This is a genomic window from Aeromonas sp. PI_26 (assembly GCF_027854445.1).
GTDB classification, from domain to species: Bacteria; Pseudomonadota; Gammaproteobacteria; order Enterobacterales; family Aeromonadaceae; genus Aeromonas; species Aeromonas veronii.
This window is the reverse complement of the sequence record NZ_JAJNOE010000006.1, coordinates 168,748-222,731: the sequence shown is the minus strand read 5'-3', so window position 1 is coordinate 222,731 and position 53,984 is coordinate 168,748. Positions and strand designations below refer to the sequence as shown.

The following is a 53,984-nucleotide window of genomic DNA, read 5'->3' as shown; positions in this document are numbered from 1 at the left end:
GGAGTGAATTCTTTCTGGCAAGGCTAAATTGCATGTTTTTTTGATAAAACTGCACAACCGTTCAAACAACAAACAAAAAGAAGAAAGTTCGAGCTAAATCACACATTCTGGAGGCAGATGACAGGTAAGCCCCCTCTCAACTCATATAAGCTATTTCGGATTGTTGACGCGCCAGCCAAAGCTCCTCCATCTCCAACAAGGTTTGATAGATTTTCTCCGCCTGCTCTGGTCGGCTGAACAGATAGCCCTGCCCATACAAGTGGATATCGGTCAGGGATCGCAGCACATCCAACTGAGCCTGTGTCTCAATCCCTTCACACACCAGACTCTTGCCCAGCATCGACCCCATCCGACAAATATTGGCGACCAGTTCGGATGCCTCCATTGAGGTGTCAATGCCCTGTATAAATGAACGGTCGATCTTCACTTTGCTGACCGGTAACTTTTGCAGATAACTCAAAGATGAATAACCAGTACCAAAATCGTCCAATGCTAACAGCACCCCCTGCTGATTGAGATCCTGCATCAGTTGCAGCGAGTTCTTCACTTCCCGCATGGTGGTATCTTCCGTGACCTCCAAGACCAGGCTACGGGCAGGCAGGTGGTGCTCCATCAATGCCTTGGCCACCAATTTGAGCAAATTACGCTGGTACATGCCTGGCGAGATATTCACACACATTTGCAGATCAACCATACCAAGCTGGTGCCACTGATAGAGCTGCTCGCAAGCTGTGTTCAGCACCCAGCTCCCAACCCGTTCGGCAAGCTGGAACTCCTCGGCCACCATGATCACTTCGTTTGGCGGAATGAAGCCGAGTTCCGGATGCCGCCAGCGCAACAGAGCCTCGACAGCTTCGCAGCGGCCACTCTCTAGATTGACGATGGGTTGGTAATAGAGTTCCAACGCATTGTGTTCCAGCGCCATGATCATGTCCGACGCCAGATGCTTGCGCCGCGCCGTCTCGTTGAGCAAGGAGTTATCGTAAATTACATAGGGGACATGGGTCTTGCGACTATGGAACAGGGCCTGCTCCGCACGACTCAGCAACTCCTGAGTCTTGTCGCTGTCCATCGGATAGAAGGCAATCCCGATCCCGACTTCAAGCCGGAAGGGATAGTTGTCATAGACGATATCTTGCTTCAGCGCATGCAGCAATCGCGCTACCAGCTCCCTGACCTGACGCAGATCGCTGCTGCCACGCTGAATAATGGCAAATTGATCCCCCCCCAGACGTCCGCTCCACTCCCCCTCTTCACAGAGCACTCTGATCCGGGTGGCAAACTCACAAAGCAGATAATCACCGGTGTCATAGCCAAACTTGCTGTTGATATCCCTGAAGTCGTTGATATCGACCAGCACCAGTCCAAACGGCACTTCCTGTGTGGCGTACAGCTCCATCCGCTCCAGCAAAGCAACCCGATTGGACAAGCCGGTCAGCGGATCCCGTCTGGCCGCTCTGAAATGACGACGCCCTTCGTATATAAGCAGCATGCTGAGCAGCAGCACTGACATGACCAAACCGGAGACCATCAGCAACAAGGCATTGCGCAACTGCCCAAAATGACGATCGTTCTCGGAATAGACGTTAATGTTCTTCTGCATCACAGAAGCGAGGGAGTAGGAGAGCGGCTCTTGCAGCGGGGCAAGGCGCATCATGATCTGCTGATAGTCAGATGCCCCGCTTTGCAACTTGGTGATGTCGGGCTCTATTTGGCGAATATTGGTTTCAATCAGCTGCACCAGACGCAAGGTTTTCTGCTTGTCCTGCATGCTCTTGCGCAACTGGCCGCTCAACAGGATGGGCGTTCTGCTCCAGAGAATGTCATAACGCAACATCAAAGTGTCATGATCAATCCCGCCATAGTGATAGACCTCTACCGCATTGAGGAAACGCCCGAGTTCCAGCTGCAACTGCATCAGCGCCCAGGAGACATCATAGGTGTATTTCTCCATCGCTCTGGTCGCATTCTGGATCTGCATCAGGCAATAGAGGGTGCTCCCGGTAAACGACAGGATGGATACATACAGAATGACGAGCAGTGGCCACGCCCTGGTCTTTCCTTTCACCCCATGCTCCCGTGCGGTTTTTATCAGTGCTGAATGTCTATCAAATCCAGCTGCCAGATCATCATGTCGGTATATTCGGATCGCTTCAATTCCGGATATTGATCAAGAGGCAGCATAAACCAGACCGGCCCCTTGTCACGCACCCGCATGACAGCGCCGTTGTCTTCCCATGCAAGGATGGGCTCGTATTTGGCAACCTTGTCCCATTCAATGCGGACCTGGAAACTGTTCAGCGCCGTCAACGTAATGGTCTTGCCATCCGCACCGACTGCAGCTAATACATCGGCCAGTTTTGGGCCTCTGTAGGTGTGCGGCTTATCTACCCACGGGTTGCCGGTCACTATCTCATGTTGCGGCAGAGCCTGTAGTTTTGCCAGATCAAACAACACCTTGCCATCAACTTCGTCTGCCGACCTGATGTTACCACCGACTTTCAGGATCACCGGCCCCGTCAGCGCCTCAGCAGCCATCACCGGCATGATGACCAATGAACACAGTAGTGTCAGCCAACCAAACATTTTCATATCGCCCCCAGATTTGCTGTCTCAACAGACTCAGTTTAGCCAGATATAAAAAAACGGCTCGCCTTGAGCGAGCCGTTTGTCAAACAGAACAAGGGGGATGATTACATCATGCCCATGCCGCCCATGCCACCCATATCAGGCATTGCCGGAGCATCTTTCTTCGGCAGCTCGGTGACCATACACTCGGTAGTGATCATCAGACCGGCGATGGAAGAAGCGAACTGCAGTGCAGAACGGGTTACCTTGGTCGGATCCAGGATACCCATGGTCAGCATGTCGCCATACTGCTCGGTGTAAGCGTTGTAACCGAAGTTGCCTTCGCCGTTCTTCACCGCGTTGGCGATGACCGAAGCTTCTTCACCGGCGTTGATGACGATTTGACGCAGCGGGGCTTCCATGGCGCGCAGGGCAACCTTGATACCGACGTTCTGGTCTTCGTTGTCACCGCGCAGGCCAGCCAGTTTGGCAGCAACGCGAACCAGCGCCACACCACCACCGGCAACCACGCCCTCTTCAACCGCAGCGCGGGTAGCATGCAGAGCATCTTCTACGCGAGCTTTCTTCTCTTTCATCTCGACTTCGGTAGCAGCGCCCACCTTGATCACGGCAACACCGCCAGCCAGCTTGGCTACGCGCTCTTGCAGCTTCTCACGGTCGTAGTCGGAGGAGGTCTCTTCGATCTGCTGACGGATCTGGGCAACACGGCCTTCGATCACGCCTGCATCACCCACGCCATCGATGATGGTGGTGTTCTCTTTGGTGATGACGATACGCTTGGCACGACCCAGATCTTCCAGAGTCGCTTTTTCCAGCTCCATGCCAACTTCTTCGGAGATGACGGTACCGCCAGTCAGTACGGCGATATCCTGCAGCATGGCTTTGCGACGGTCACCGAAGCCCGGCGCCTTGACGGCAGCCACTTTCACGATGCCACGCATGGTGTTGACCACCAGAGTAGCCAGGGCTTCGCCCTCTACGTCTTCGGCAACGATCAGCAGCGGTTTGCCAGCTTTGGCAACACCTTCCAGCACCGGCAGCATTTCGCGGATGTTGGAGACTTTCTTGTCAACCAGCAGGATGAACGGGTCGTCCAGCTCGACAGAACCGGTTTCCTGTTTGTTGATGAAGTACGGAGAGAGGTAGCCGCGGTCGAACTGCATACCTTCAACAACAGCCAGCTCATCTTCCAGACCCTGACCATCTTCAACGGTGATGACGCCATCGCGACCCACCTTGTCCATGGCTTCGGCAATCAGCTTGCCCACTTTCTCGTCAGAGTTGGCGGAGATGGTGCCCACCTGAGCGATGGCATTGCTGTCAGCACACGGCTGGGACAGCGCCTGCAGCTCGGCAACGGCAGCCACAACAGCCTTGTCGATACCGCGCTTCAGATCCATCGGGTTCATACCGGCGGCAACGGCTTTCAGACCTTCGTTGACGATAGCCTGAGCCAGAACGGTTGCAGTGGTAGTACCGTCACCGGCGGCATCATTCGCCTTGGAAGCCACTTCCTTGACCATCTGGGCGCCCATGTTCTGGAATTTGTCTTCCAGCTCGATCTCGCGCGCGACGGACACACCATCTTTGGTGATGGTCGGGGCACCGAAGGACTTGTCCAGTACCACGTTGCGGCCTTTCGGGCCCAGAGTAACCTTGACGGCATCAGCCAGGATGTTCACACCTTCCAGCATCTTGATGCGGGCTTCGTTACCAAACTTAACGTCTTTAGCAGCCATTTTTGTTCAATCCTTTCAATCAATTCGGAGAAAAGTGGGGATGGATTACTCTTCGACAATCGCCAGAATGTCGGTCTCGGACAGGATCAGAACATCCTGACCATCCAGCTTCTCGGTTTTCACGCCGTAGCCTTCGTTGAAGATAACCTTGTCGCCAACCTTGACGGCCAGCGCTTTGACATCGCCATTATCCAGGATTCGACCAGTCCCCACGGCAAGCACTTCACCACGGGTGGACTTTTGAGCCGCAGTACCAGTCAGTACGATACCACCAGCGGATTTGGCTTCAGCTTCGATGCGCTTGATGATGACGCGGTCGTGCAGTGGACGAATTTTCATCGATAACTCTCCCAAAATGAGTCTCATTGTTGCTTTGAGGAATGGCCGTTCCAGGCCAAATCGGATATGTCCCTGATGTGGGGTGAGGTTGCTAACCCTTCAAGGGCAAATACAAAAAAAATTTTTTCACGTACTATAAACGCCTTCGATTGTTCGCCCCTGTTCTCTTCGCGAACTTCGCTGGCAGCGCCAGCCCAGTTATCAGCCCAGCTCTTCGAGCAAGATGTAGAGACGCTCCCTTGACCCGCATCAATCCCATGCTGACAGCACCGATCCCTGTCGTACTGCGCCAGATGACGGGCCCCATGATCCTCGGCATCGTCGCCATTCTGGCCTTCAACCTGGTCGATACCTTCTTTATTGGCATGCTGGGCACCGAAGCACTGGCGGCCATCAGCTTTACCTTTCCGGTCACCTTCGTGGTCACCTCGCTCGCCATGGGACTTGGGGCCGGCCTCTCGGCGGTGATCGGTCATGCATTGGGACAGGGCAAGCATGAAGAGGCGGCCCACCTCGCCACCGATAGCCTGTTTCTGGCGGTGATCCTGGTCACCCTGCTCTCGGCAGGGGGAGCCCTCACCATCAAACCGCTGTTTACCCTGTTGGGCGCCAGTGCCGAGCTTATCTCCCTCATCCATGACTACATGCTGATCTGGTATCTCACCGTGCCCATGCTGGTGCTGCCCATGGTGGGCAACTCCGCCATCCGCGCCACCGGCGATACCAAGACGCCCAGCCTCGTCATGACAGTTGCCGGTCTGGTCAACGGCATGCTGGATCCGCTGCTTATCTTCGGCATCGGCCCCTTCCCCGAGTGGGGGATCCGGGGTGCCGCCATCGCCACCTCCATCTCATGGCTGATGGCCATGCTGGTGAGCCTCTATATCCTGCGTCATCGGGAAGGCTTGCTGCTGTGGCGCCTCTCGCCGCGCAGCCGGCTGCTCTACCACTGGCGGGCACTGCTCCATGTCGCCATCCCAGCCTCTTTTACCAACATGCTCAACCCGTTGGCCAATGCGGTGTTGATGACGATTTTTGCCGGTCTGGGAACAGAAGTGGTAGCTGCTTACGGCGCCGCATCGCGGGTTGAGGCACTGCTGCTGATCGTGATGATGGCGCTCGCCTCCGTGCTGGCCCCCTTCATCTCGCAAAACTGTGGTGCCGGCAATCCGGCCCGGGCCAAAGCCGCACTTCAGAGCAGCATGCGCTTTGCCCTGCTGTTCCAGCTCGCCATCTATGGCCTCACCTGGCTGCTGGCGCCACTCATCGCCAACCTGTTCAGCGACCATCCACAGGTGATCCGCCTCATCATCCTCTATCTGCATCTGGTACCGATCGGATATGGCTTTCAGGGGATGGTGATGCTGCTGGCCTCGGCGCTCAATGGCGTACGGGCATCGAGCATCTCGTTCTTGTTCAACGGCTTGCGGCTGTTTGGCTTTTTACTGCCGGGAGCCTGGCTAGGCGCCAGATGGGGGGGAGAACAGGGGATATATCTGGGGATACTGCTGGCCAATCTGGCGGCGGGCACCCTCGCATGGTGGTATGCCCGACACCGCTTCGAGACGTTGTGCCATCAGGGTAAACCCTGATTCAGTCACTCGCCTCGGGTTTTCGTTTCGTCGATTACTCTTTACGCTCACTCTTTGCGCTCAAATTCGCCTTCGATGGTTGTGCCGCCCTGCTTGGCGTTCCCCAGATGATCATCGGACGGTGCGTTGCCAAACGGGGATTGAGTACGCTGGAAACCACCCATCTGCATCCGGAACTGGCTGCTGCCGATCAGCTTGTCAGCCAGTTTGTTGCGCAGCCAGGGTTGCAGCAACAGCACACCGAAAATGTCGGTCACGAAACCCGGGATAATCAGCAGCAAGCCGGCCAACGCCAGCATCATGCCCCCCATCACCTCGCGACCCGGCATCTCGCCCATCTGCATCTTTTGCTGGGCGCTGAACAGGGTCTTGATCCCTTCACTGCGCACCAGCGAGGAGCCCAATACAGCAGTCAGAATGAGCAAGCCGACAGTCGGCAGCGCCCCGATTACCGAGCCGACCTCGATCATCACGGTGAGCTCCAGCACAACCAGACCCACCAACAACAAAAACAACTTGCCCATATCCACTCCAGCACCGGTAAATTGAGAACAAGTGGCGCCCATCCAACGATGGCCGGAGGCGATTTTGCCGCCCCGTCATCACCACTTTCTGCCCTGAATAAATGGGGGCAACCCCCCTCTTTTCAAGTTGGTCAACTGACTCCTACGTCATCAGCAATCTAAAAAACCAGCAAAAAGTCACAAAAATTTATAAAAATCATCATGATAAAAACTTCATAACATATGTGTACTTTCCTCAAAGTAATTTGAAAATGTCGCAAATTTAGTGATCCACCTCTAATAACCGATACCTCAATTGGAGTAGTATATTGATTAGTTTTTCGGGAGGTCATTCTCCCAACCGCCCCACTCGATGTGTGGTGCTTCAGGATGAGCTGTGCGCAAGGAACTCGCGACCACTCGGTGAGGATTTTTCCATTTATCTGATTTCTGAGGCATTACAATGAGCGACATCAAGAACGTCCGCATTGAAGAAGACCTGCTGGGCACCAAAGAAGTTTCCAATGATCTCTACTACGGTGTGCATACCCTGCGCGCTGTCGAGAACTTCAAGATCAGCTCTCAGAAGATTTCTGACGTTCCGGAATTCGTCCGCGGTATGGTGCTGACCAAGAAGGCCGCTGCGCTGGCAAACGGTGAACTGGGTACCATCCGTCCTGAAATTGCTGACAAGATCGTAGAAGCCTGCGACCTGATGCTGAACACCGGCAAATGCTTCGACCAGTTCCCGGTCGACGTTTACCAGGGAGGTGCCGGCACCTCCGTCAACATGAACACCAACGAAGTACTGGCCAACATCGCCCTGGAAATCATGGGTCTGGAGAAAGGCCGTTACGACGTCATCAACCCGAACGACCACGTCAACAAGTGCCAGTCCACCAACGATGCCTACCCGACCGGTTTCCGCGTTGCTGTGGTCAACAGCACTGATGTGACTCTGCACGCGCTGGAGCACCTGATCGCGGCATTCGATGCCAAAGCGAAAGAGTTCAAAAACATCCTGAAGATGGGTCGTACCCAACTGCAAGATGCGGTTCCGATGACCCTGGGTCAGGAGTTCCACGCGTTCGCCGTGACACTGCGTGAAGAGATCAAGTCCATCAAGCGTTGCCAGGAGCTGCTGCTGGAAGTGAACCTGGGCGCTACCGCCATCGGTACCGGTCTGAACACTCCGCCCGAGTACTCTGCACTGGCCATCAAGCGTCTGGCCGAGATCACCGGTCGTGCCTATGTGCCGGCAGAAGACCTGATTGAAGCGACCTCCGACTGTGGCGCCTACGTCATGCTGCACGGCGCCATCAAGCGTCTGGCCATGAAGCTGTCCAAGATCTGTAACGACCTGCGTCTGCTCTCCTCCGGCCCGCGCACTGCACTGAAAGAGATCAACCTGCCGGAAATGCAGGCGGGTTCCTCCATCATGCCGGCCAAGGTCAACCCGGTTATCCCGGAAGTGGTCAACCAATCCTGCTTCAAGGTATTCGGTAACGACATCACCATCACCTTCGCCGCCGAAGCCGGTCAGCTGCAGCTGAACGTCATGGAACCGGTGATTGGTCAGGCAATGTTCGAATCCCTGAGCCTGATGGAAAAAGCCTGTATTTCCCTGCGCGAGAAGTGCGTGGAAGGTATCACCGCCAACCCGGAAATCTGCATGAACCACGTGCTGAACTCCATCGGTATCGTGACCTACCTGAACCCCTTCATCGGCCACCACGAAGGGGATATCGTCGGCAAGATCTGTGCCCAGACCGGCAAGAACGTCCGCGAAGTCGTTCTTGAGCGCGGCCTGCTGAGCGCCGAGCAGCTGGACGAAATTCTCTCCATCGAGAACCTGATGAACCCGCAATACAAAGCCAAGCGTTTCACCCGCGAAGCTGCCGTATAAGCGAGTGTGGGCCGGGATCTTCCCGGCCCATAAAGTCAGTTCCCGATTGGTCTTTATCCCCAGCCCGATCGGGAATTGGCTTTTTGCCAAATAAAAACCAAAAACTAAAAAATGGAGTTATCGCTATGATTGGAATCGAGTTACTTGTCGTGCTCGCCGCTATCTATCTGGGGGCCCGGATAGGCAGCATCGGCATCGGCTTTGCCGGTGGTCTGGGGGTACTGGTATTGACGTGGGGTCTGGGCATGCCCATCCCGAGCGATCAACTGGTCAGCTACATCCCTTGGGATGTGATCATGATCATCGCGTCCGTCATCTGCGCCATCGCCTGTATGCAACTGGCTGGCGGGATGGACTATCTGGTCTTCCTGGCAGAAAAAGCGCTGCGCAAGAACCCCAAATACATCACCTTCGCCGCCCCGGTGGTCACCTACCTGATGACCATGCTGGCCGGTACCGGTCATACCGCCTTCTCCACCCTGCCGGTGATCGCTGAAGTGGCCAAAGAGCAAGGGATCCGCCCATCCCGTCCGCTCTCCATCGCGGTTGTCGCCTCCCAGATCGCCATCACAGCTTCCCCGATCTCTGCCGCTGTGGTTGCCTTCTCCGGCATGCTCGAGCCGTTTGGTGTTGACTACCTGACCCTGCTGGCCATCTGCATCCCCTCCACCTTCCTGGCCTGTATCCTGGGCGCCTTCATTGCCAACATGATGGGCAAACCGCTGGAGCAGGACGAAGTCTATCTGGAGCGCAAAGCCAAGGGCCTGATCAAACTGCGTGGTACTACCAAGCTCGAGATCAAACCGTACGCCAAACTGTCGGTCTGGATCTTCATCGCCGCCATCGTTGCTGTCATGGCCTATGCCACTGCCATCTCCGGTAAAGTTGGCCTGATCACCAACCCGCCGATCCCCCGTGACGGTGCCATCATGGGCATCATGCTGGCAGCAGCCACCATCATGACTCTGGTGTGCAAACTGGACGCCACCCAGGTCACCAACATGCCGACCTTCAAGTCCGGTATGTCCGCCTGTATCTGCGTACTGGGTGTGGCCTGGCTGGGTAACGTCTTCGTGAAAGGCAACATGGACACCATCCAGCTGATCGCTGGCGACCTGCTGAACCAGTACTCCTGGCTGCTGGCTGTGGTGCTGTTCTTTGCCGCCATGCTGCTCTACTCACAGGGTGCAACCACCAAGGCCCTGATGCCTGCTGCTCTGGCTCTGGGTGTCAGCCCGCTGACTGCGATTGCCTCCTTCGCAGCCGTGAGCGCCCTGTTCGTACTGCCGACCTACCCGACCCTGCTGGCCGCGGTAGAGATGGACGACACCGGCTCCACCCGTATCGGTAAGGCGGTCTTCAACCACCCCTTCTTCGTACCGGGCACCGCCACCATAGCCATCGCCGTGGCGCTGGGCTTCTTCTTCGGCGGCATCCTGCTGTAATCTATCGCTTGCCGATGACCAAACAAAAATCCCCGCCAGTTGGCGGGGATTTTTTATCTCTTTACTCTGTGCTTGGCTGTCTGCCAGCACGAGAGCTGACCTCTTATCCGGATGGCTCAACCACGGCGACAGCAGACACCACCACGGCGTGCCAGCGGCGCTATAACCACCGCTGCCGGATTGCAGGAGCAGTAGGCCACCATGGTACTCACCACCACGCCAGAAGGCGGGATCCATCGGATCAGACCGGATCCAGGGTATCCAGCGGCCAACGCGGCACGGCTTTGACCGCCAGCGGTTCAAACACACCCGCTTTCAGGCGCTGCATACCGGCGTAAGCGATCATGGCGCCGTTATCGGTGCAATATTCAGTGCGCGGATAGAACACCTCGCCCTTGAGGCTCTCCATCAGCTCGGCCAGCTGGGCACGCAGATGACGGTTGGCACTGACGCCACCGGCGACCACCAGACGCGTGAGACCTGTCTCTTTCAAGGCACGACGGCACTTGATGGCCAAGGTATCGACCACCGCATCTTCAAACGCTCGAGCGATATCGGCGCGGGTCTGCTCATCATCACCATTGGCGGCGATGGTGTTGGCGGTGAAGGTCTTGAGGCCGGAGAAGCTCATGTCGAGCCCGGGACGGTCAGTCATGGGACGGGGGAAATGGAAACGTCCGGTGGTGCCCTTCTCGGCCAGACGGGAGAGCAGCGGGCCACCCGGATAGTCCAGCCCCATCAGCTTGGCGGTCTTGTCGAACGCTTCGCCAGCGGCATCATCGATGGATTCGCCCAACAGCTGATAGCTGCCGATGCCATCAACCCGCACCAGCATGGAGTGACCACCGGAGACCAGCAGCGCCACGAAGGGGCACTCGGGGGCTTTCTCTTCCAGCATGGGGGCCAGCAGGTGGCCTTCCATATGATGGACGGCGATAGCCGGCTTGTTCCACGCCATCGCCAGCGAGCGGCCAATGGTCGCCCCCACCAGAATGGCGCCAACCAGACCCGGACCCGCGGTATACGCGATGCCGTCGATGTCATCTTTGCCCAGTCCCGCCTCTTGCAATGCGGCCTGGATCAACGGGATCGTCTTGCGAACATGATCCCGGCTGGCGAGTTCGGGGACGACGCCACCGTAGTCCGCATGCAGCTTGACCTGGCTGTATAACTGATGGGAAAGGATCCCTTTTTGATCGTCGAAGATCGCGATCCCGGTTTCGTCACAGGATGTCTCTATGCCCAATACACGCATTGCTAAAAAATTTCACTGCTAAAATGAGACGGCTATGGTAACCTTCGCGGGTTTTTTAAACCAGAGCGATCTCTGCGGGTTTACTTTCATTCCCTGTCCAGAGTATAATTTCGCACCATTTTAAGACATGCTGATCGATTGAAGGTCAGCTAACAATTTATCACTGAGGTGAAAGGCACATGCCAGTAATCAAAGTCCGTGAAAATGAGCCGTTTGACGTTGCTCTGCGTCGTTTCAAGCGTTCTTGCGAAAAAGCCGGTATCCTGTCCGAAGTTCGTAGCCGTGAGTTCTACGAGAAGCCGACTACCATTCGTAAGCGCGCCAAAGCGTCTGCTGTCAAGCGTCACGCCAAGAAGCTGTCTCGCGAAAACGCACGTCGTATCCGCCTGTACTAATCGGGAGATATTGCCGTGTCTCTGAAGGATCAACTCAAGGATCAGCAAAAACTCGCCATGCTTGCCAAAGATAAGGCACGTCTGGGAGCGATCCGCTTGTTGATGGCAGAAATCAAGCAACGTGAAGTCGATACCCGTATCGAGCTGAATGATGAGGATATCCTCGCTGTCGTGACCAAAATGGTCAAACAGCGCCGCGATTCCATCAGCCAATTTGAAGCTGCCGGTCGCCAGGATCTCGCCGACAAAGAGTCCGCCGAGATCGTTGTGTTGCAGGAATTCCTGCCGCAACAGCTGACCGCAGATGAAATTGCTGCCCTGATCGAGCAAGCCATCACTGAAAGTGGTGCTGCCGTCATGGCTGATATGGGCAAGGTCATGGCTGTCTTGAAGCCGAAAATTCAGGGGCGTGCCGATGTCGGCGCCGTCAGTGCTCAGGTGAAAACCCGCTTGGCGTAACAGGCAACTCTCTTGTTTGGTCGAAGAAGCCGTGCTTTCCTTGGAATGCGCGGCTTTTTTATTTTCTCCGCAATGAAACAGGACGGTTATGGCAGGCAGGATCCCCCAATCCTTTATCGACGATCTGCTCGTACGCACAGACATAGTCGAGCTGATCGACTCGCGAGTGCGGCTGAAAAAAGCCGGTAAGAATTACCAGGCTTGCTGCCCTTTTCATAACGAAAAAAGCCCCTCTTTTACGGTCAGCCAGGAGAAGCAGTTCTACCACTGTTTCGGTTGTGGCGCCCACGGCAATGCCATCGGCTTTGTCATGGAGTACGACGGTCTCGAATTTCCCGATGCCATCGAAGAGCTCGCCAGCATGCAAGGCATGCAGGTACCTCGCGAGCAGAGCATCGGCGGCTCGGCCAATAGCCAGGCCGCCGTCAGCAAGGATCTGTTCGAGCTGATGAACCAGATCGCCCGCTTCTACGAGAGCAATCTCAAGAGCGCTCCCCATGCGGTGGAGTACCTCAAAGGCCGCGGTCTGACTGGCGAAGTGGTCAAGCGCTTCAACATCGGTTATGCCCCAAGTGACTGGGATCAGGTACGCCGCCGCTTCGGCGCCAGCCGGGATCACGAACAGCTGCTTATCTCGGGCGGCATGCTGATCACCCGTGACAATGGCCCGGGCAGCTATGACCGTTTCCGCGATCGCATCATGTTCCCGATCCGCGACAAGCGTGGCCGGGTCATCGGTTTCGGTGGCCGGGTGCTGGGTGATGGCACCCCCAAATACCTGAACTCGCCGGAGACCCCCATCTTCCATAAAGGGCGGGAGCTGTTCGGTCTCTACGAGGTGAAGCAGGCACACAAGGATCCACGCCGGATCCTGGTGGTGGAAGGCTACATGGATGTGGTGGCACTCGGCCAGTACGACATCGACTATGCGGTGGCGGCGCTGGGTACTGCAACGACCAGCGACCATATCCACACCCTGTTTCGCACCACCGCCGAGGTAGTCTGCTGCTACGACGGTGACAACGCCGGTCGTGAAGCCGCCTGGCGCGCGCTGGATAATGCCCTCCCTCATCTGCAGGATGGCCGCGAGCTGAAGTTCGTGTTCCTGCCCGATGGCGAGGATCCCGACTCGCTGGTACGTCAGATCGGCAAGGAGGGCTTCGAAGCCCTGCTCGATGAAGCCCAACCGTTCGCCGACTTCATGTTTGAGCGTCTCGGGCGGGATGCGGCGCTCTCCGGTGAGGCAGGCAAGTTCGAAGTGGCCAACAAGGCCGCCGAGCTTATTCGTCGCGTACCGGAAGGGTTTACCCGCGAAGGGCTGATCACCCGCCTCTCCAGCATGATGCGCTGGGGTGAGAACAAGCAGCGCATCGCCGAGCTCTTTGCCCGCAACAGTCAGCCCAAGGCCGAGGTCAACAAACCCAAGGCAGCCAAGCTGACGCCACTGCGGCGTGCGCTGGCACTCATGGTGCAATATCCGGCAGTAACGGCTGAGCTTCCCCCCATGCCGGAATTGGCCGGACTACGCGTACAAGGCATCAAGTTCCTGCTGCAACTGCACCAGCAAATCCTGGCACAGCCCGGTATCACAACCGGTATCCTGCTGGAACACTGGCGTGGTACCAAGGAGGGAGAGATCCTTGCTCAGCTGGCCATGCACGACCTGTTCGAGGAGATCAAACTCGATCAGGAGCCGGATATTCTGGGAGAATTGCAGGACACCTTCGTCGGCTTCATCAACCAGTTTCTGAAACAGCGGATCGAAGAATTGCAGGCCAAAGTGGCTCAGGAAGGACTAAGCTCCGAAGAAACCCAAGAGCTGATGATGCTGATAAGAGAGGTGCAAATTGAGAAAAGAAATGAGAGTGGGGCTTGATATTTGAGTGATTAGTCCCAATATGGATAGCGTTGCCCGAATCGACGGGATGAAAAGCAAAATTTTTATAACCGCCTGGCCCCGACAATACTGCGGGCAGGGGTTTCTCATGACCGACGCCGCAACCAGACATAGCATGTCTGGCGGTTTTCTATTAGAATTGGCTATTTGCGCAGCAGCGCACTGTACGCGCAACCTAGCAACACCAACCGGATGAGTTCTATGGAGCAAACCCCGCAGTCTCAGCTTAAACTCCTCGTTGCCAAAGGTAAAGAACAGGGCTACCTGACCTATGCCGAGGTGAACGATCACCTCCCGCAAGACATTGTCGATTCAGACCAGATCGAAGACATCATTCAGATGATCAACGATATGGGCATTCAAGTGGTTGAAAACGCTCCGGATGCCGATGACCTTATCATGGCTGAAGGTGGTACCGCCGATGAGGACGCTGCCGAAGCAGCGGCCCAGGCTCTGGCATCTGTTGAATCTGAGATTGGTCGCACGACCGATCCCGTCCGCATGTACATGCGGGAAATGGGTACCGTCGAACTGCTGACCCGTGAAGGCGAAATCGACATCGCCAAGCGGATCGAAGACGGTATCAACCAGGTACAAAGCTCCGTAGCCGAGTACCCTGAAGCAATTACTTACCTGCTCGAACAGTACGACAAGTACGAAGCCGAGCAGCTCCGTCTCTCTGACATTATCTCTGGCTTTATTGATCCGAACGAAACCGAAGACATGGCACCTACTGCCACGCATATCGGTTCCGAGCTCGGCGAAGACGATCTGGCCGACGAAGATGAAGAGGACGAAGAAGACGAAGACGAAGATGGCGACAGCTCTGACGACGACGGTGACGGTGGTCCGGATCCGGAAGTCGCTCGCGAGAAGTTTGGCGAACTGCGTGCCCAGTATGAAGTGACCCGTCTCTCCATTCAGAAGAATGGTCGCGCGCACGAAGATACCCAGGCCGCCATCGCCCAGCTGGCTGATGTATTCCGTCAATTCCGCCTGATGCCCAAGCAGTTCGATCGCCTGGTCAACAACATGCGTGAAATGATGGAGCGCGTCCGCGTGCAGGAACGCATCATCATGAAGCTCTGCGTTGAGCAGGCCAAGATGCCGAAGAAAACCTTCGTCGCGGCTTTCACCAACAACGAGTGTGAAACTGCCTGGTTCGAATACCAGAAGCAGGCTGGCAAAGCCTGGTCTCCCCGTCTGGTTGAAATGGACGAGGATATTCAGCGCGCCATCGGCAAGCTGCAGCAGATTGAAGAAGAGACCGGTCTGTCGATTGCCCAGATCAAGGATATCAACCGCCGCATGAGCATCGGTGAGGCCAAGGCCCGCCGTGCGAAGAAAGAGATGGTTGAGGCCAACTTGCGTCTGGTTATCTCTATCGCCAAGAAGTACACCAACCGTGGTCTGCAGTTCCTGGATCTGATCCAGGAGGGCAACATCGGTCTGATGAAGGCGGTAGACAAGTTTGAATACCGTCGTGGCTACAAGTTCTCGACCTATGCAACCTGGTGGATCCGTCAGGCCATTACCCGCTCCATCGCGGATCAAGCCCGTACCATCCGTATCCCGGTACACATGATCGAGACCATCAACAAGCTCAACCGTATCTCCCGTCAGATGCTGCAGGAGATGGGTCGCGAACCGAACCCGGAAGAGCTGGCGATGCGCATGGGCATGCCGGAAGACAAGATCCGCAAGGTACTGAAAATCGCCAAAGAGCCTATCTCAATGGAGACGCCCATCGGTGATGATGAAGATTCCCACTTGGGCGACTTTATCGAAGATACTACCCTGGCTCTGCCAGCGGATGCGGCGACCAGCGAAAGCCTGCGCAACGCCACCCGCGAAGTGCTGGCTGGCCTGACCGCCCGTGAAGCCAAGGTACTGCGGATGCGTTTCGGTATCGACATGAACACTGACCACACCCTAGAGGAAGTGGGCAAACAGTTCGACGTTACCCGTGAGCGTATTCGTCAGATCGAAGCCAAGGCACTGCGTAAACTGCGCCACCCGAGCCGCTCGGAAGTGCTGCGCAGCTTCCTGGACGAATAGTCCTGACCCTGTGTCAAACTACTCTGCCAAAGCCCCGCCATGCGGGGCTTTGTTTTGTCTGGCATTTACCCTTGCAACCCTCTTTGCGCCCTCAATCAAGCTGGACAATTAGTCGCCAAGTGGTTGATATGCCTATAGACTGCCCTTTCCTCTTCCCCTATAATCCACGCCGCTAAACGCACAATTTGGCCCCTTAGCTCAGTTGGTCAGAGCAGTCGACTCATAATCGATTGGTCGTGGGTTCAAGTCCCCCAGGGGCCACCAATTCCAGAGGGTTAGCGAGATAGTACTCGCTAACCCTCTTTTCAATAGGATACCTATAGGATATCTCAGCCTGTAGAGTAACCACTCTAAAATCACTCCCCAGCCCCTCAAAAATTTTTTCTCCACCAGGAAGAAAAATTATCAGGCTGCTTCGAAATGTTCTCTTTTGAGAACCATTGCTAAAATTTTTTCTCCTCCCCAGATTTCCCTTTTCTATCTCTATATGTTGAAAAAAACGGGGTTACACGGGTTACGAGGTTACAACTCAGCTCTAGCCCAGTACTGGCGCGGCTTTGCGCTGTAACCCCACTCAGAGCACGAAAAGCGAATAGAGGTTACACGCGCCGAAAGAGGCATGAGGTTACAAGTCTGTAGCCCTTGTCTGGCGCGGGCTACAGCCACTTTTCTTGACGCTGTAACCTGTAACCCCGCGAGGTTACAAATTTCAGCGTCCCACAACTTGCCATGTCACTCCCAGGAGAAACTCGCTGCTCCTCCCCCCAATCGAATAGGCCTCACTGCCAGCTCTTCTATCATCTCTTCATTTAACAGAGCGTTTCATTATGCGCAGTCATGCCTGTAGATAGAACAAAGGGGCCAGAGGCCCCTTGATGCTTATATGGCTCAGTCTTATGCAAGGCCAAGGTCTGTGCGCATGTTTTCAATGAGCTGATTTAAAAGCTCATCTTGCGTTGCAGTACCTGCTTCGGACTTCATCAGCAGCGCTAAACAATCAACGGTTTTGCGACTACCAACCAAGCGAACTCTTGCTTCACACAAGGCCAGATATTTGGCTTTCTGATTTGACCAGCCAGCAACGATGTCAGCATAAGCAACCAAGAAGCCATCAAAAGCGCTTTTTCTCTCGTTCAGGAGGTTGTCTGCGTGCTTGGCGATCCGTTCCAGTCGATGTTTTATCAACATACTAACAACGCCTAAGACCAAACCCGTGACAAAAGTCCAGATCATAGAGATATCGATACCCATAGAGGACCTCGTTCAATACCGATAACTAGATTCATCGACATCAATGATTAGTTACGGAAAAGTCATGCGGACTTCTTCTATCAGCTCATCTAGTTCAAGAGCTGTTACAGGATAACTTTTTTCATGAGGAACGCCTGCATCATCAATCCAACTACATACACGGTACTCAGGGTCAACGATGTTTGTCACGGTCATAGCTGGACCACCACTGTTTAGGTAAACAATAGAACCAATTTGCATCTGTAATTCCTTATTTTTATTGCAGAAAACCATTTTTCCACTGACGGACATGTTGTCATCTGAACCTTAACCAGGACTTAATCACTGATTGATAACTCAAAAGAGATAACCCCCTCCCCTGTGAATGGTATGAGCATGGTTGTCTGGGAATTCCCCCCCCCCCGCATTACTAAACGGGGGCAATACCAACTCGGTAGTGTGGTCATTGTCCTCAGTGAAGTCTGGGGGAGTTTAGCGGCCGTATGCAGCCTTCTGGTGGGTTAGGTGGCAAACTGAAATTTTTCAGATCTTATAAATCTGAGAAATACACATAGGTCATTGTTTTTAAATGAAAAGAGGTGATTCCAGTCGGCAAACTGAAAAATCAGGGTAATGGCGAAACGGCCACGGAAAGTACGGTTTTTATATATAAATCAGATGGTTAAGTTTTACGTCTGGCCTGCTAATGCGGCGCATTTTTGCAAAAAACTGAAATTCCTTTCACTTCGTGCAGTTCCTCCCAAGCCCCCACACCCCAAGAGCGGCGCGGCCTAGAGCTAGGAAACTGCGGTAATCCATTTCTGCAAAAAATTTTCTTAACGCGACCCGCAGGCGGGAGCGGATGAGCGCGGATTTCGTAATGTTAATCTATCCGTGAGTATTTTTTGGCAAAACTATAGATGTGGGTATGCTTTTATACATTAAGTTATCCAATCAACAGCCCCTAAAAGGGGATATACTGCACCTCAATTTGACACTCACTAATTTTCTAAAAAATATTTGTGCAATATAGGTTAGATGTTACAGCAAAAATTCTTATCAAACTAAACTCATTGACTTACTTCACTATAAAGTTTTGTTAGAATTAGATAACCACTAGATTGTTGAAAGAATATAATTTCCCTTAGATATTCCATCGATAAAACTAAAAGCGCCATATTATATATGGCGCTTTTAGTTCAATCCTTGGCTGGCGGTTTTGGATTTGTAGGGCTACCACCAACACCTTTAGGTGGCTGATATCCTCCCGTTGCTGGTCGAGGCGTTCCTACGCCCCTGGGTTGATATCCATCCCCTGTAGGGGTTCCTCTGCCGTTACTTGGTTTTTTTTCAGACATTGTTATCTTCCTCTACTATGTGCTTCAGCTCAATATGGCTTATTTCACCTGACAAAACAATAACACCAGCACTATTCAAAACTGGCCTTACGAAATCATTATCATCATCTAGAATCCATTTTGTCTCTATATATATTTGTTCTTGTGCAGGGGAGCTGGATGCAAATGAACTACCAGAATATATGCCACCAATTACTGTACCGTCTTTTTTGAAGACCCTTATCCAATAAGGAACTCCCTTAGAAAAAACATAATCCCAAGGTTTTTCTACCGGATGGTGAATTGTTTTAATTAAAAATTCTTTTTTCCTCATCCACTGCCATAAAATCACCATTAGGATAGGATTTACCAATAATGTATACGCATAGAATAATGAATAAAGAATCGGACTACTTTTACCTAACTCTATGCTTTCAAAATAGAATATAAACCCACTTAATACCGCGTAATTTAAACAACTATAAGCAACGGAGCTAATTAATGTTAGCGATACATCCTTTTCCTGAGATGGATAGAATAGATTGTATAGCTTTATACATACAAACCCAGGAATAACGAATGCAATAAAAATTATAAGCTTGCTAGATTCCCAAATGTCCATATACAACCTTCATAATTATTTCTATAAAAAATCTCATAGGCACAAACAAAAAGCAAATATTTTTTTGTGATATTCATCCATTTTTTACCCTCATGTTGATGATAAAATCATTACTCATTTTTTATGGGGTTGCTAGCCGTGAAAACTTGTATGATATACGGAGACATGTCTTCAGATCGCTCCAGCGAAAACTATCCGACTGTCATTTTTTGTGATGCATGTGTCGAAGAGATGGGGGCTGGAGAAGAAGATTCAGTCATTGTTTCTGTCGGAAAATATGACCCTTCCCTTGGGAACTCTTGTGAAAACTGTGGCAAGACTAAAAGTGAGGAAGATAAGGAGCGTTAAAGATGTCTGATGAGTATAAGGTTGCCGTAGGTATCCCGAAGCACCATTCTCTAAAATTAAAAGACTCTGAATTTAAAGGCTCACGAAAAGGTCAAGATACCGATGTGTACATCTATGATGAGCTGGACGAAAATGGAGAATTGGTTAGGACATTGAAAATAACAGATTCAATGTCTATTTACCCACCATTTAAAAGAAGCATTACATGGGCCGAGTATAAATAGAAACTATACAGGAGGGGATCCCCCCCCCTGTATTTAAGTTAGCTATCAGATAATACCTTTTGCCCTAAGACATATGCTCTCATTGGATTAGTATGGCCAGGAAATCTCACAACGCATTGCGTCTTACCAACTTGCGATTTAATTATCCATCCGAATGATAATGCTAAACTAGCTGATTTTTTGTAATCCCTTCCCTTATTTATTTCTCTCCACCCTTCAGGTAGTACATAAAATATGACGCCATCATTGCTTCCCATCTTAGGGTTCTTACGATACCCCACCATCTGTGCAGGCCTATGGCTTGGATCATCCCAATCAGCAAACCGACTGTACTGGTAAGCAGTGAAGAACTGGCGGATCTGACGCAGGGTTGCCGCGTCTTCCTGGTTGCCCAGGTGGCCACGGTCGGCCAGCCACGCATCAAGACAAGCTCGTGCTGCGTTGGTGGCCTCTCCAGCTTGCCATCCTGTGATACCCAAGCGGGTGGCCAACTCACCGGCAGCGGCTACCAGGGCAAAGCGGTTAATAGCCCGCCCGACCTGATTACCGGCCCCCTCTGGGGTCATGGCCGTAGCCAATCGGCGGATCTCCCCTTTCATCCAAGCACTGTGCCCGTTCAAGTCATTGGCCAATGCCTCGACATAGGCACGAAAAGCAGTGCCGTGTTGGCTTTGCAGTCGCTCGCGGAGGGTATCAGCGAACTGGCGGCCATCGGCCATGCCGTGCAGATCCTCAAACGCTCCGTGCTTGCCGGTATCACTCGGGATCTGGATAGTGCGGATTTCCATACCAGCAAAGGTGCGCTGGCCCGCTTGCTCGGCGTGGTCTTCCAGGGAAAGCTCACCGGTTGAGAGAAATAGCAGACGCCACTGCTTGCGCTCGCGCAGCTCTCCATCCTGGCGGCTTCGCCCCTTGCCCTGTCCGTTGGCCAGCATATAGGCCACCAGACCAGCCTCTCGCCCATCCACCTCCTTGATTTCATCCAGGCACAGCAAGGCATCATTGCGGCGACTGGCGATCCCTTCTATCGCGTTACCGGTCGCTCGCCAGGTATGGGCGAATGCCTCGGGGCCATATACGCTGGCGGCAGCCATCATGACGGTGGTCTTGCCATCAGTACTCTCGCCTTTCAGGTGGAAACCGCCCCCCTCAACCCCAATCAGCGATAGCAGTGGGGCAGCAAAGGCACACGACATGGCAAAGGCCAACCGACTGTTGCCGACCGCCAGGGCGGCAACCTGGGCTTGCCACTCGGCCAAAGTGCCGGACGTGGTGAAGTCGTTATTCACATAGCCGGTGGTTTGCAGGATCACCTCGTTGGCATCCGGCCCCAAGTTGCCATTTGGCAGCACATAGGCCCGCTTGTGCCATCCAGTGCGCTCGACACAGGTGATCCTGGCTTGCGGTTGGCAGCTCATCAGGTAATCGCGCAGCAGGTTCTTTTTGCTCATGTTGATGTAACTGAGCCCGCTTTCCGCCAGCTGGCCAAATACCTCCTCGCCGCCTTTGTGAACCAACATGCGCATGGGCATCGCCCAACGGCGGGTCTTGCCGTTGGTATCCCGCCACTCCAGCAACCGGCCAAAGCCTTGGCCCTGCTCAGTGTGGGTGATCGCCCTGACATGCAGCGGAGAACTGATAGGCACTGGCACCCGTTCGGCCTCCTCCCCTTTGCCACGCCACTCCATGGCAAAGAGGCGATCTTTCCCCATGCTGTAGTTGTCGGGAAGTTCTGGTGTCTCTGGTGCTTGTTCTGTTGGGGTCTTGGTATCTGCGAAAGAGGTCATGATCGCCTTCTTGGTATCGAGCAGCCCATGGGCCTGGTGGTAATCGTTCCAGTCACCAGCTTCACTAGGAAGGCAGATCAGCCCCCCTATCGCGGTTGCTGCTTCTTGGGCTTTGGCTTGGCCAGGGTTGCCATCAATATGGGCGTCGTTGTCACCGGCAATCAGGATCGGCTCTGCCCCTTCTCGGCGCTTGGCTATCTCCGCCACGGCTAGCAGATTGCTTGCATCCATGGCGCAATAGACAGTTGCCCCTGTCGCCAAATGGACAGAGACACCCGTTGCGTAACCTTCACAGATTGCCACCCGTAGCCCGCCGGTTAACCGGTGAAATGCCCCTGCTTTCTGGCCGCCGGCCAAATAGCGCTTTTCGCCCTGGGGGTCGATGAGCTGGACGTTGACCAGCTCATCATGTTCATCAGTAAGCGGGATAACCAGGGAGCCCTGGGGGAAGTTGTGCCGCGCTTCTCGGATCAGGGTCTGATTGGTATCTGCCAGCCAGTCGGGCAGGTGCTTGAGGGAGAGATAGGGGCTACGGCCCTTAACGCAATCCCCCATGATTGAGGCAGCCCTGGTGCAGGCTTTGCGCTTGGCTTTCTCTTCATCCTGTCTGGCTTTGGCTGCTACCTGCTCGGCGTTCTGTCGGCGGGCGGCGACCTCGTTTGCATCGAGACCGTCTGGGGATAACCCGAGCAAGGTAGCCACCTCTTGGGCGGCCTCCTTGGTGCTCTTGTGGGTGGCCTTGGCCAGAAGGGTTAAGCCATCACCGGCACCGCACTGGGAACAAATCCAGGTGCCCCGCCCCTCCTTGTCATCCAGGCGAAACCGGTCTTTTCCACCGCAGGCAGGGCATGGGCCATGCTGGCCACGCTTGGGGACTGATAGGCCAAGTTCAGCAAGGATAAAGGGCCATTGGCCACGGGCTGCCAGGGAGACATCAGAGACAATTCGAATAGAGGTCATGACTCACCTCCAGGCAGCCGATCATTCAGCTCACTGATCCGGCAAGAGTTGGTGTCTATGTCTTTCGCCAGTGCCTTGAGCAGGCCGGAAATGCCATAGGTAAACTCTTCATGGTCTATGCGGTTCTTACGCTCCCAATCCACGCTGGCGGACAACAAATGGGAAAGGGTATGAAGGGCACACACTGACGTATCCAGTTCAGCAGTGACGCGAGTAAGCTCTTTTGAGGGGTTCTGATGGATGTTCATGCTTGCCCCCTTTTCGCACAGGGAATACGGGCAACAAACACGAGCGGCAAGCCAGGTAGATTGGCGCGCGCTTGGGCTTCGGTATCAGCGACGGCAGAAATGGTGCGTATACGGTGAAGGTCAGAGACCTTGCCATGGGTGGCGATCAGGAAGGTGAAGATCATTTGGGTTATCCCTACGTGAAGTTGACGCAGGGCGGATCGGGTAGCCGCAAGACAGTGCTCACGTAGGCAGGCACAGTGGGGGCGTTTTCTTTGGCTCCCGACCCATGCCCCCAAAACAGGATAGATCTCCGGCAAGAGGCCAGAAATGGGGGAAAGGGATACAAATTTTCCTACGTGAGTCGCCGCTTGCGGGTGTCTAATCCGCCAGCCGTACCAAGGGGTGTCTAGGCCCTTGGTGATTGGAAGGCTATCCGAATTGATCTGTGGATGCAACTCTTGCTGGGGATCAGGGGCTTTGCTATGGTGCATGGGCTTGCTCCTCTGGATTTGGGGGTGGGGTAAGCAAATAGGGAGCCCTGGCAGGCTCCCTTTTGTTTTTCTGGGCGGTTACTCCTCCAACTCCCGTTGCAGGCATTGGCGTTTGCCTGGACTGTCACACAGGGCCAGCAGGTCGGCGCACTGGGGGCGGGTTGAGGTAACGAGCGCCTGACGGGCTGCGGGGCTGTCGCCCTCCAGCGCCACCTGCTCGCCGTTCATTGCCTCCTTGAGGGCCGAACCCAACTCGTTCAGCGCCCAGCGGCGCGCACCTTCCATCCCGATGATGCAACCCTTGGCGCGGGTCAGGGCCGCCAGTTCGGCCAGCTGCTGCTTGAGGTTGGGCAAGATGGCGGGGGCTAACTTGTGGTCGAGATAGCTTTCATAACATCCGGCGACCATGCTCTGGGCGCTGTTCACCGCCAACTGGGTCTGATAGAGCGGTAATGCCAAGCGCTTCTCCTGACACTCCGACAAGCTGGCTGCCGCCTTGGCATCCTCCAGCAGCTCGGTCAGCTCGCGGTACTCCCGCGCCGCTTCCAGTGACACCACCCCGCCCATCAGCTGGTTAATCCGCCCTTGGCGCAGCTCCTCGCGGCGCGCCTTGGCGGGCGGGATTTGCGCCATCAGGTTTTTGCGCTGCTCGCGCAGGGTCACTATCTCTTGGTCGAGTTCCATCAGCTTGCTGTGTTCGCTTTGAAACAAGGCCACATGTTCATCCAGTCGGCTGGCTCGGGTTGCTGCGGGGGCAGTCGGCACGGCTTGCAAGGTGGGGGTCTGTTGCATGGGGTTACTCCTCGGTAGCAAGGGTGATGGCATCAAAAGCGGCGTAGGCGGTTGGCTCGCCCAAAGCGTAGGTCTGGGCGCGGTTGTAGCGAATGCCCCAGCTGGCCAAGTCGTCAATGTCGCCCGCCGTGAGGCGGTGGGTGTGGTTGACGGTGAGCACTTGCAGGTTCTCGACCAGCGTGATGGCCAGATAGGTGCTCGGCATGTGCTGGTGCGAGACAAAGCCCAAGTCCGCAATCTTCATGCGCTGGGTTTTATCCCGCACCTGTCCGGCCTTGAGGTGGGCTTTCTGGTGGGCGCGCAGCAGGTCGCCGCCGACCATCACCACCAAGCGCGGGTCTTGGCGGTATGCCTCGGGCAGCTTCTCAATCAGGGCATAGACCATGCTGTCGAGGTCGGCGAAATCGCCCTTGCCGCTTGTGGAGAAGGTGACTGCATCGCGCAGCACCCGCAGCCCCTCGGGGTCAGCCGCCTTGGCCAAGGCGGGCCAGCCCACCATCACATCCTCCCCGTTGGGGTTGGCGACAGGGTCGGTATTGACGGCGGCAGACTTGCCATGGAAACCGACCCGTATCAGGTCATCACCAAAGGCGGCCAAGGCCAGCTCTTCGAGCAGGTTGTTGGCTTGGCGCTGGTCGAGCCCTTCCAGCATCTGGGCCAGCTGCTGCCATGTCCAGATAACGCTGCTGTCCATCTCTTCGTATTGGTGAGCCCGTTTGCTCGGCTTGGCCGGAATCATGAAACGTGCTTGCGCCTTGCGGCCACTGCGCAGGGTCGGCTTGAGCGGGTCAAAGCGCGGGGCGTGCGGATCATCCACCCCCAAGATAGAGACCATCCACAGGAACGGGACGGCCTGCAAAATGGCCGCAGTCAGGGCCATACTGGTGGCGTTGTCGAGGTTGCCAAAAGTGGGTTGCGGCGCTGGGGCAAAGCTCATGCGCACATCGCGCAGCAGGTCAGATAAAGTCATCAGAAAGGCTCCTTAGTAGAGGCGGTAGGTGTTGGCAGAGTCGGGGTTATCACGGCGGTCAGCAGTGGGCGGGTCTGGCGGACAGGGCATCATGCTGGCGAGCTTTTTGTTGATGCTGTCGATGTCCGACAGCAAGGTTTCCAGCTGCTTGAACATGCGGTCAGGGTCTGGTGTCCGGTTCGCCGGTTTGGCGGGGACGGGTACAGGAAAAGAGGCTGGCACCAAGAGCGGGCGCGCCTCGGGCCGCTTGGCACTAAATTGCAGTTGGGTCAGCCCCGTGATGGTCGGCTGGTCGGTGACAGAGACCCCCGCCAGATACCACTGGCCGGTGCCTGCAAAGTTTTCAGCCGCCTCAATGGTGCAAAAGCCGTGGCTGCCGCTGATGTTGAGGTCAATCAGCTCAAGGGTCGGGCAAAGTATCGCCATCAGCTTGAGCTGGTCGCCCTCTTCCTGCACCTTCAAGGCATCCACAGAGCCAAGCGGGCGAGTGCGCGCCCCCTCCGGCCAGAGCCTCGCGGTATAGAAACCCGGGTCGTATACCTCGGCCATCTGACGCAGGCTCTCGGGGCTGATATTGCGGCCGTCCAGTGTTTGCCCCGCAGTGGCGATGCACACCCAGCCAGTTTTGACTTGGCTACTCATACCACCCTCCGCAGTGTAACCACCGGTTTTTCGCGCTCTTGCGCGGCCAGTATGTCGAGCTGCTGTTGCCGCTCGTTCACGCTCTTGCACAGTGAGCCGTGCGCCTCGGGCGACAGCCCTTGCGCCAGCGTGATGGCCATCGCAGTGGCGTTCTTGGCCGATGGGCTCAAGGTGTGGCTATAGGCCAGGGTGGACACCCAAGAGTGACCACACTCGGCATCGGTACACTGGCAATAAAGATTGGCGACTCCCGCCGTCAGGCGGTTGGTCTTGGTAATGCGGCCCAACTGACCGCACTCGGTACACATCACGCGCATGTGAGTACCTCCAGGGTTATTGGATGGGGTTCGCAGGTTTGCTGGAATGCAGCATCTTGCGGGAGGCGAGGAACGCATCGAGATCGGCGCGTTCGTAGAGGGTACGGTTGCCGAGTTTGTAGTAAGGGATCTCGTACCGGCCATTACTGGCCCAGACCCCAAGGGTTTTCTCGGACAACCCAAGGTAGGCGGCAGCCTCACGGCGGGTGAGGCGTTGCGGAGTGTTCTGGTTTATTACTGATTTCATCTTGGCACCCCCAGTATTGCTTTGACGGTGCTGATTTTCTCTGGGGGGCTTTTAGGATGTAAGGTATAACTGGCAAGCAGTAAACTACCCTTGCGATATTAGAATTTTTTTGTTAACGCATCTTTTATTGTGAGATGCTCTACTCCTGACTTCACCAGAGTTCGTTTCCAAGCGGAAACATGACGCACATCAGAAAACCTCATTGCTTGATGTTTATATGTTTTCCTGAGTGCATCTAATTCAATATCAAGAGATGGATATAGTGCATCCAGAATTACTAAATCACTTATTGCACCATTAAACAATTTATGTGCAATCATGGCGTCCAGCAATGGCAGATATTTGTTGTTGACAGCTTTCCTTAGTGCATTTGAGCTAATACCTTTACAATCTTTTTCCTCATTAACTGACAATTCACTCCGCCATTTTTTAAGCAAGCTGGCCATATCATCAAGGATTTCTTTGTCAGAAAAGCTCTCAATATTAATGTTTACGGCTACCAGCTTTGGCATACTCTCTTTATAACGCTCTGCAAGCAGTGTAGCGAAAGGCATCTTGGGCATCCTGTAGCTGTAGGAGTCGTTACCATTAAAGCCATAACTCTTGGCAACCTCGGCCATCGCGATAATATTCCGAACGTGTATTGGGGTGATACTATTCAGTGATGACAACTCCTCTCCATGGTCATCACTGCTATAAGAAAACTCCCTCTCTACCATTTCCGCCTTAGCTTCAGGTGATAACATAGCGGACACGTCAACAAGTAACTCCTCTGGCTCAGAGATATAAATATCATCAGATAAATAAACCGCTAACCAATTAGGCAAGTAATGGGGCAAACAGGGGGAGCCAATATTAAGCATTTCCATAATATCAGCCCTTATGCGCAACTGTTCTATAAAATCAAAGGCGCTAAGATTACTAACCTTTTCGTACTTCCCTGATGCATAAATTTTTAAAAAATTCCCTTTATGCTCTTTATCATCGCCGTTATTCTCTGCATGGGAAATCAGATCGTCAATATCCACAATCATACTCATGAATTAAATCCTTTTTATTTGCTGCCAGCATTGCTAATACTTAAAAGCAAGCGGCGCTGCTCGTCTTCTGGCAACGTGGCAAAAATAGTCAACAGATTACTATTGGCATTATTTTTACTGTCCAGGCGGCCCGCATATTCCAAAATATCCCGTTCAATCCTGGTTGCCGGTTTACGCAGCTCGTCTGCGGTGAAGTGGATGTAACCTTGGGTGACATCGGCACTGCGCAGGGTGCGGTGGTTCATCAGGCGCTTGATGGTGTACTGACCGACCTCGGCCAGTTCGGCCACAGTGCCGAAGGTACGGCGGGCATCGTGGCATTTGAACTCGAGCGGCGGCAGGCCGTCAGGGTTGGGGTTCGGTACAGTGGCCGCGCAGATCTTGGCTATGACACGGCGCGGCTCATGGATAGGGCGCTCCGGATTGCGACCAGGGAACACAAACCGGCTCTGTTTCAGGTTCCAGTGCCAACGGCGGCGGAAAATGGTGAGCAGGGTATCGGTGATCGGAAGCTCCAGCGGATCACCATTCTTGGTCTGGTCAATCCAGAAGTAACCGCCGCTCATGCTGACCCGATCCCAGGTGAGCTGGAATACTTCAGCGCGGCGTAACCCCGTAAACAGAGCCATGTCGATAGCATCGCAGACGGTGGCGGTCGTATCGTCCCGCCAGTCGATAGCGTGCTGTCTGACCTGCTCCACGGCATCCAGCCAGCGTCTCAGTTCATGGGTTCGGATCCGGTCGTTGCGTCTGGGGGTGTTGTGCCAAAGTCGCTTGCTGCTCAGGACTTCGGTCGGTGGCTCGGGCAGCATGACCCGATCATTGGCATCCCGATAGTGATCACGGGCAAAGCGCCACACCGCCCGCAGTGTGCGCGCCCAGCGGTCGGCCTGCGCCTTGCTGCCCTTGCCGGTGCCCGCCTTGCGAAACTCTGGCGATGCGCCGTGCCAGGCACTGGGCAACCCTTCGGTGATGGCCTTGTGGCGAACTTCGATCTTTTCCCGCGTGAGTTTGACCAGGGGGATCGTCATCCAGTCACCGGAATAGTTGTTGAGATCGGCGCGGTAGTGCTTGGCCGTCTCTGCTCTGATCCGGTCGCCACGGCTGGCAAGGTAGGCATCTATCGCCTCGCCCAGGGTGACTTTCAGCTTGTCCTGTTCGCGGCGGATCACGTTGGGGTTCTGGCCAGTGATGGCCACGTCTCCCAGGATCTCCAGCGCCTTGGCGCGGGCCATGTCGATGGTCAATGCCGGATAGCGCCCCAAGGTCGCCCTGATAAAGCGCCCCTCTTTCCTCTTGGCCACGCTAAACGACTTGGTTCCAGTGGCCCCGACCCGAAGCCTCAGCCCTTGCACCATGGCATCACAGTACTCGACCTGCTTCCCCTCTGGTGCGCGGGGCAGTGCATCGATCGTGGCCTTGGTGAATTTGAACGCTTTCATCTTCCTCCCACCAACCAGGCTAGCCAGAGGAAGGGCAGGCAAGACAGGTCTTGTAACCTCTGTAACCTCTGACTATTTATGGTGAGGTTACAAACAAACCCAGTAAAACCGTGGCCTGTAGAGAGATGTAACCTTGTAACCTCTGTAACCTCAATATTTAAACCCTATGCGACCTTTTTGGCCCAAGGGGGGAGTGGCGTTTGCTGCTCCTTTCCCTGGCTAGCCTGCTCTTGGCCGACCAATCGATCCAGGTATCCTAAAAATCGATTGGTCGAAAAAGGATACCTATAGGATATGACAGAGGGAGAATATAGGGGAAGATCAGGGAAGGTCATAAAATGAGCGGCACGCTCTAAGATATTGATTTATATAACATCATATACTGTACGTAAATACAGTAAAATGCATTTTCCCCACGCTCATAATCGATTGGTCGTGGGTTCAAGTCCCCCAGGGGCCACCACATTAGAAAAGGCCGCTCATGATGAGCGGCCTTTTTGCATCTGCTGATCGGGCAATGTCCCGTGATGAGCTGGATGAGGTCATAGAAAAGACCCGCCATGGGCGGGTCTGGGCAGGGTCCGGATCAGGCGCCTCACTCAGAGACAAGGAGCCTAATACTGAGCCTCAGGTTTGCTCGTTGCTGCCGCTCTGGAGGGATGAGCGACGCCCGATAGCAGGCAGCATCCGGGTAACCAGATTGCTGCGCTGACGCCAGGAGGTGAAGACGATGGCCAGCAGGTGCAGACCAATCAGTCCCTGCAGCGCCACCACGCACCACTCATGCCACTCGTCAGCCCCCAGTTCAAATCCCGTCTCGGTATTTTGAAACCAGCCGCTGCCTGCTGTCGCCAGCACGACCAGCCAGAGCGCCCACACAGCCAGCTTGCCGCTGCCGTGATGACCCGGTGCCGGAGGCTGCCGCTCACGCATCTCGCGCGCCTGCTGGCGAAAGTCCTCACCGCTAGGAATGAGGGCACCAAGGCGGGCGTAGCCACGGGCAAAAGTAAGCCCCCAGAGCAGACGCAAGGAGACCAGCCCAATGGCACCGTAACCCAGCCACTCGTGCCACTCCTCCCCCGCTTCGTTAACCCAAAGGTTGCCGATGCAGACTGCCGCCAAGCCCCAATGGGTCAGGCGAACCAGCGGATCCCAGCGAAAGGGCTCACCCTTTTTGCTTGGCATATTTGTGGTACTCCTTCTTCAGGTCGTTGACCTTGGCCAGATGTTCGCGCGCCTTGGCCTCATCACCCGCCTTGAGTGCGGCCAGGCTGGCGTCCAGCTCGGTCTGTACCTCATTCATCCCTTCAAGGAATTTCTCTTTCTTAGCGGCCGGCATGTTCTTCTGCTTGGCCACATCCAGCTGGGCCTTCATCTCGTTGATGTGCTTCTCCATGGTGGCTGCATCATCAGCCTTGACGGCCTGCTTGTAGTTGAAGCCAATCTTCTTCATCGGCTGTTCCAGATCACCCGCCACGGCAGGCAGGGTCATCAGGCCAAACATCAGGGGCAGCAGCAGGGGGCGGACGGTTTTCAACATGGGATTTCCTTATATAACGACATGCTCGAATTGTTAGGGGTACTTATGAATCCAAACAAGAATTCATCACCAGCATGATGCCATGACTCATGGTGAAACGTTTGTGAAAAATGCTGTTTTTTGTGGCAAATAGTGACAAGTATGCCGCGCTTGTTTGCACTTGGTAACTGATTGAACGCAGGTGACAAGCACCATGGGGATGGTTGAAAGCGGTAAACAGGGACAAAAAACCCCGCCGTAGCGGGGTCTGGATCAGCTGGCCCATGGCTTGCGTCAGTTACTCCTGTTCGCGAGCAATGGCGCGCCAGCCGATATCCTTGCGGTAGAAGACGCCATCCCACTTGATGCGGCCAGCGAGCTGATAGGCACGCTGCTGGGCTTCTGCCACAGTGTGGCCGAGGGCGGTGGCGCACAACACGCGGCCGCCAGCGGTCAGGCTGGTATCGCCCTCCAGACGGGTACCGGCATGGAACACCTTCTCACCCGCTACTTCATCCACCGGCAACCCGCTGATGGGGTGGTTGGTGCTGTAATCGCCGGGATAGCCTCCCGCCGCCAACACCACGCCGATAGCGGCGCGGGGATCATAGATGGCCTCTTTCTGATCCAGCTTGCCTGCGCAAGCCGCCAGACAGAGCTCTACCAGATCGGACTGCATCCGCAGCATGATGGGCTGGGTCTCGGGATCGCCGAAACGGCAGTTGAACTCGATCACCTTGGGATTGCCTGCGCCGTCGATCATCAGACCGGCGTAGAGGAAACCGGTGTAGACGTTGCCCTCGGCCGCCATGCCGCGCACGGTCGGCATGATCACCTGCTCCATCACGCGTCGATATACCTCGGCGGTCACTACAGGCGCCGGGGAGTAAGCCCCCATACCGCCGGTGTTGAGGCCGGTATCACCGTCGCCAACCCGCTTGTGATCCTGACTGGTGGCCATCGGCAGCACGTGCTCGCCATCGACCATGACGATGAAGCTGGCCTCTTCCCCCTCCAGAAACTCCTCAATCACCACCCGGGAACCCGCTTCGCCAAAGGCATTGCCGGAGAGCATGTCGCGCACCGCGTCTTCCGCTTCCTGCAAGGTCATGGCGACAATCACCCCCTTACCCGCCGCCAGACCATCGGCCTTGATGACGATGGGGGCGCCCTTCTCGCGCAGATAAGCGAGTGCAGGCTCCACTTCGGTGAAATTCTGGTACTCGGCAGTCGGGATGGCGTGACGGGCCAGGAAATCCTTGGTGAAAGCCTTGGAGCCTTCCAGCTGGGCAGCGGCAGCGGTCGGGCCAAAGATCGGCTGACCGGCGGCGCGGAAGGCATCCACCACCCCTTTCACCAGCGGCGCTTCCGGCCCGACGATGGTGAGGCCGATCTGCTTCTCTTTGGCAAAGGCCAGCAGCCCTTCGATATCGGTCGCCTCGATGGCGACGTTCTCGACACCCGGCTCAAGCTGGGTGCCCGCATTGCCCGGCGCCACAAAAACGTGGCGTACCAGCGGGGAGTGTTTGGCCTTCCAAGCCAGGGCGTGTTCGCGGCCACCGTTGCCAATGATCAGTACTTTCATCGTATCGCTCGCTTCTATTTATGGTCACCGGACGGCCACCCAGGCCGTCAGTAAGTGGAAATAGTCAGTTGAAAAGAGACAACAAAAGGGCCGCCATCGGCAGCCCCTGACCCATCAATGACGGAAATGGCGCATGTTGGTGAAGACCATGCACATGCCGTGCTCGTCGGCGGCGTCGATCACCTCCTGATCGCGCATTGAGCCACCTGGCTGGATCACGCAGGAGATACCGGCCTGCGCGGCAGCATCGATACCGTCGCGGAACGGGAAGAAGGCATCGGAGGCCATCACGGAGCCCGCCACGGTCAGTCCTTCATCCGCCGCCTTGATACCGGCGATTTTGGCCGAATAAACACGGCTCATCTGGCCTGCGCCGACGCCGATGGTCTGGCCATCTTTGGCGTAGACGATGGCGTTGGATTTGACGAACTTGGCCACTTTCCAGCAGAACAGCAGATCTTGCAGCTCGGCCTCGGTCGGCTGGCGCTTGCTGACCACGGTCAGGTCACCCAGCGTCACCATGCCGAGATCCCGCTCCTGCACCAGCAGGCCGCCGTTGACGCGTTTGAGGTCAAACCCTTGCGCCGGAGCAGTCCACTGACCGCATTCGAGCAGACGCACGTTCTGCTTGGCAGCGACCGCATCGCGGGCCTCCTGGCTGACGGTCGGGGCGATGATCACTTCGACAAACTGGCGGGCAACGATGGCTGCGGCAGTGGCGCCATCCAGCTCGCGGTTGAAGGCGATGATGCCGCCAAAGGCGGAGGTGGGGTCGGTCTGATAAGCGCGATCGTAGGCACTCAGCAGGTTATCACCAATGGCCACGCCGCAGGGGTTGGCATGTTTGACGATGACGCAGGCCGGCTCGTCGAACTCCTTAACACACTCCAGCGCTGCATCGGTATCAGCGATGTTGTTGTAGGAGAGCGCCTTGCCCTGCAGCTGGGTAGCGCTGGAGACAGAACCCGGCGCGGCATGCTCCTCGGCATAGAAAGCTGCAGCTTGATGGCTGTTTTCGCCGTAACGCATGTCCTGCTTCTTGATGAACTGGCTGTTGAAGGTGCGCGGGAAGCGGGACTCCTCGTCACCCTCCTTGTTGTCGCCATAAGAGGGCACCATGGTGCCGAAGTAGTTGGCGATCATGCCGTCGTAGGCAGCGGTGTGCTCGAAGGCGGCGATGGCCAGGTCGAAACGGGTCGCCAGTTTCAGGCTGTTGCCGTTGGCATCCATTTCGCGAATAACCCGATCATAGTCGGCAGCTTTGACGACGATAGCGACATCTTTATGGTTTTTGGCGGCAGAACGCACCATGGTCGGGCCGCCGATGTCGATGTTCTCGACCGCATCCGCCAGGGTGCAGCCCGCTTTGGCCACGGTAGCAGCAAAGGGGTAGAGGTTGACGACAACCATGTCGATGGGGGAGATAGCGTGCTGGGCCATGATGGCGTCATCCTGATCCCGACGGCCGAGGATGCCGCCATGAACCTTGGGATGCAGGGTCTTGACCCGGCCATCCATCATTTCAGGGAAACCCGTGTAGTCGGAGACCTCGGTCACCGGCAGACCCGCCTCGCCAAGCAGCTTGGCGGTACCGCCCGTGGAGAGCAGGGCAACACCACGCTCGTTGAGTGCCTTGGCAAATTCCAGAATGCCAGTTTTGTCAGACACACTCAGCAGTGCACGGCGAATGGGTCGAGCTTGTTCCATCACACTATCGTCCTCAACATAACGGGGACCATTCCATGGGAGGCGAGGCTCAACACAGAGAGTCCCCAAATAAATGGAAGTGGGGGATTTCGCAAACCACTCTCGCCCCAACATCCGGCAAAAGCGTTTTAAGAAATGCCCGCTTGGTGCGGCGCTCTGTTATGGGCGCGTATTCTACACAAAAAATGTGACCTGTGGTGGATTTTTTGAAACAGTAAAGCCTTATTTGGCGCGGTGTTAAACGTTTTCCACTTGATTTTCTCGAAACGTTTGCACTTTCAGTGTTTTATGGGAAAAAGGGTCGCCAGGAGATGTTTATCTGCCCCTTTTATGCCCTTGGCTGGCAATCCATGGGCAAAGGGGTGATAGTGGATTCCGGTTTTTGTGGCGGTATACATTCAAGGGGAGAGAGAGCATGTATCGGATCGGTGAACTGGCCAAGGCGTGCGGGGTCAAGGCAGATACCCTGCGTTTTTACGAGAAGAACGGGCTTATCTCACCGGGGATCCGCAACGAATCCGGCTACCGCCTCTACAGCGAACAGGACAAGCGGCGGCTGGAGTTCATCATTCGCGCCAAGTCGGTGGGATTCTCGCTGGCCGATATCGGCGAGCTGCTCGACCTCGATACCAACAAGGCCAAAGTCACCTGTCAGGAGGTAAAAGCGGTAGCCGACACCAAGCTGGCCCAGGTGGAGCAGAAGATCATCGAACTGACCCGCTTTCGCGACAACCTGCGCGAGCTCTCCAATATCTGCTGCGGCGGGCCGCGCTCGGCGGAGCACTGCGCCATCCTCGAGACGCTGGAATCTGGCGCCCCGGCCCATCACGAGCATCACAACCACGACCAGTATGACCCGGTTCACGGCTGACATGTTGTGGCTGGCTTAGTGTGGCTGAGTCGGTGCACCCGACGCATTGCTCCGGCGGCGATTTGGTGACAAAATCGCCGCGTTTTTAACCGGTGCCAGTGCATCCGGTTGCCGGGCGCTAGCCTGAACAGGCGCCCGCAGCGAAAACCGCCATCCAGACACAAGAATCAACACACCAAGAGAAAAGAAGAGGAGCCATCATGGCCAAAATTCGGGTCGACCAACCCGCCCTCCCCCGTGAGGAAAATGCGCAAGGGGGCAACTATGCCCATCAGCGCGGCGAGATAAAGGATAACCATCTGCACGCCCTGCTCTCCGATCCCCTGTTTCGCAGCCGGGTCGAGCGCAACAAGAAGGGCAAGGGGAGTTACCAGCGCAAGGCCAAATTTAGCAAGCGGTGGGAACCCGGCCAACAGCAGATGATCCGCGTCTGCTGCTGAGCGGGTTTCTACCGACCATAAACAATCAGGGCGCCAATGGCGCCCTGATTGTTATCTCGAAACACGGTTCGCCAAAACTGGCTCACGACCTGTCGCGAGAAGCTGTCAGCGAGGTGAAGAGCAGCGCAGGAACCGGAGCGTATAGATATACGTGAGGCTTCCGAGCAGCGCATGAACCTTGATCACGGCTTCGCAGCCAGATCGTGAACCCGTTTTCACTCATCCATAAACAGTTCGAGCAATACGTTCAGATAGCGATGACCGAGGGAGGTAAGCTGCCAGCTCTCTCCCAGATCCTCGATCAGCTCCTTACTTTGGGCGATGGCGAGCACCGTCTCTACCCTTTCCAGCGGCAAGCCGGTATAGGCCTCGAACTCCGCCTTGGGGGCCGGTTCAAACAGGCGGAAGCGGTTCATAAAGTATTCGAGCGGCAGATCGTCTGCCGTCACCTGCCACTGCTCGTCCAGATAGGGGCGACTCTTGTCCAGATACCCTTTTGGATGCTTCACCTTGGCGGTGCGCAGGATCTGTTGGTTCGCGAGATCGGTCACCTTGCCGTGGGCGCCACAGCCGATCCCCAGATAGTCGCCGAAACGCCAGTAGTTGAGGTTGTGATGGCACTGGTAACCCTCTTTGGCATAAGCCGAGATCTCGTACTGGCGATAACCGCTGGCGGTGAGCATGGCGTGGCCCTGCTCGTAGATGTCCCACAGGGTGTCATCTTCCGGCAGTGTGGGCGGCTTGGAGGCAAACGCCGTGTTCGGCTCTATGGTGAGCTGATACCAGGAGAGGTGCGGCGGGGCGCAGTCGATCGCCTGCTGCAGGTCGTAAAGGGCGTCATCCAGACTCTGATCCGGCAGACCATGCATCAGATCCAGATTGAAGGTGGGCAACTTGATGGCATGGGCCAGTGCAGCGGCCTTGCGCGCCTCTTCCGGGCCGTGAATGCGGCCGAGGCGGGTCAGCTTCTCCTGCTGAAAGCTCTGCACCCCGATGGAGATACGGTTGATGCCGGCGCGCTGGAAACCGGCGAACTTGTCCGCCTCAACCGTACCCGGGTTGGCCTCCATGGTGATCTCGCAATCTACAGTGAGCGGAATGCGTGCCCGTACTCCGTCCAGCAAGGTTTGCATCGCCTCCACCGTCAACAGGCTGGGGGTGCCGCCGCCGATAAAGATCGAGGAGAGCGGCCGCCCCTGCGCCCACTTCAGATCCTGATCCAGATCCTCCAGCAGAGCGGCGACATATTCGAGGTGAGGCAACTCCCCCTTCTGGGCATGGGAGTTGAAGTCACAATAAGGGCACTTCTGGACGCACCAGGGCACATGAATATAGAGAGAGAGCGGCGGCAGTTGCAGCATGGGGCTTCCAATAAAACGGGGGCTCAAGGCCCCCATTGTAGATGACTATGTGTAATTGACCGTGTGTAACCGACAAGGTGGCGAAGTGACTCAGTGCGCCGCAGCCAGCGCCGCTTTGAGCTTGGCCAGCGCCTGACCGCGATGGCTGAGCTGGTTCTTCAGCTCGGCGGGCATCTGGGCGGCGGTGCAGTCGTGCTCCGGCACGAAGAATACCGGGTCATAGCCAAAACCGTGCTGACCGCGTGGCTCGTCGATGATCATCCCTTCCCAGCTCGCCTGACAGATGATGGGGGTGGGATCGTCGGCGTGGCGCATATAGACCAGCACACACCAGAAGCGAGCGCTCTTTAGATACTCGGGGGCACCTTGCAGCTCACCGAGCAGCTTCTCGATGTTGGCCTTGTCACCGGCACCCACACCGGCAAAACGGGCGGAGTAAACGCCGGGGCGCCCTTGCAGCAGATCGACTTCCAGACCGGAGTCATCGGCCACGGCGGGCAGACCGGTAATGCGGGCGGCGTGGCGCGCCTTGATGATGGCATTCTCGACGAAGGTGGTGCCGGTCTCATCGGCATCGGAGACCGCAAACTCGCTCTGTGGGATCACCTGGATCTTCATATCGGCCAGCATGGCGGCCAATTCCTTCACCTTTTTCTGGTTACCTGTTGCCAGGACAAGCTTGTTCATCGAGCACCTCCGCAAAAATAATCTGCGCATTCTATGCGGCGCAAGCGTTTAGTAAAAGCGCCAATTACACCCGCTGTGATGGGGTTACGGGGGATTTGCCGCCATCGAATAACCAGCTTTTTAATACATGTTTCCATAATGGAATAACCAAAGTGATTAAATACCATTTCTATTCATTACTGTGAGTCAGTAGACTCGCGCCCCAATTCATTAACCTGGCTGACTAAAGAGGTGACAGATGCCATTGATACTTTTACTCGTACTACTGGTGCTGTTCAGTCCGCTGGCTATCGACATCTACCTGCCCGCCATTCCGCAGATGGCCGAGCAGCTAGGCGCCGAAGTAACTCTGATGCAGGGCACTATCACCTGGTTCCTGTTCAGCATGGGGCTGGGGCAACTGCTAGTCGGACCGCTGGCTGATCGCTACGGTCGCAAGCCCATCGCGCTGGGCGGCGTGCTGCTCTATGGCCTGAGCGCGCTAGGGGCCGGTTTTGCCGCCAGCCTAGGCGAATTGATGCTGGCCCGGGTGCTGCAGGGCTTCGGCGCCTGCGCTACCTCGGTCGCCGCCTTCTCGGTGGTACGTGACAGCTACGGCCCGAAAAAGAGCGGTCAGATGATCTCCTACCTCAATGGCGCCATCTGCTTTATTCCTGCGCTGGCCCCCCTGCTCGGTGGCTGGCTCACCGCCAAGGCGGGTTGGTCTGCCAACTTCTGGTTTATGGCCGGTTATGCACTCATCGTCGGCTGCTGGCTGATGTGGCGGATGCCGGAGACCCGCCCGGAGGAGACCCGCAGTGAAGGGGCCCTCATCAGCTGGTCCCGCTACAGCCCGGTGCTGCGCTCACCCAGCTTCCTGTTCAACGCGGCGCTGTGCATGCTGGCGATGGCGGTGATCCTCGCTTATGTCACCGCCGCACCGGTGCAGCTGATGGTGAAACTGGGGCTCGATATGAGCGGCTTTAGCTACTGGTTTACCGCCAACGCCGCGCTCAACATCCTGGCCTGCTTCATGGCGCCGCGCTTTATCGCCAAGGTGGGGCCAAGACGCACCCTGCGCATCGGCCTGCTGGTATTGATGCTCTCGGCCATCACCCTGACTTTGGCCATGCACATCGAACATCCGCTGGCGATGATGGGGCCGGTGTTCCTCTCCAGCATCGGCTTTGCCATGATCCTAGGCTCGGCCGCCGGGATGGCGCTGGCACCGTTCGGCCACTGCGCCGGTACCGCAGCGGCCCTGCTCGGCCTGTTTCAGATGAGCGGCTCCGGCGCCCTGGTTGGTCTGACCGGCGCCCTGATGCACGACCCGCTCAGCCAGCTGGCACTGCATATGTGGCTGCTGCTGCCGCCCTTGGTGATGCTGATGACCCGCCGCGGTCGCCGCTTGTGTTTGCAATAAATCCTGTGCTCTGATGGGCACACTCAGGGGGCCATCGGCCCCCTTCTCGTTTGTATCGCCTTTACAGCATATGGCCATCCGGCAGAGAGCCTGCGATGGCAACCCCACTCACTCGATGTCAGCGGAGAACTCCCGATGAGCCACACTCTCAACGCAGCCCTGGTGGGCTATGGCTTTGCAGGCAAGACCTTCCACGCACCCTTCCTCTCCACCACCCCGGGCTTGTCCCTCAGTTGGGTGGTGAGCCGCGATGCCGCCAAGGTGCAGGCCGATCTGCCCGGCTGCCGGGTCGGCTCACTGGAGGAGGTGCTTAACGATGAGACCGTCGATCTGGTGGTGATCGCCACCCCCAACGACACCCATGCCCCCCTCGCCCGCCAGGCGCTGCTGGCAGGCAAACATGTGGTGATCGACAAGCCCTTTGCACTGGATCTGGCCGAGGCGCAAGCGCTGGTCGAGCTGGCCGAAAAGCAGCAGCGGCTGCTCAGTATCTTCCACAACCGTCGTTGGGACGGGGATTTCCTTACCGTGCGCCGTTTGATTGCCGAAGGGACGCTGGGGCAGATCGCCCAGTTCGAATCCCACTTCGATCGCTATCGCCCCGAAGTGCGCCAGCGCTGGCGCGAAGCGGGTGGCCCGGGTTCCGGCCTCTGGTTCGATCTCGGCCCACATGTACTGGATCAGGCGCTGCAGCTGTTCGGCCAACCGGACTGGCTGCAGGCAGACCTTGCCGGGCAGCGCCCCGGCGCACTCGCGGACGACTACTTCCATGTGGTGCTGGGTTACGGTGCTCTGCGGGTTATTCTGCATGGCAGCTGTCTGGTCTCGGCCACCATGCCGCGCTTTGTCATTCACGGCAGCCAGGGTTCGTTCGTGAAATTCGGTATGGATGTGCAGGAAGATCAGCTCAAACTGGGCCAGCGGCCACCGGCGGCAGATTGGGGCATGGATAGCGAACCCGGTCAGCTCAGCCGCATTGTCGATGGCCAGTTACAGCAGCAGAGCGTGGTGGGTGAGGCGGGGGATTATGGCGCCTACTATCGCGGTGTCTGCGCCGCCATCAAGGGCGAGGGAAGCAACCCGGTGCCAGCAAGTGAAGCGCTGGCGGTGATGGCGCTGCTGGATCTGGCCCGTCAGAGCCACCTTGAGGGAAAACGGCTGCCCTGTCAGAAGCTGTCTGACTAAGGTGCGGGTCATCGGCCGCTATTGACCAACCTTGACCTTGTTAAACCGCCACAAGACGGCAGCAAAGCGGTGTTTTATTGTGCAATTAGTGCCATTTAACGGCATCTTGTATTGATATCAGTCGTTGCAGTGGAGCTTTTTATCCACGGCACGAAAAAATGTCATTGTGATATCCGTTTTCATCGGTAACTAATGGGGCTATATTGCGCCCGCCTGCTGCCTCCCGGCTTCTTGTTTCAATACCGGGCAACGGTGGGCGCTGTGATGGTTGCACAGACCATCTCTCCATCTTTTTTTGAGGGAATGCACATGAACAAAGTACTGGTAGCCGGTATCCTGGGTCTGATGTTGACTGCTTGCGGTCAGAAAGAAGAAAAAGCTGCCGCTCCTGCTGCTCCGGCCGCCGAAGTTGCTGCCACTGTAGAAAAAGCCGCTAGCGAAGCCACCTCTACCGTAGAGAAGGCCACCTCCGAAGCGACTGCAACCGTAGAAAAAGCTGCTACCGAAGCCGCTACCAAGGTTGAAGCTGCAGTGAGCGATGCCAAGGCCAACTAAGCCTGCACCTCATTCGAAGACGGGTCCGAAGGCAACTTCGGACCCGTTTTTTTATCTGACGCTCAGGGGGGCCGGATTAATCAGCGAGGTGAGGATGTGATCCTCCCAGCGGCCATTGATCATCAGATACGCCCGCGCGAATCCCTCCCGCTCGAAGCCGAGCCGCTCCAGCAAGGCGCCACTACGCTGATTGGCTGGCATATAGCAAGCCATGATGCGATGCAGATCGTGCTCCCGAAACAGGTAGTCGATGGCGGCTGACAGCACCTCTCCCATCACCCCCTGCCCCTGATGCTGCTGGTCGATGGCATAGCCCAGATGACACGCCTTGAAGACCCCCATCAGGATATTGCTGAAGTTGCAAGTGGCGATCACCCGCTCGCCAGCCGGATCGAGGGCTACCAGATTGACGCCGGTGCCGTTGAAGAACTGGCTGTAGCTGTCCTGCAGCCGGGCATGCCAGTAAGAGAGGGTGTAAAAGTGCTCATCCCGAAGCGGCTCCCACGGGGTAAGGTGGTCGCGGTTGCGCCGGTAGAAGTCGAGCATCATGGGGGCCTGATCCGGCGACAGTATGGTCAGGTGGGTGCGGGCCGTCTTGATATGTGGCAGCGCCATCAGGACTCCCTCTGCCTTAACCACTCATCGCGCAGCAGGCTGTAGTGGGCGTGGTCCACAATCCGGTTGCCCAGCCGCTCTGCGCGCCGGGTCACCCCCTCAAGCTGCATCCCGAGCCGTTCACAAACAGCCCTGCTGGGCTCGTTATCGGTGGCGGCGCTGATCTCCACCTTCTCCATCCCCATCTCCTCGAAGGCGTGGTGGATCAGGGCCTGACAGGCCCGGGTGATGATACCGTTACCCTGCCAGCGCTCCGCCAGCCAGTAACCGATGACCACCTTGCCAAGGTCGTGATCGATGCTGTTGTAACCGATTACGCCGACCACCTCCCCCTGATACTCGATGGCGGTGGTGAGCCCCTCACCGCGGGCGAACTTCTCGATGGCACTGCGAATGAAGAGGGCGCTGTCGACGGGGCGCTGGATCAGTGGCGGCCAGGGTAGCCACTGGGAGAGGTACTCCCGGTTGTCATTGCAGAGGGCAAACAGTTCGCTCGCCATATCGGGCTGCAAGAAGAGCAGCGCAAGCTCGTCGTCCAACTGCCATGAAAACATGGGATTCTCCTTTCAAATCAGTGATCAAATCGCGAACCAGCACCCAATGTAGCCAATCGCCACTGGCCGCGCCAGCCACTTTTACGGCCCTCCTCCGGCAGGCTTCGCAGAGGGTGACAGCGCACGGACTCTCCTCCCTCAAAAGAGGAGGGTGGGTGTCTGAAACCGGATAATGCTCTCCACATGGCGCCGACGAATGCCCCCAAACGGCACTTTGGCAGATCCTGCTACCCCTTTGTGCTGCGCTGTCACTTTTGACAGGGGGCACTTTCCCCCACCGGCACTAGCTTCAAAACGCCCGACCTTCGGTCGGTTTATCAACCTCATCGATTTAAGGAAAGAAGAGATGAATAAAATTTATCTGGCCGTTGCGCTGGCCTGCTGGGGAAGCGCCGCACTGGCGGCGCAAGAGGTAGAGATCAACGTAACGGCAAACGGCATCCGGGCCATGACAGGCCTCAGTGCTGCGAGTGGTACCTTGCAGCTGGAAGATGGCGAGTTTCGTCAGGTGCGGGTGGTCAAGCTGCCCAACGGCCAGCAGCGGATCCGCTACGAGCAGGTCTGGAACGGCATCCCGGTAATGGGTCAGGTGGTGGTGGCTGACAAGAGCCTGAACGGCCAGCTGCAACAGGCCAGTGGACGCATGCTGCGCCAGATCGATCAGGATGTGGCAAGCCCGGCCGCCACCCTCTCGCCACAGGATGCCGCCAGCAAGGCCAAGGCGGGCAGCAAGGGGAGCAACGAGCAGGTCAAACTCTACGTGATGCAGGATGAAAACGGGCTGGCTCGGCTGGTTTATCAGGTCTCCTTCATCGCCGAAGGTGACAAACCGAGCCGCCCCTTCGTCATCCTTGATGCCCAGAGCGGCGAGGAGCTCAAACGCTGGGAGGGGATCAACCACAAGGACGCCACCGGCCCGGGGGGCAACATCAAGACCGGCAAATACGTCTACGGCACCGACTTTGGCCCGCTCGTAGTCGATGACAACTGCCGGATGACCAGCCCCAACGTCGATACCATCAACCTCAACCACGCCACTTCTGGCGGCGCCATCCACCAGTTCACCTGCCCGGAGAACCAGGTCAAGGAGATCAACGGCGCCTACTCGCCCCTCAACGACGCCCACTACTTCGGCAATGTGGTGTTCGACATGTACCGCAACTGGTACAACACGGCGCCCCTCACCTTCAAACTGAAGATGCGGGTTCACTACAGCAAGAATTACGAGAACGCCTTCTGGGATGGCAGCCAGATGACCTTCGGTGACGGCGCCACCACCTTCCACCCGCTGGTGAGCCTCGATGTGGCGGCCCACGAGGTGAGCCACGGCTTTACCGAGCAGAACTCCGGGCTGATCTATTCAGGACAATCCGGCGGCATCAACGAGGCCTTCTCCGATATGGCGGGGGAAGCGGCCGAGTTCTACATGAAGGGGAGCAACGACTGGCTGGTCGGCGCGCAGATATTCAAGGGAAACGGCTCCCTGCGCTACTTCGAGGATCCGACCCGGGATGGCAGATCCATCGGCCATGCGGCGGATTATCGGGAGGGGATGGATGTACACCACAGCTCTGGGGTCTATAACCGCGCCTTCTACCTGCTCGCAACCAGCAGCGGCTGGAACACCCGCAAGGCATTTGAAGTGTTCTTGCTGGCCAACCGCCTCTACTGGGGCGCCAATACCGACTATCAGCAAGGGGCCTGCGGCGTCAGCCGGGCGACCGCCGATCTGGGTTACAGTCAGGCGGATGTAGCACGGGCCTTCCAGACCGTCGGGGTCGATGCCAGCTGCGGCACCACGCCGCCACCGAGCGACAACGTACTGCAAAACGGCGTGCCGGTGAGCAACCTCGCCGCCAGCAAGGGTGGCAAGCTCAACTACACCCTGAACGTACCGGCGGGCACCAGGTCGCTGCAGATCAGCAGCAGTGGCGGTACCGGTGATGCCGATCTCTACGTCCGCTTTGGCAGCGCCCCCACCAGCAGCAGTTACGACTGCCGTCCCTACAAGGGGGGCAATAACGAAAGCTGCTCGTTCACCAATCCCAAGGCGGGCACCTGGCATGTGCAGCTGTCAGGGTTTGCAGCGTTCAGCGGCGTGACCCTTAAGGCCAGCTACTGATCCACCCGATGCGGGCCTTGTCCCGCATCGTTCTACTCATTGCGCCACCGTTTCGCCAGCGTGCGGGCGGTGGCCAACACGGTTTCCCGGGCCGGGTTGGGCCGCTTGCCACCGCGCCACGCCATCATCACATCCCAATGCTCTTGCGGCAGATTGCGCACATCTAGCCTGACCAGCCGCCCCACCTCCAGATCCCGCTTGATGGCCAGCTCCGGCATCAGGGTGATAAACCCGTGTTCCAGCGCCAGATCACGCGCCGCACTGGCAGGCTGCACCGCATGCAGGGGGCTGGCAGCCCGCCGCAGCCGCCGCAACTGCTGGATAAAGACGTCACACCCCGGCCCCCATACCTGAGGCGCCAGCCGCTGGTCGGCAATATCCTCCAGGGTGAGACCGTGACAACCGGCCAGCGGATGCAATGGCGAGGCGATAGCGATAATGGGGGAGCAGCAGAGCAGCTCCATCTGGAGGCCCGCAACCGGCGGGCGCTTGAGTACAAAGCCGATATCGGCCTCCCCGGTCAGCAACGACTGCATGATCTCGCCGGAGTGATCCGTGGTGCAGCGGATCTCGAACGGCTCGTCCACCAGCTCCATCAATAACGAGCCAAACACCACCGAAGTGAGGGATGGCAGACTGGAGAGACGGATACAAGGCAGCGCAGGCGCCCCCTGCAGTGCCAGCCGCCCTTCGCTCAGGATCGCCAGCGCAGAGCGGGCCGATGGCAGAAACTCCTCGCAGGCACGGGTCGGCGTCACCCCGCGCCGATGACGCTGAAACAGCGGTGCCCCGAGGCTCTCCTCCAGCTGGGCAATCCGCTGGCTCACCAGCGGCTGTGACCAGCCACGAATGGCCGCCGCCTGACTGAAGCTGCCCAGCTCGGCCACATCCAGCAGCAGTTGCAGATCGTCCAGATCCATAGACATAAATAATCCTGATATGAAATATAGGTAGTTGTCGTCTACCACTATATCTAAACCCTCTCCAGAATGAAGGTATCTGTGAATGAGAGGGCGTTATGGTCGATAGGGCGAGGTTTTGGGGACGCTGGTTTCTGGCGCTGGATACCACACTGGTGATCCTGGGTTTCTTTGTGGTGATGCCGATGATCAGCCTGCGCTTCGTCGATCAACTCGGCTGGGCCGCCGGTCTGGTGGGGCTGGCCCTCGGCCTGCGCCAGCTGACCCAGCAGGGGCTGGGGATCTTCGGCGGCTCCCTCGCTGACCGCTTTGGCGCCCGCCCGCTCATCGTCACCGGCATGCTGTTGCGCGCCGTCGGCTTTGCCACCCTGGCCTGGGCCGACAGCGGCGCCATGCTGATTTTCTCCTGCTTCCTCTCCGGACTGGGCGGTTGCCTGTTCGACCCGCCACGGGCCGCACTGGTGATCAAATTTACCCGTCCCCATGAGCGGGGCCGCTTTATCTCCCTGCTGATGATGCTGGAGAGTGCGGGAGCCGTCACCGGTGCCCTGCTAGGCAGCTGGCTGCTGCGCTTTGACTTCACCTACGTCTGCCTGCTGGGGGCCGGACTCTTCACCCTGGCGGCTCTCTGCAACTGGACCCTGTTGCCCGCCTACCGCCTCTCGGTCAAACCGACTCCGATGCGGGAAGGGTTGGGGCAGGTGCTGGCGGATCGCGCCTTCTGCCGACTGGTACTGATCCTGAGCGGCTACTACATGCTGTGGGTACAGGTGATGCTGATTTTCCCCATTCTGGTCAAGCAGCTCTCCGGCACCACCACGGCGGTGGGCTGGATGTACAGCCTGGAAACGGCGCTGTCACTGGCGCTGCTCTACCCTATCGCCCGTTTCAGCGAGCGGCGCTATCGGCTGGAGAGCCGGCTGATGGCGGGTATCCTGCTGATGACGGTGGGGATCGGGCTGGTCGCCTTTGTCAGCACCCTCTCCGGCATCTTCGTACTGCTGGCCTGCTTCTATCTGGGGATCATCATCTGTGAACCGGCCCGGGAGACCCTGATGACCCGGCTGGCCAACCCCACAGCCCGCGGCAGCTACATGGGCTTCAGCCGCCTCGGACTGGCGCTGGGGGGCATGACCGGCTATGTGGGCGGTGGCTCCCTCTATGACTTCTCGCTGCAACAGGGACAACCTGCCCTCCCCTGGCTGGTGCTGGGCACCATAGGCGTCGCCACCATGTTGCTGCTCGCCCGCTGCTTCTCCCGCCGCCCGGAGCTGGCTATCAGAGCCGCCGCCTGACGACCGCCCCACCTGCGGCAGCCCAATCAACGGGGCTGCCGCTCACCTCATATTCTGCAAGTCATCACAGCAAAAGGTTGCGAATTACAACTTTTACGCTATTTTAGTTGTCATGCACAACTAAAAAGGAACCCACGATATGGATCCCCGTCCCCTGCGCGCCCTGTCGCGCGATCTGGTTCGCGAACTCGGCATGCTCTCCCAGCAGTGCGGCAATCTGGCCCTCACCCCCATCGAGGCTCACCTGCTGATCGAGCTGGAAAACGCCCCGGCCACCAACCAGCAGCTGGCAGAAAAGCTGCACATCGACAAATCCAACGCCAGCCGTCCGCTGGCACGCCTCGCCGAGCGGGAGCTCATCAGCTGGCACCCGCACCCCTCCGACGGCCGCAGCAAGGAGGCCCGCCTCACCGTCAACGGTCAGGGGATGCTGCTGGAGTTGCACCGGGAGATGGACGGGGCGATGGAAGAGATGCTGGCGCAGTTGAGCCTGCCCGAGCGGGAGCAGTTGTGGCAAGGGCTGCGGCTCTATCGCAGCGCCCTCTCCCGCGCCCGCCGCCAGCGGGGTTACCGGATCCGCCCCATCACGGCGGCGGACAATGCCCAGATCGCCTTGGTGATCCGCGCCGTCTCGGCCGAATATGGCCTCACCGCCGACAAAGGGTATGGGGTCTCGGATCCCAATCTCGACACCCTCTCCCAGAGCTATCAGGGGGAGAAGAGCCGCTACTGGGTTATCGAAGGGCCGGACGGTTCCATCCTCGGCGGTGGTGGTATCGCGCCATTGGCGGGAGAAGAGGGAGTCTGCGAGCTGCAGAAGATGTACTTTATGCCCGCCCTGCGCGGACTGGGCCTTGGCAAGCGGCTGGTGCTGCAGGCGCTGGACGAGGCGCGCGCACTCGGGTATCAGCGCTGCTACCTGGAGACCACAGAGGTACTGCGCGAAGCCACCAGCCTCTATGAATCACTGGGCTTTGAACACCTGCCCGGCCCCCTTGGCTGCACCGGCCACGGGGATTGCGAGATCTGCATGGTACTGCCACTGGGGTAGCCCCCCCTCATCCCCAACCCTTCTCCCGCAAGGGGAGAAGGGGGCAAAAACAGTTCCGCGATCTTTCAAGCAGACCTCTGATGATTCCCTCTCCCTCCGGGAGATGGCTAGGGTGAGGGCTGCTTGCGACGGGTATCTGCTGAACCATTCCCCCCTGCATCCCTCCTTAAACAGGCAAACGGTACAAAACAAGAGACCCCGCCGAAGCGGGGTCTCTTTGATTATCTGCCAATAAGCAAACCAGCGGTGATCAGTGCTCGCGAGTCTGGCGGAACTCCACGTCGGGGTGGCGCTCCTGAGCCAGGCGCAGGTTGACCATGGTCGGCGCGATATAGGTGAGGTTGTCACCGCCATCGAGAGCCAGGTTGACCTCGTTCTTGCGCTTGAACTCTTCAAACTTCTTGACGTCGGTCCCTTCCACCCAGCGGGCGGTGGAGACGTTGACCGCCTCGTAGATGGCCTCGACGTTGTACTCGCTCTTGAGGCGCGAAACCACCACGTCAAACTGCAGCACACCGACCGCACCGACGATGAGATCGTTGCTGATCAGCGGACGGAACACCTGTACCGCGCCCTCTTCGGAGAGCTGCACCAGCCCCTTGAGCAGCTGCTTCTGCTTGAGCGGATCGCGCAGGCGGATGCGGCGGAACAGTTCCGGTGCAAAGTTCGGGATACCGGTGAACTTGAGATCTTCACCCTGAGTGAAGGTGTCGCCGATCTGGATGGTGCCGTGGTTGTGCAGACCGATGATGTCGCCGGCGAAGGCGTCTTCCGCCTGCTCACGGTCACCAGCCATAAAGGTCACGGCGTCAGAGATGTTCACATCCTTGCCGATGCGCACGTGGCGCATCTTCATGCCCTTGCTGTAGGTGCCTGATACGATACGCATAAAGGCGATACGGTCGCGGTGTTTCGGATCCATGTTTGCCTGGATCTTGAACACGAAGCCGGAGAACTTCTCCTCGGTCGCTACCACTTCACGGCTCTCGGCCTTGCGCGGCATGGGTGCCGGCGCCCAGTCGGTCAGGCCATCCAGCATGTGGTCAACACCGAAGTTACCCAGTGCGGTACCGAAGAAGACCGGGGTCATCTCGCCAGCGATAAAGGCATCGTGATCGAACTCGGGAGAGGCGCCCTGCACCAGCTCCAGCTCGTCACGCAGCTGTTGGGCCAGATCTTCGCCGACGGCGGCATCCAGATCCGGGTTGTTCAGCCCCTTGACTACACGTTTCTCCTGAATGGTGTGGCCCTGACCGCTCTGATAGAGATAGGTCTCGTCCTTGTAGAGGTGGTAGACACCCTTGAAGGATTTGCCGCAGCCGATAGGCCAGGTGATGGGGGCGCACATGATCTTCAGCTCGCGCTCCACCTCGTCCATCACTTCCATCGGATCGCGCACTTCGCGGTCCAGCTTGTTCATGAAGGTGAGGATGGGGGTATCACGCAGACGGGTCACTTCCATCAGCTTGCGGGTCCGGTCTTCAACACCCTTGGCGGCATCGATGACCATCAGGCAGCAGTCGACCGCCGTCAGGGTACGGTAGGTATCTTCAGAGAAGTCCTCGTGACCCGGGGTGTCGAGCAGGTTGACCAGACAATCGGCATAGGGGAACTGCATCACCGAGGTAGTGATGGAGATACCACGCTGCTTCTCCATCTCCATCCAGTCGGATTTGGCGTGCTGGCCCGAGCCACGGCCCTTGACGGTACCGGCGCGCTGAATGGCCTGTCCGAACAGCAGGACTTTCTCGGTGATGGTGGTTTTACCCGCATCCGGGTGCGAAATGATCGCAAAAGTGCGTCTCTTGGAGACTTCACTCAGAAATTCAGCTGACATAATTCAACGTTCTTCTATTGAGCGGTGGCATCAGCCACCGTGGGAATAAATCCGGAATGCCGCTCACGGCACATGTATACGCAACGAAAGCCACGCCAGCTGGCGTTTTGCCAACCTGGTGGAGAGAGGGAGGAGGGTTGCGTTACATGGGTCTTCTCGCCTGAGTCAAAGCAAAATTGCGCGACATTATACCCGCGCGAGTGAAAAATACCCAGCCTGACAAGAGATGATAATTTGGCCGCTCATCCGTTCCACAGGTTCCAACTGAACAGAAAATCAAACACTCCGAATCGGATGGCAGCATCCGGACTACGTGGAGTTGGCCTCCTCCCCATGCCAGCAACAACCACTCTTGATAAATTTTCATACTTGGACTTTCCCTATCCAGCTACAAATATGTAAATCGTATCTACATAATGGAGAGGTCATTACATGAAACATTCCACCCTGCACAATCAACAGATCGTCATTATCGGTGGTACCTCGGGTCTTGGCCTGGCCACCGCCCAACAAGCGATCGAGCAAGGCGCCAAGGTCATTATCGGCGGTTCCAGCCGTGAGCAGCTTGCCACAGCACTGGCTGAATTGGGCCCAAGTGCCAGTGGCCATCAACTGGATATTCTCGACGTCGACTCCGTCAATCACTTTTTCAACCAGCTGGATTCGCTGGATCATCTCGTCATTACCGCCGCTGTCATGCGACCAGCCAGCTTTCTCACCGCTGCCATCGAGGATTTGAAAATCAACATGGACAGCCGCTTCTGGGGAAGTGTTCATGCGATCCGCGCCGCAGCCCCCAAACTGTCCGAACGCGGCTCCATCGTGCTCACGTCCGGGATGGTGACGCGCCGCCCGCAACTGGGTAAAGCACTCCCTGCTGTTGCAGCTGGCGCGGTTGAAACGCTGGCTCACAGTCTGGTTACCGAGCTGACCCCCCGTCGGATCAACGTCATCAACCCGGGCCCCATGCGCACTCCCATGCTGCTTAAAGCACTGGGTAATGACCCACAAAAAGTGGCCGCAGTGGCGCAAAGCCTGCCGTTGAAGCGCTTGGGAGAGGGAGAGGATTATGCGCAGGCCGCACTGTTCCTGATGAGCAACAACAACATGAATGGTGAGGTGCTTCACCTCAATGGCGGCAGCGCCTGGGCATAACGCCCTTCTGACGGTCTTCTGCGCTCGTGCTTGCCAATCTGTCATCGCAGGCAAGAACGAGCGCAGGGGACGAGCATCATCGCCGTATCAGCGTGCTCCCCAATAGCAATGACACCCTGGTGAGTGACAATACCCAGCCCGTCAATCATCTGTTTCCACCCGGTTGCGCCCCGCCTCTTTCGCACGATACAGCGCATTGTCGGCACGCTGGATCAAGGCCGCCAGATCCTGATCATCGTCTCGCAGAGAGGCACATCCGATACTGATGGTTACCGGGTACGACATGCCGGGCAGCGCCCGGTTGGCGACCGTGTGACGGATCCGCTCAGCCACCCGGCACGCCTCTTCAAGGCTGGTATCCGGCAGCAGGATCAAGAACTCCTCTCCGCCGGTACGCCCCAACTGATCCTGGTGCCGCAACTGACGCTCTGCCGCCCGAGAGACCCATTGCAGCACCCTGTCTCCTTGATGATGTCCCAGGGTATCGTTGATCCGCTTGAAGTGATCGATATCGAACACCAGCAGACAAAATGGCGTGCCCTGCCTGCGAGCCTGCGCCAACATATCGCTGCCCTGCCGCAGCACCCGACGGCGGTTGTTGATGCCGGTCAGCTCATCGGTAAAGGCCAGACGACGCATCCGACGGTTGCGATCAAGCAGCCACCCCATCGTCAGCAGTGCCAGTACCCCGCAGAGCACCATCACCACCAGCAGCCAGAAGCGACGCTCCTTGACCTGCTCCAGCTCCTGCTGCTGCAGTCGCTGCTCGACTCGCAGTCGCTCGTTCTCCCCCTCCTGACGGGCCAATTCAAACTCGCCGCGAACCCAGGCCGTGCTCTGTTCCCGTAACAGCTGATCGAGCCGCTGCTCCTGTACCAGATGCTCCCGCAATGCGGCCAGCGCCGCCGGATAATCGCCTTGCAACTCGAGCGCCCGACTGCGTACCCAGTAGAGCTCGAGCAAAAAGCGTACGTGCCCTTCCACCTTCAAAATCGGCTCAATCTTCTCAAGCGCACGCAAGGCTGGCGCCGGTTCCTGCTGTTCGACTCTCAACCTCGCCCGCACCAGCTCGAGATGCGCATGGAGGATGGGGTCAACATCGGGAGAGAGCACCTCCGCCGCTTGTGCCAGCAAGCGTCCGGCATCAGCGGGGCGATCCAGCCCGAGCAGAGCCTCGGCCTGCATCACCATGCGTTCGGCATGCTCAATCAGATATTGAGGCTGATTATAAAAGGCCGCACTGCGTTCAAGCTCGCCCAGCGCATCCTGATAACGCCCGGTCTGCAGATAGACCATCGCCAGTTGATCACTGAGCCTTGCCGAGCCAAATCCATCGTGGCTCCTGGCAAAATGCTCGCTCAACCGGTTGAGGGTGGAGAGCGCTTCGGCATAGAGGCCCATACGACGAAATGTGGCTGCAATCTCGAGCTGCGCCTGGTGATACCAGGTGGGCAACCCCAGCTGCTCATAGATATTGTGCGCCTTGGTGAGATCCATCAGCCCCTGGCCTGAGACCCCCTGAAAAGACAGCATGGCCCCCCGGCGGGCCAGCGCCAGCGCCTCCAGCTTTGGCACGGCGGCCTCTCTTGCCAGCCGCAGCCCCTCATCGTAATCGTGACGAGCCTTCGCTACCTCGCCGAGCAGCTGATTGAACCAGCCGCGGCAAATCGTCAGCTCCGCCACGGCGGCGTCATCACCCTGCTCGCGCGCAATGGCCAGCATCCGCTCCGCATTGGCGATGGCGGTACGGGACTCCTGCATGTCATCGGCCGATTGGGCCCAGCAAGCCAGACGACTGATCCGCATCTGCTGCGACGGCGGATAGGCGTTGCCGTCCCGCTGCAAACGGGCAACGCGCTCCCGCAGCAACTCGATCGGCTGGTAGACCCGCTCCATCCCTCCCAGTTCATTTTCCAACTGCTCGGGGGACAAGGGTTTGGCTGCCAGCCCGAACACCGCCAGCAACAGCAGCAAGGCAAGTCGGCTCATACATACTCCGGATAAATGGGAAAGATCATCGGGCAAGCCGATGCCGGAAAATCATCATCTTTTCCCCTGTAACAATGGTTGTAAAGGCTATCACCCGGACAGAGAGCCCGAATGGCAGACTAGTCACATTTTACTGCGATATCATCGCGTTGGAATGAAAGCGGGGATGCACAGCGAAAAAGAGGAGCGGGATAACAACTCAAGAGGGGTTGCCCCCTCCCGGTCACTAGTGGTGCTGCCAGCGCCGCAGCAGTCGGCCGCGCAGGCCACAATCGAGCAGCCAGCTGTTGTCAAAGACCCGCAGCAGCGCCTGCTTGGCGTGGCGGGACATGGCGACGGCGTGAAAACGGGTCTGACGCTGGCGATAGCGGTTCATCTGATCGAGCAGGGGATGAGGCAGGCTCTGGGCGATAAAGTCGGAGATGACCAGCACATCCGCCTTGGCAAAGGCGGGATCATCGAGCTTGGCCAGCGCTTTTTCCAGGCAGGGCACCAGGTCGGTACCGCCGTGAAAACTCATGGAGAGGAAGCGCTCCGCCTTGTCCAGACCGGTATCCGCGGTGATCTCGAGGGTCGCCACCTCGGTGGAGAAGAGCATAAGGTAGCAGCCGCGCTTCTCATCCATCGCCACCTTGAGCAACGCCAGAAACAGCGCCTTGGCACACTCCTCGGGATAACCCCCCATGGAGCCGGAGGTATCGACACAGACGATAAAGGGGCCTCGCTGCTGCAACTGCTGCCCCCCCTGCTCCGGGGTGCGCAGCATGATGCGCTGGCGCGGCAAGGTGCCGCGTGACTGGTAACTGAGCAGGCGCCGCTCCAGATAGCGGCGGTAGAACTCCAGCTCCAGCTCCGGCAGCCCCAGCATCACCGCCTCGCTTGGCAGTAGCCGCATCAGGTCGCTCGCCTGGTGGATGCCCACCAGGTCGTCCGGCACATCGTCGCTGGGGGCGGGCTCCAGCTCCAGCACCTGAACCGGTGGCACCGGCTGCTCCTGCGCCCGGCGATCCCGCTCGCTGCGCCCGAGCAGAGCGGCAATCTCCGCCAGCAAGGGCTCGCGCTGCAACATACGGGCGTATTGCTTGACCAGCACCAGACTGCGTTTGTGCCAGTGCCCCTGCGCCAGATCCCAAAGACCACCGGCTGAGATCTGGTTCGGATCGAGGGCATCGGCCAGGGTGCGGCTCGCCAGCAGCTGATCTTCAATCTCCTGACGCTGCTTCTCCCGCTCCGCCTCGGCGATCTGCTGCTGCAGTTGCAGCAGGCTCCCCACCAGACTGGCGCGCCACTTATCGATAAAGAGCTGGCGCAGCCCCTCGGTGGGGTGAGCCATCAGCTGGCGAACCAGCGAACGGGCCTCACCGGCAAAGGGGCTGTAGTGATCCAGCGACTCCAGCAGGGCGGGCAAACGGCCTATCAGTTCGGTCATCGGCAACTGCCGGTGCGCCTGATAGAGCAGGTACTCCTGCTCCAGCGCCACCGGCACCGGCTTGTGACGGATCTCCTCGCCAAGCTGCTCACCCCAGCTCTGCAGGCGCTTTTTCAGCAGCTTGCCCTGCAGCGGGGAGCGCTTGATGAACTCGGAGATCTTGGGCGACGCAGCAAGCAAAAGAGCCACCTCCCCTGCCAGCTCCCCTTCACCGATCAGGAGCCCCAGATCCAGCATGCCAATCTCAAGCATGAGCGCTCCTTACTCGTCCAGCCTTGGCAACCGCTCGCGCCACTGTGTCAGCTCGCCGCGCAGCAGTTCAAGATCCCGGCTCAGCACGAAGAAGCTGTCTTCCACCTGTTGCAGCCAGCGCTGGGCAATAAAGAGGTGCTGCCGATGACGATCGAACAGAGTGCGCTGCTGTTTAAGCTCCTGCACCACCTTGCCAACCTGGGCAAGCAGCTCATCGAGCGCTTGCAGCCAGGGCTCCAGCACCACCTCAGGGATGGCGTTGCGCTCCATCAATACCAGCGGGATCTGCTGGCGCTGGATATCGAGCACCTGCAGGCGCAGCTCATCGTCAAGTACCAGCTCGTAGTGTCCCTCTTTCGGGTTGCCATATTGATAACCCACCAGCGCCTCACCGGTCGGATGCCAATGGGAAAGCAGGGTACGATCGAACACCAGGGTGCTGGTGAGACGCTCGGGATCGCTGCCATCCAGCGGGGCCGGGGTGAGCAGATGGAAGTGCACCTGCTTGCCAAAGGGTCTGGCGTTGGCGAGCGGGATCTCGATCCCCCTCGCCCGTCTGCCAAACCACTGCTTGCGCTTGCGCGCCTTGCAGCAGAG

The 53,984-nt window shown here is 57.3% G+C and carries 49 protein-coding genes and 1 tRNA gene (1 of these 50 running past the window's edge); 18 read left to right on the top strand and 32 right to left on the bottom strand.

The features are described from left to right. Nucleotides 1-136 precede the first annotated feature (136 nt). The 4 genes from LRL22_RS09420 to LRL22_RS09405 all read right to left on the bottom strand — a co-directional run bounded on the left by LRL22_RS09420 (nucleotide 137) and on the right by LRL22_RS09405 (nucleotide 4,667). Complete coding sequence (locus tag LRL22_RS09420) at nucleotides 137-2,068, bottom strand: putative bifunctional diguanylate cyclase/phosphodiesterase (RefSeq protein ID WP_064337296.1); 1,932 nt, start codon at nucleotides 2,066-2,068, stop codon at nucleotides 137-139. A 23-nt stretch (nucleotides 2,069-2,091) separates the two neighbouring features. Beyond that, nucleotides 2,092-2,592 carry a molybdopterin-binding oxidoreductase gene (locus LRL22_RS09415; protein ID WP_019444953.1) on the bottom strand — a complete coding sequence of 167 codons (501 nt, stop codon included), beginning with the start codon at nucleotides 2,590-2,592 and terminating at the stop codon, nucleotides 2,092-2,094. Between the two features lie 101 nt (nucleotides 2,593-2,693). Next, nucleotides 2,694-4,328: a chaperonin GroEL gene (gene groL / locus LRL22_RS09410; RefSeq protein ID WP_005341224.1), complete on the bottom strand. Its 1,635-nt coding sequence runs from the start codon at nucleotides 4,326-4,328 to the stop codon at nucleotides 2,694-2,696. 45 nt (nucleotides 4,329-4,373) lie between these two features. Beyond that, nucleotides 4,374-4,667, bottom strand: a complete 294-nt coding sequence (locus tag LRL22_RS09405) for a co-chaperone GroES (RefSeq protein WP_005309514.1) — start codon at nucleotides 4,665-4,667, stop codon at nucleotides 4,374-4,376. 257 nt (nucleotides 4,668-4,924) lie between these two features. Here LRL22_RS09405 and LRL22_RS09400 point away from each other — a divergent pair, with 257 nt between their 5' ends. Continuing rightward, complete coding sequence (locus LRL22_RS09400) at nucleotides 4,925-6,259, top strand: MATE family efflux transporter (RefSeq protein ID WP_270905255.1); 1,335 nt, start codon at nucleotides 4,925-4,927, stop codon at nucleotides 6,257-6,259. A gap of 47 nt (nucleotides 6,260-6,306) precedes the next feature. On the opposite strand, the gene LRL22_RS09395 is transcribed toward LRL22_RS09400, so the two are convergent. Continuing rightward, the gene (locus LRL22_RS09395) at nucleotides 6,307-6,783 is read right to left on the bottom strand and encodes an FxsA family protein (RefSeq protein ID WP_005340570.1); all 477 of its coding nucleotides are present in this window, start codon (nucleotides 6,781-6,783) and stop codon (nucleotides 6,307-6,309) included. 442 nt (nucleotides 6,784-7,225) lie between these two features. On the opposite strand from LRL22_RS09395, the gene aspA reads away from it, so the two are divergent. Continuing rightward, nucleotides 7,226-8,668, top strand: coding sequence for an aspartate ammonia-lyase (aspA, locus tag LRL22_RS09390; protein ID WP_005340569.1), 1,443 nt, complete (start codon nucleotides 7,226-7,228; stop codon nucleotides 8,666-8,668). Nucleotides 8,669-8,793: 125 nt separating this feature from the next. Beyond that, entirely contained in the window at nucleotides 8,794-10,113 is a 1,320-nt protein-coding gene (locus LRL22_RS09385) for an anaerobic C4-dicarboxylate transporter (protein WP_021229055.1), read from the top strand. Between the two features lie 241 nt (nucleotides 10,114-10,354). Here LRL22_RS09385 and tsaD read toward each other — a convergent pair whose 3' ends face one another. Then, complete coding sequence (gene tsaD, locus LRL22_RS09380; protein WP_194494691.1) at nucleotides 10,355-11,368, bottom strand: tRNA (adenosine(37)-N6)-threonylcarbamoyltransferase complex transferase subunit TsaD; 1,014 nt, start codon at nucleotides 11,366-11,368, stop codon at nucleotides 10,355-10,357. Between the two features lie 179 nt (nucleotides 11,369-11,547). On the opposite strand from tsaD, the gene rpsU reads away from it, so the two are divergent. The 5 genes from rpsU (at nucleotide 11,548) to LRL22_RS09355 (ending at nucleotide 16,441) form a co-directional block, all read left to right on the top strand. Next, the gene (gene rpsU, locus LRL22_RS09375; protein ID WP_005309452.1) at nucleotides 11,548-11,763 is read left to right on the top strand and encodes a 30S ribosomal protein S21; all 216 of its coding nucleotides are present in this window, start codon (nucleotides 11,548-11,550) and stop codon (nucleotides 11,761-11,763) included. Between the two features lie 15 nt (nucleotides 11,764-11,778). After that, nucleotides 11,779-12,222 (top strand): GatB/YqeY domain-containing protein, encoded by a 444-nt coding sequence (locus tag LRL22_RS09370; protein ID WP_005349081.1) that lies wholly within the window; start codon nucleotides 11,779-11,781, stop codon nucleotides 12,220-12,222. 88 nt (nucleotides 12,223-12,310) lie between these two features. Then, nucleotides 12,311-14,098 (top strand): DNA primase, encoded by a 1,788-nt coding sequence (dnaG, locus tag LRL22_RS09365; RefSeq protein WP_270905252.1) that lies wholly within the window; start codon nucleotides 12,311-12,313, stop codon nucleotides 14,096-14,098. 183 nt (nucleotides 14,099-14,281) lie between these two features. After that, nucleotides 14,282-16,177, top strand: coding sequence for an RNA polymerase sigma factor RpoD (rpoD, locus tag LRL22_RS09360; RefSeq protein WP_263718854.1), 1,896 nt, complete (start codon nucleotides 14,282-14,284; stop codon nucleotides 16,175-16,177). A 187-nt stretch (nucleotides 16,178-16,364) separates the two neighbouring features. After that, nucleotides 16,365-16,441 (top strand) — tRNA-Ile (locus LRL22_RS09355). Nucleotides 16,442-17,071: 630 nt separating this feature from the next. On the opposite strand, the gene LRL22_RS09350 is transcribed toward LRL22_RS09355, so the two are convergent. The 3 genes from LRL22_RS09350 to LRL22_RS09340 form a co-directional block, all read right to left on the bottom strand. Next, a complete protein-coding gene (locus LRL22_RS09350) occupies nucleotides 17,072-17,428 on the bottom strand; it encodes a hypothetical protein (protein WP_270905251.1) in 357 nt (118 codons plus the stop codon). A 51-nt stretch (nucleotides 17,429-17,479) separates the two neighbouring features. Next, nucleotides 17,480-17,668 carry a DUF2158 domain-containing protein gene (locus LRL22_RS09345; protein WP_270905250.1) on the bottom strand — a complete coding sequence of 63 codons (189 nt, stop codon included), beginning with the start codon at nucleotides 17,666-17,668 and terminating at the stop codon, nucleotides 17,480-17,482. A 1,089-nt stretch (nucleotides 17,669-18,757) separates the two neighbouring features. Next, on the bottom strand, nucleotides 18,758-19,366 hold the full coding sequence (locus tag LRL22_RS09340; protein WP_270905249.1) for a DUF6338 family protein: 609 nt from the start codon (nucleotides 19,364-19,366) through the stop codon (nucleotides 18,758-18,760). Nucleotides 19,367-19,716: 350 nt separating this feature from the next. On the opposite strand from LRL22_RS09340, the gene LRL22_RS09335 reads away from it, so the two are divergent. Then, on the top strand, nucleotides 19,717-19,938 hold the full coding sequence (locus tag LRL22_RS09335) for a hypothetical protein (RefSeq protein ID WP_270905248.1): 222 nt from the start codon (nucleotides 19,717-19,719) through the stop codon (nucleotides 19,936-19,938). 38 nt (nucleotides 19,939-19,976) lie between these two features. Here LRL22_RS09335 and LRL22_RS09330 read toward each other — a convergent pair whose 3' ends face one another. From LRL22_RS09330 to purH, 14 genes are all read right to left on the bottom strand, one after another. Continuing rightward, nucleotides 19,977-22,685 (bottom strand): DUF927 domain-containing protein, encoded by a 2,709-nt coding sequence (locus LRL22_RS09330; protein ID WP_270905247.1) that lies wholly within the window; start codon nucleotides 22,683-22,685, stop codon nucleotides 19,977-19,979. Next, on the bottom strand, nucleotides 22,682-22,933 hold the full coding sequence (locus tag LRL22_RS09325) for a hypothetical protein (RefSeq protein WP_058056781.1): 252 nt from the start codon (nucleotides 22,931-22,933) through the stop codon (nucleotides 22,682-22,684). Before LRL22_RS09325 ends, LRL22_RS09330 begins: the two co-directional genes overlap by 4 nt. After that, a complete protein-coding gene (locus LRL22_RS09320; RefSeq protein WP_230848159.1) occupies nucleotides 22,930-23,097 on the bottom strand; it encodes a host cell division inhibitor Icd-like protein in 168 nt (55 codons plus the stop codon). The genes LRL22_RS09325 and LRL22_RS09320 overlap by 4 nt, the downstream gene beginning before the upstream one ends. Nucleotides 23,098-23,484: 387 nt before the next feature. Further along, complete coding sequence (locus LRL22_RS09315; RefSeq protein ID WP_270905246.1) at nucleotides 23,485-24,198, bottom strand: hypothetical protein; 714 nt, start codon at nucleotides 24,196-24,198, stop codon at nucleotides 23,485-23,487. Between the two features lie 4 nt (nucleotides 24,199-24,202). Continuing rightward, complete coding sequence (locus tag LRL22_RS09310) at nucleotides 24,203-25,168, bottom strand: P2 family phage major capsid protein (RefSeq protein WP_270905245.1); 966 nt, start codon at nucleotides 25,166-25,168, stop codon at nucleotides 24,203-24,205. Between the two features lie 12 nt (nucleotides 25,169-25,180). Continuing rightward, the gene (locus LRL22_RS09305; RefSeq protein ID WP_139741615.1) at nucleotides 25,181-25,810 is read right to left on the bottom strand and encodes a GPO family capsid scaffolding protein; all 630 of its coding nucleotides are present in this window, start codon (nucleotides 25,808-25,810) and stop codon (nucleotides 25,181-25,183) included. Beyond that, entirely contained in the window at nucleotides 25,807-26,127 is a 321-nt protein-coding gene (locus LRL22_RS20445) for an ogr/Delta-like zinc finger family protein (RefSeq protein WP_084059540.1), read from the bottom strand. Before LRL22_RS20445 ends, LRL22_RS09305 begins: the two co-directional genes overlap by 4 nt. Before the next feature lie 16 nt (nucleotides 26,128-26,143). Next, nucleotides 26,144-26,374 (bottom strand): helix-turn-helix domain-containing protein, encoded by a 231-nt coding sequence (locus LRL22_RS09295; protein WP_139741614.1) that lies wholly within the window; start codon nucleotides 26,372-26,374, stop codon nucleotides 26,144-26,146. A gap of 98 nt (nucleotides 26,375-26,472) precedes the next feature. Then, nucleotides 26,473-27,414, bottom strand: a complete 942-nt coding sequence (locus tag LRL22_RS09290) for a DUF6387 family protein (RefSeq protein ID WP_270905244.1) — start codon at nucleotides 27,412-27,414, stop codon at nucleotides 26,473-26,475. Between the two features lie 14 nt (nucleotides 27,415-27,428). After that, nucleotides 27,429-28,856: a tyrosine-type recombinase/integrase gene (locus LRL22_RS09285; protein ID WP_139741612.1), complete on the bottom strand. Its 1,428-nt coding sequence runs from the start codon at nucleotides 28,854-28,856 to the stop codon at nucleotides 27,429-27,431. A 627-nt stretch (nucleotides 28,857-29,483) separates the two neighbouring features. Further along, entirely contained in the window at nucleotides 29,484-30,041 is a 558-nt protein-coding gene (locus tag LRL22_RS09280) for a cytochrome b/b6 domain-containing protein (RefSeq protein WP_076495774.1), read from the bottom strand. Then, a complete protein-coding gene (locus tag LRL22_RS09275) occupies nucleotides 30,022-30,396 on the bottom strand; it encodes a cytochrome b562 (RefSeq protein ID WP_005349056.1) in 375 nt (124 codons plus the stop codon). The genes LRL22_RS09280 and LRL22_RS09275 overlap by 20 nt, the downstream gene beginning before the upstream one ends. A gap of 277 nt (nucleotides 30,397-30,673) precedes the next feature. Beyond that, nucleotides 30,674-31,960 carry a phosphoribosylamine--glycine ligase gene (purD, locus tag LRL22_RS09270; RefSeq protein WP_111900992.1) on the bottom strand — a complete coding sequence of 429 codons (1,287 nt, stop codon included), beginning with the start codon at nucleotides 31,958-31,960 and terminating at the stop codon, nucleotides 30,674-30,676. Nucleotides 31,961-32,074: 114 nt separating this feature from the next. Beyond that, nucleotides 32,075-33,667, bottom strand: a complete 1,593-nt coding sequence (purH, locus tag LRL22_RS09265; RefSeq protein ID WP_111900993.1) for a bifunctional phosphoribosylaminoimidazolecarboxamide formyltransferase/IMP cyclohydrolase — start codon at nucleotides 33,665-33,667, stop codon at nucleotides 32,075-32,077. A 415-nt stretch (nucleotides 33,668-34,082) separates the two neighbouring features. Here purH and zntR point away from each other — a divergent pair, with 415 nt between their 5' ends. Continuing rightward, nucleotides 34,083-34,538, top strand: a complete 456-nt coding sequence (gene zntR, locus LRL22_RS09260) for a Zn(2+)-responsive transcriptional regulator (RefSeq protein ID WP_100646758.1) — start codon at nucleotides 34,083-34,085, stop codon at nucleotides 34,536-34,538. 200 nt (nucleotides 34,539-34,738) lie between these two features. Continuing rightward, a complete protein-coding gene (locus LRL22_RS09255) occupies nucleotides 34,739-34,978 on the top strand; it encodes an alternative ribosome-rescue factor A (protein ID WP_270905243.1) in 240 nt (79 codons plus the stop codon). A 215-nt stretch (nucleotides 34,979-35,193) separates the two neighbouring features. On the opposite strand, the gene hemW is transcribed toward LRL22_RS09255, so the two are convergent. Both hemW and rdgB read right to left on the bottom strand, forming a co-directional pair. Beyond that, nucleotides 35,194-36,339, bottom strand: a complete 1,146-nt coding sequence (gene hemW / locus LRL22_RS09250) for a radical SAM family heme chaperone HemW (RefSeq protein WP_270905242.1) — start codon at nucleotides 36,337-36,339, stop codon at nucleotides 35,194-35,196. A 90-nt stretch (nucleotides 36,340-36,429) separates the two neighbouring features. After that, on the bottom strand, nucleotides 36,430-37,026 hold the full coding sequence (gene rdgB / locus LRL22_RS09245) for an RdgB/HAM1 family non-canonical purine NTP pyrophosphatase (RefSeq protein ID WP_042053393.1): 597 nt from the start codon (nucleotides 37,024-37,026) through the stop codon (nucleotides 36,430-36,432). Nucleotides 37,027-37,264: 238 nt separating this feature from the next. Between rdgB and LRL22_RS09240 the strand changes: the two genes are divergently transcribed. The 3 genes from LRL22_RS09240 (at nucleotide 37,265) to LRL22_RS09230 (ending at nucleotide 40,168) form a co-directional block, all read left to right on the top strand. After that, nucleotides 37,265-38,428 (top strand): multidrug effflux MFS transporter, encoded by a 1,164-nt coding sequence (locus LRL22_RS09240; protein ID WP_058056771.1) that lies wholly within the window; start codon nucleotides 37,265-37,267, stop codon nucleotides 38,426-38,428. 135 nt (nucleotides 38,429-38,563) lie between these two features. After that, nucleotides 38,564-39,613 (top strand): oxidoreductase, encoded by a 1,050-nt coding sequence (locus tag LRL22_RS09235; RefSeq protein ID WP_270905241.1) that lies wholly within the window; start codon nucleotides 38,564-38,566, stop codon nucleotides 39,611-39,613. 309 nt (nucleotides 39,614-39,922) lie between these two features. Then, nucleotides 39,923-40,168: a hypothetical protein gene (locus LRL22_RS09230; RefSeq protein ID WP_193860654.1), complete on the top strand. Its 246-nt coding sequence runs from the start codon at nucleotides 39,923-39,925 to the stop codon at nucleotides 40,166-40,168. 51 nt (nucleotides 40,169-40,219) lie between these two features. Here the strand turns inward: LRL22_RS09230 and rimJ are convergent, their stop codons facing one another. Together rimJ and LRL22_RS09220 are read right to left on the bottom strand one after the other, a co-directional pair. Further along, entirely contained in the window at nucleotides 40,220-40,783 is a 564-nt protein-coding gene (gene rimJ, locus LRL22_RS09225; RefSeq protein WP_270905240.1) for a ribosomal protein S5-alanine N-acetyltransferase, read from the bottom strand. Next, entirely contained in the window at nucleotides 40,783-41,337 is a 555-nt protein-coding gene (locus tag LRL22_RS09220; protein WP_005340529.1) for a GNAT family N-acetyltransferase, read from the bottom strand. Before LRL22_RS09220 ends, rimJ begins: the two co-directional genes overlap by 1 nt. Before the next feature lie 346 nt (nucleotides 41,338-41,683). On the opposite strand from LRL22_RS09220, the gene LRL22_RS09215 reads away from it, so the two are divergent. Then, a complete protein-coding gene (locus LRL22_RS09215; protein ID WP_270905239.1) occupies nucleotides 41,684-43,459 on the top strand; it encodes a M4 family metallopeptidase in 1,776 nt (591 codons plus the stop codon). A 32-nt stretch (nucleotides 43,460-43,491) separates the two neighbouring features. Here the strand turns inward: LRL22_RS09215 and LRL22_RS09210 are convergent, their stop codons facing one another. Then, complete coding sequence (locus tag LRL22_RS09210) at nucleotides 43,492-44,385, bottom strand: LysR family transcriptional regulator (protein ID WP_005349020.1); 894 nt, start codon at nucleotides 44,383-44,385, stop codon at nucleotides 43,492-43,494. Between the two features lie 92 nt (nucleotides 44,386-44,477). Here LRL22_RS09210 and mdtH point away from each other — a divergent pair, with 92 nt between their 5' ends. Continuing rightward, nucleotides 44,478-45,674 carry a multidrug efflux MFS transporter MdtH gene (gene mdtH, locus LRL22_RS09205; RefSeq protein WP_005340523.1) on the top strand — a complete coding sequence of 399 codons (1,197 nt, stop codon included), beginning with the start codon at nucleotides 44,478-44,480 and terminating at the stop codon, nucleotides 45,672-45,674. 139 nt (nucleotides 45,675-45,813) lie between these two features. Beyond that, nucleotides 45,814-46,725 (top strand): bifunctional helix-turn-helix transcriptional regulator/GNAT family N-acetyltransferase, encoded by a 912-nt coding sequence (locus tag LRL22_RS09200; protein WP_270905238.1) that lies wholly within the window; start codon nucleotides 45,814-45,816, stop codon nucleotides 46,723-46,725. A gap of 250 nt (nucleotides 46,726-46,975) precedes the next feature. Here the strand turns inward: LRL22_RS09200 and prfC are convergent, their stop codons facing one another. Then, the gene (gene prfC / locus LRL22_RS09195; RefSeq protein ID WP_124242206.1) at nucleotides 46,976-48,565 is read right to left on the bottom strand and encodes a peptide chain release factor 3; all 1,590 of its coding nucleotides are present in this window, start codon (nucleotides 48,563-48,565) and stop codon (nucleotides 46,976-46,978) included. A gap of 429 nt (nucleotides 48,566-48,994) precedes the next feature. Here prfC and LRL22_RS09190 point away from each other — a divergent pair, with 429 nt between their 5' ends. Then, nucleotides 48,995-49,717: an SDR family oxidoreductase gene (locus tag LRL22_RS09190; RefSeq protein WP_107683764.1), complete on the top strand. Its 723-nt coding sequence runs from the start codon at nucleotides 48,995-48,997 to the stop codon at nucleotides 49,715-49,717. A 141-nt stretch (nucleotides 49,718-49,858) separates the two neighbouring features. Here the strand turns inward: LRL22_RS09190 and LRL22_RS09185 are convergent, their stop codons facing one another. The 3 genes from LRL22_RS09185 to LRL22_RS09175 form a co-directional block, all read right to left on the bottom strand. After that, on the bottom strand, nucleotides 49,859-51,706 hold the full coding sequence (locus tag LRL22_RS09185; protein ID WP_270905237.1) for a tetratricopeptide repeat-containing diguanylate cyclase: 1,848 nt from the start codon (nucleotides 51,704-51,706) through the stop codon (nucleotides 49,859-49,861). 226 nt (nucleotides 51,707-51,932) lie between these two features. Further along, entirely contained in the window at nucleotides 51,933-53,387 is a 1,455-nt protein-coding gene (gene viaA / locus LRL22_RS09180; RefSeq protein ID WP_270905236.1) for an ATPase RavA stimulator ViaA, read from the bottom strand. Between the two features lie 9 nt (nucleotides 53,388-53,396). Continuing rightward, on the bottom strand, nucleotides 53,397-53,984 hold the 3' portion of the coding sequence (locus tag LRL22_RS09175) for an ATPase RavA domain-containing protein (RefSeq protein ID WP_216952885.1). Its footprint extends 1,026 nt past the window's final position; 588 of the gene's 1,614 nt are visible here — the last part of the coding sequence; its start codon lies beyond the right edge, outside the window; it ends in the stop codon at nucleotides 53,397-53,399.

Bases quoted from the DNA above. Each gene is read 5' to 3' on its own strand.
- LRL22_RS09290 (WP_270905244.1), bottom strand. From the start codon at position 27,414: ATGAGTATGATTGTGGATATTGACGATCTGATTTCCCATGCAGAGAAT.
- LRL22_RS09210 (WP_005349020.1), bottom strand. From the start codon at position 44,385: ATGTCTATGGATCTGGACGATCTGCAACTGCTGCTGGATGTGGCCGAG.
- rpsU (WP_005309452.1), top strand. From the start codon at position 11,548: ATGCCAGTAATCAAAGTCCGTGAAAATGAGCCGTTTGACGTTGCTCTG.
- LRL22_RS09185 (WP_270905237.1), bottom strand. From the start codon at position 51,706: ATGAGCCGACTTGCCTTGCTGCTGTTGCTGGCGGTGTTCGGGCTGGCA.
- mdtH (WP_005340523.1), top strand. From the start codon at position 44,478: ATGGTCGATAGGGCGAGGTTTTGGGGACGCTGGTTTCTGGCGCTGGAT.
- purH (WP_111900993.1), bottom strand. From the start codon at position 33,667: ATGGAACAAGCTCGACCCATTCGCCGTGCACTGCTGAGTGTGTCTGAC.
- tsaD (WP_194494691.1), bottom strand. From the start codon at position 11,368: ATGCGTGTATTGGGCATAGAGACATCCTGTGACGAAACCGGGATCGCG.
- LRL22_RS09320 (WP_230848159.1), bottom strand. From the start codon at position 23,097: ATGATCTTCACCTTCCTGATCGCCACCCATGGCAAGGTCTCTGACCTT.
- LRL22_RS09230 (WP_193860654.1), top strand. From the start codon at position 39,923: ATGAACAAAGTACTGGTAGCCGGTATCCTGGGTCTGATGTTGACTGCT.
- rdgB (WP_042053393.1), bottom strand. From the start codon at position 37,026: ATGAACAAGCTTGTCCTGGCAACAGGTAACCAGAAAAAGGTGAAGGAA.
- LRL22_RS09295 (WP_139741614.1), bottom strand. From the start codon at position 26,374: ATGAAATCAGTAATAAACCAGAACACTCCGCAACGCCTCACCCGCCGT.
- LRL22_RS09405 (WP_005309514.1), bottom strand. From the start codon at position 4,667: ATGAAAATTCGTCCACTGCACGACCGCGTCATCATCAAGCGCATCGAA.
- LRL22_RS09285 (WP_139741612.1), bottom strand. From the start codon at position 28,856: ATGAAAGCGTTCAAATTCACCAAGGCCACGATCGATGCACTGCCCCGC.
- LRL22_RS09345 (WP_270905250.1), bottom strand. From the start codon at position 17,668: ATGCAAATTGGTTCTATTGTTTACCTAAACAGTGGTGGTCCAGCTATG.
- LRL22_RS09215 (WP_270905239.1), top strand. From the start codon at position 41,684: ATGAATAAAATTTATCTGGCCGTTGCGCTGGCCTGCTGGGGAAGCGCC.
- LRL22_RS09255 (WP_270905243.1), top strand. From the start codon at position 34,739: ATGGCCAAAATTCGGGTCGACCAACCCGCCCTCCCCCGTGAGGAAAAT.
- LRL22_RS09335 (WP_270905248.1), top strand. From the start codon at position 19,717: ATGTCTGATGAGTATAAGGTTGCCGTAGGTATCCCGAAGCACCATTCT.
- LRL22_RS09235 (WP_270905241.1), top strand. From the start codon at position 38,564: ATGAGCCACACTCTCAACGCAGCCCTGGTGGGCTATGGCTTTGCAGGC.
- LRL22_RS09395 (WP_005340570.1), bottom strand. From the start codon at position 6,783: ATGGGCAAGTTGTTTTTGTTGTTGGTGGGTCTGGTTGTGCTGGAGCTC.
- LRL22_RS09310 (WP_270905245.1), bottom strand. From the start codon at position 25,168: ATGACTTTATCTGACCTGCTGCGCGATGTGCGCATGAGCTTTGCCCCA.
- hemW (WP_270905242.1), bottom strand. From the start codon at position 36,339: ATGCTGCAACTGCCGCCGCTCTCTCTCTATATTCATGTGCCCTGGTGC.
- LRL22_RS09400 (WP_270905255.1), top strand. From the start codon at position 4,925: ATGCTGACAGCACCGATCCCTGTCGTACTGCGCCAGATGACGGGCCCC.
- aspA (WP_005340569.1), top strand. From the start codon at position 7,226: ATGAGCGACATCAAGAACGTCCGCATTGAAGAAGACCTGCTGGGCACC.
- LRL22_RS09220 (WP_005340529.1), bottom strand. From the start codon at position 41,337: ATGTTTTCATGGCAGTTGGACGACGAGCTTGCGCTGCTCTTCTTGCAG.
- viaA (WP_270905236.1), bottom strand. From the start codon at position 53,387: ATGCTTGAGATTGGCATGCTGGATCTGGGGCTCCTGATCGGTGAAGGG.
- LRL22_RS09305 (WP_139741615.1), bottom strand. From the start codon at position 25,810: ATGAGTAGCCAAGTCAAAACTGGCTGGGTGTGCATCGCCACTGCGGGG.
- LRL22_RS09315 (WP_270905246.1), bottom strand. From the start codon at position 24,198: ATGCAACAGACCCCCACCTTGCAAGCCGTGCCGACTGCCCCCGCAGCA.
- LRL22_RS09350 (WP_270905251.1), bottom strand. From the start codon at position 17,428: ATGGGTATCGATATCTCTATGATCTGGACTTTTGTCACGGGTTTGGTC.
- LRL22_RS09280 (WP_076495774.1), bottom strand. From the start codon at position 30,041: ATGCCAAGCAAAAAGGGTGAGCCCTTTCGCTGGGATCCGCTGGTTCGC.
- LRL22_RS09340 (WP_270905249.1), bottom strand. From the start codon at position 19,366: ATGGACATTTGGGAATCTAGCAAGCTTATAATTTTTATTGCATTCGTT.
- LRL22_RS09240 (WP_058056771.1), top strand. From the start codon at position 37,265: ATGCCATTGATACTTTTACTCGTACTACTGGTGCTGTTCAGTCCGCTG.
- zntR (WP_100646758.1), top strand. From the start codon at position 34,083: ATGTATCGGATCGGTGAACTGGCCAAGGCGTGCGGGGTCAAGGCAGAT.
- LRL22_RS09415 (WP_019444953.1), bottom strand. From the start codon at position 2,592: ATGAAAATGTTTGGTTGGCTGACACTACTGTGTTCATTGGTCATCATG.
- LRL22_RS09190 (WP_107683764.1), top strand. From the start codon at position 48,995: ATGAAACATTCCACCCTGCACAATCAACAGATCGTCATTATCGGTGGT.
- purD (WP_111900992.1), bottom strand. From the start codon at position 31,960: ATGAAAGTACTGATCATTGGCAACGGTGGCCGCGAACACGCCCTGGCT.
- LRL22_RS09385 (WP_021229055.1), top strand. From the start codon at position 8,794: ATGATTGGAATCGAGTTACTTGTCGTGCTCGCCGCTATCTATCTGGGG.
- rimJ (WP_270905240.1), bottom strand. From the start codon at position 40,783: ATGGCGCTGCCACATATCAAGACGGCCCGCACCCACCTGACCATACTG.
- dnaG (WP_270905252.1), top strand. From the start codon at position 12,311: ATGGCAGGCAGGATCCCCCAATCCTTTATCGACGATCTGCTCGTACGC.
- groL (WP_005341224.1), bottom strand. From the start codon at position 4,328: ATGGCTGCTAAAGACGTTAAGTTTGGTAACGAAGCCCGCATCAAGATG.
- LRL22_RS09325 (WP_058056781.1), bottom strand. From the start codon at position 22,933: ATGAACATCCATCAGAACCCCTCAAAAGAGCTTACTCGCGTCACTGCT.
- LRL22_RS09275 (WP_005349056.1), bottom strand. From the start codon at position 30,396: ATGTTGAAAACCGTCCGCCCCCTGCTGCTGCCCCTGATGTTTGGCCTG.
- LRL22_RS20445 (WP_084059540.1), bottom strand. From the start codon at position 26,127: ATGCGCGTGATGTGTACCGAGTGCGGTCAGTTGGGCCGCATTACCAAG.
- LRL22_RS09200 (WP_270905238.1), top strand. From the start codon at position 45,814: ATGGATCCCCGTCCCCTGCGCGCCCTGTCGCGCGATCTGGTTCGCGAA.
- LRL22_RS09330 (WP_270905247.1), bottom strand. From the start codon at position 22,685: ATGACCTCTATTCGAATTGTCTCTGATGTCTCCCTGGCAGCCCGTGGC.